The organism is Pseudomonas sp. 300, from assembly GCF_055803035.1.
Genome location: NZ_JAVLRV010000001.1, coordinates 532,520 through 588,587 on the forward strand (window position 1 = coordinate 532,520; position 56,068 = coordinate 588,587).

46 protein-coding genes, 2 tRNA genes, 1 pseudogene and 1 riboswitch are annotated in these 56,068 nt (G+C 60.3%); of the genes and pseudogenes, 36 read left to right on the forward strand and 13 right to left on the reverse strand.

Annotation, left to right across the window (positions count from 1 at the left end; genetic code table 11):
- The coding region (locus tag Q7W83_RS02440; protein WP_473655629.1) for a TolC family outer membrane protein at window positions 1–1,313 on the reverse strand (1,313 nt) is incomplete at its 3' end.
- A gap of 192 nt (window positions 1,314–1,505) precedes the next feature.
- Window positions 1,506–1,611: riboswitch (TPP riboswitch) on the forward strand.
- 163 nt (window positions 1,612–1,774) lie between these two features.
- On the opposite strand from Q7W83_RS02440, the gene thiC reads away from it, so the two are divergent.
- Entirely contained in the window at window positions 1,775–3,664 is a 1,890-nt protein-coding gene (gene thiC / locus Q7W83_RS02445; RefSeq protein WP_150632384.1) for a phosphomethylpyrimidine synthase ThiC, read from the forward strand.
- A 152-nt stretch (window positions 3,665–3,816) separates the two neighbouring features.
- On the forward strand, window positions 3,817–5,109 hold the full coding sequence (gene cytX, locus Q7W83_RS02450) for a putative hydroxymethylpyrimidine transporter CytX (protein WP_150632385.1): 1,293 nt from the start codon (window positions 3,817–3,819) through the stop codon (window positions 5,107–5,109).
- On the opposite strand, the gene Q7W83_RS02455 is transcribed toward cytX, so the two are convergent.
- Complete coding sequence (locus tag Q7W83_RS02455; RefSeq protein WP_150632386.1) at window positions 5,078–5,824, reverse strand: RsiV family protein; 747 nt, start codon at window positions 5,822–5,824, stop codon at window positions 5,078–5,080. The two genes, cytX and Q7W83_RS02455, sit on opposite strands and share 32 nt — an antisense overlap.
- A gap of 206 nt (window positions 5,825–6,030) precedes the next feature.
- Here Q7W83_RS02455 and Q7W83_RS02460 point away from each other — a divergent pair, with 206 nt between their 5' ends.
- The 9 genes from Q7W83_RS02460 (at window position 6,031) to Q7W83_RS02500 (ending at window position 15,430) form a co-directional block, all read left to right on the forward strand.
- Window positions 6,031–6,648, forward strand: a complete 618-nt coding sequence (locus Q7W83_RS02460) for an NUDIX domain-containing protein (protein WP_150632387.1) — start codon at window positions 6,031–6,033, stop codon at window positions 6,646–6,648.
- Window positions 6,639–7,091 carry a DUF1249 domain-containing protein gene (locus tag Q7W83_RS02465; RefSeq protein ID WP_150632388.1) on the forward strand — a complete coding sequence of 151 codons (453 nt, stop codon included), beginning with the start codon at window positions 6,639–6,641 and terminating at the stop codon, window positions 7,089–7,091. Before Q7W83_RS02460 ends, Q7W83_RS02465 begins: the two co-directional genes overlap by 10 nt.
- Before the next feature lie 104 nt (window positions 7,092–7,195).
- A complete protein-coding gene (cpdA, locus tag Q7W83_RS02470; protein ID WP_150632389.1) occupies window positions 7,196–8,011 on the forward strand; it encodes a 3',5'-cyclic-AMP phosphodiesterase in 816 nt (271 codons plus the stop codon).
- Between the two features lie 187 nt (window positions 8,012–8,198).
- Entirely contained in the window at window positions 8,199–8,807 is a 609-nt protein-coding gene (locus Q7W83_RS02475) for a YqiA/YcfP family alpha/beta fold hydrolase (protein WP_150632390.1), read from the forward strand.
- A gap of 42 nt (window positions 8,808–8,849) precedes the next feature.
- Window positions 8,850–10,754, forward strand: coding sequence for a DNA topoisomerase IV subunit B (parE, locus tag Q7W83_RS02480; RefSeq protein WP_150639564.1), 1,905 nt, complete (start codon window positions 8,850–8,852; stop codon window positions 10,752–10,754).
- Entirely contained in the window at window positions 10,754–11,743 is a 990-nt protein-coding gene (locus tag Q7W83_RS02485; RefSeq protein ID WP_150632392.1) for an esterase-like activity of phytase family protein, read from the forward strand. The genes parE and Q7W83_RS02485 overlap by 1 nt, the downstream gene beginning before the upstream one ends.
- Window positions 11,740–12,264, forward strand: a complete 525-nt coding sequence (locus tag Q7W83_RS02490) for a retropepsin-like aspartic protease family protein (protein ID WP_150632393.1) — start codon at window positions 11,740–11,742, stop codon at window positions 12,262–12,264. The genes Q7W83_RS02485 and Q7W83_RS02490 overlap by 4 nt, the downstream gene beginning before the upstream one ends.
- Before the next feature lie 7 nt (window positions 12,265–12,271).
- The gene (gene parC, locus Q7W83_RS02495; protein WP_150632394.1) at window positions 12,272–14,539 is read left to right on the forward strand and encodes a DNA topoisomerase IV subunit A; all 2,268 of its coding nucleotides are present in this window, start codon (window positions 12,272–12,274) and stop codon (window positions 14,537–14,539) included.
- A 177-nt stretch (window positions 14,540–14,716) separates the two neighbouring features.
- On the forward strand, window positions 14,717–15,430 hold the full coding sequence (locus Q7W83_RS02500) for a PqiC family protein (RefSeq protein WP_150632395.1): 714 nt from the start codon (window positions 14,717–14,719) through the stop codon (window positions 15,428–15,430).
- A 232-nt stretch (window positions 15,431–15,662) separates the two neighbouring features.
- Here the strand turns inward: Q7W83_RS02500 and Q7W83_RS02505 are convergent, their stop codons facing one another.
- A complete protein-coding gene (locus Q7W83_RS02505) occupies window positions 15,663–17,174 on the reverse strand; it encodes an AhpA/YtjB family protein (RefSeq protein ID WP_473655630.1) in 1,512 nt (503 codons plus the stop codon).
- Window positions 17,175–17,309: 135 nt separating this feature from the next.
- Here Q7W83_RS02505 and serB point away from each other — a divergent pair, with 135 nt between their 5' ends.
- Window positions 17,310–18,524 (forward strand): phosphoserine phosphatase SerB, encoded by a 1,215-nt coding sequence (gene serB, locus Q7W83_RS02510; RefSeq protein ID WP_150632397.1) that lies wholly within the window; start codon window positions 17,310–17,312, stop codon window positions 18,522–18,524.
- Between the two features lie 144 nt (window positions 18,525–18,668).
- Here the strand turns inward: serB and Q7W83_RS02515 are convergent, their stop codons facing one another.
- A complete protein-coding gene (locus tag Q7W83_RS02515; protein WP_150632398.1) occupies window positions 18,669–20,456 on the reverse strand; it encodes a molecular chaperone in 1,788 nt (595 codons plus the stop codon).
- A gap of 229 nt (window positions 20,457–20,685) precedes the next feature.
- On the opposite strand from Q7W83_RS02515, the gene Q7W83_RS02520 reads away from it, so the two are divergent.
- A complete protein-coding gene (locus tag Q7W83_RS02520; RefSeq protein WP_150632399.1) occupies window positions 20,686–21,087 on the forward strand; it encodes a lectin OAA family protein in 402 nt (133 codons plus the stop codon).
- Between the two features lie 57 nt (window positions 21,088–21,144).
- On the opposite strand, the gene asd is transcribed toward Q7W83_RS02520, so the two are convergent.
- Genes asd through Q7W83_RS02535 form a run of 3 tightly spaced genes read right to left on the reverse strand, consistent with a single transcriptional unit; the run spans window position 21,145 to window position 24,417 of the window.
- Complete coding sequence (gene asd, locus Q7W83_RS02525) at window positions 21,145–22,005, reverse strand: archaetidylserine decarboxylase (RefSeq protein ID WP_008040415.1); 861 nt, start codon at window positions 22,003–22,005, stop codon at window positions 21,145–21,147.
- A gap of 18 nt (window positions 22,006–22,023) precedes the next feature.
- Complete coding sequence (locus Q7W83_RS02530; RefSeq protein ID WP_150632400.1) at window positions 22,024–22,839, reverse strand: rhodanese-like domain-containing protein; 816 nt, start codon at window positions 22,837–22,839, stop codon at window positions 22,024–22,026.
- Between the two features lie 39 nt (window positions 22,840–22,878).
- Window positions 22,879–24,417 carry an HDOD domain-containing protein gene (locus Q7W83_RS02535; RefSeq protein ID WP_473655631.1) on the reverse strand — a complete coding sequence of 513 codons (1,539 nt, stop codon included), beginning with the start codon at window positions 24,415–24,417 and terminating at the stop codon, window positions 22,879–22,881.
- Between the two features lie 166 nt (window positions 24,418–24,583).
- On the opposite strand from Q7W83_RS02535, the gene motA reads away from it, so the two are divergent.
- Window positions 24,584–25,435: a flagellar motor stator protein MotA gene (gene motA / locus Q7W83_RS02540; RefSeq protein ID WP_150639567.1), complete on the forward strand. Its 852-nt coding sequence runs from the start codon at window positions 24,584–24,586 to the stop codon at window positions 25,433–25,435.
- 3 nt (window positions 25,436–25,438) lie between these two features.
- On the forward strand, window positions 25,439–26,458 hold the full coding sequence (gene motB / locus Q7W83_RS02545) for a flagellar motor protein MotB (RefSeq protein ID WP_150632403.1): 1,020 nt from the start codon (window positions 25,439–25,441) through the stop codon (window positions 26,456–26,458).
- Window positions 26,459–26,551: 93 nt separating this feature from the next.
- Here the strand turns inward: motB and rsgA are convergent, their stop codons facing one another.
- On the reverse strand, window positions 26,552–27,583 hold the full coding sequence (gene rsgA, locus Q7W83_RS02550) for a small ribosomal subunit biogenesis GTPase RsgA (protein ID WP_150632404.1): 1,032 nt from the start codon (window positions 27,581–27,583) through the stop codon (window positions 26,552–26,554).
- Window positions 27,584–27,690: 107 nt separating this feature from the next.
- Between rsgA and orn the strand changes: the two genes are divergently transcribed.
- Both orn and Q7W83_RS02560 read left to right on the forward strand, forming a co-directional pair.
- Window positions 27,691–28,233, forward strand: coding sequence for an oligoribonuclease (orn, locus tag Q7W83_RS02555; protein ID WP_150632405.1), 543 nt, complete (start codon window positions 27,691–27,693; stop codon window positions 28,231–28,233).
- A 201-nt stretch (window positions 28,234–28,434) separates the two neighbouring features.
- Window positions 28,435–29,046, forward strand: a complete 612-nt coding sequence (locus Q7W83_RS02560; protein WP_150632406.1) for a trimeric intracellular cation channel family protein — start codon at window positions 28,435–28,437, stop codon at window positions 29,044–29,046.
- Here Q7W83_RS02560 and queG read toward each other — a convergent pair.
- Entirely contained in the window at window positions 29,028–30,107 is a 1,080-nt protein-coding gene (gene queG / locus Q7W83_RS02565) for a tRNA epoxyqueuosine(34) reductase QueG (RefSeq protein WP_473655632.1), read from the reverse strand. The two genes, Q7W83_RS02560 and queG, sit on opposite strands and share 19 nt — an antisense overlap.
- 63 nt (window positions 30,108–30,170) lie before the next feature.
- On the opposite strand from queG, the pseudogene Q7W83_RS02570 reads away from it, so the two are divergent.
- The 12 genes and pseudogenes from Q7W83_RS02570 to Q7W83_RS02625 all read left to right on the forward strand — a co-directional run bounded on the left by Q7W83_RS02570 (window position 30,171) and on the right by Q7W83_RS02625 (window position 45,175).
- Window positions 30,171–31,669, forward strand: a pseudogene (locus Q7W83_RS02570) (NAD(P)H-hydrate dehydratase).
- Window positions 31,657–32,127 (forward strand): tRNA (adenosine(37)-N6)-threonylcarbamoyltransferase complex ATPase subunit type 1 TsaE, encoded by a 471-nt coding sequence (gene tsaE, locus Q7W83_RS02575; RefSeq protein ID WP_150632409.1) that lies wholly within the window; start codon window positions 31,657–31,659, stop codon window positions 32,125–32,127. Before Q7W83_RS02570 ends, tsaE begins: the two are co-directional and overlap by 13 nt.
- A 48-nt stretch (window positions 32,128–32,175) precedes the next feature.
- Complete coding sequence (locus Q7W83_RS02580) at window positions 32,176–33,555, forward strand: N-acetylmuramoyl-L-alanine amidase (protein WP_412071778.1); 1,380 nt, start codon at window positions 32,176–32,178, stop codon at window positions 33,553–33,555.
- Complete coding sequence (gene mutL, locus Q7W83_RS02585) at window positions 33,552–35,459, forward strand: DNA mismatch repair endonuclease MutL (protein WP_473655633.1); 1,908 nt, start codon at window positions 33,552–33,554, stop codon at window positions 35,457–35,459. The genes Q7W83_RS02580 and mutL overlap by 4 nt, the downstream gene beginning before the upstream one ends.
- On the forward strand, window positions 35,459–36,430 hold the full coding sequence (gene miaA, locus Q7W83_RS02590) for a tRNA (adenosine(37)-N6)-dimethylallyltransferase MiaA (protein WP_150654536.1): 972 nt from the start codon (window positions 35,459–35,461) through the stop codon (window positions 36,428–36,430). Before mutL ends, miaA begins: the two co-directional genes overlap by 1 nt.
- A 95-nt stretch (window positions 36,431–36,525) precedes the next feature.
- A complete protein-coding gene (gene hfq / locus Q7W83_RS02595; protein WP_007902656.1) occupies window positions 36,526–36,786 on the forward strand; it encodes an RNA chaperone Hfq in 261 nt (86 codons plus the stop codon).
- A gap of 12 nt (window positions 36,787–36,798) precedes the next feature.
- Window positions 36,799–38,100 (forward strand): ribosome rescue GTPase HflX, encoded by a 1,302-nt coding sequence (gene hflX, locus Q7W83_RS02600; RefSeq protein ID WP_150632413.1) that lies wholly within the window; start codon window positions 36,799–36,801, stop codon window positions 38,098–38,100.
- A gap of 96 nt (window positions 38,101–38,196) precedes the next feature.
- Window positions 38,197–39,369 carry an FtsH protease activity modulator HflK gene (hflK, locus tag Q7W83_RS02605; RefSeq protein WP_150632414.1) on the forward strand — a complete coding sequence of 391 codons (1,173 nt, stop codon included), beginning with the start codon at window positions 38,197–38,199 and terminating at the stop codon, window positions 39,367–39,369.
- A complete protein-coding gene (gene hflC / locus Q7W83_RS02610; RefSeq protein WP_017336255.1) occupies window positions 39,369–40,238 on the forward strand; it encodes a protease modulator HflC in 870 nt (289 codons plus the stop codon). Before hflK ends, hflC begins: the two co-directional genes overlap by 1 nt.
- Window positions 40,239–40,554: 316 nt before the next feature.
- Complete coding sequence (locus Q7W83_RS02615) at window positions 40,555–41,742, forward strand: ATP phosphoribosyltransferase regulatory subunit (RefSeq protein ID WP_473655634.1); 1,188 nt, start codon at window positions 40,555–40,557, stop codon at window positions 41,740–41,742.
- Window positions 41,743–41,797: 55 nt separating this feature from the next.
- Window positions 41,798–43,090 (forward strand): adenylosuccinate synthase, encoded by a 1,293-nt coding sequence (locus Q7W83_RS02620; RefSeq protein ID WP_010464193.1) that lies wholly within the window; start codon window positions 41,798–41,800, stop codon window positions 43,088–43,090.
- Window positions 43,091–43,240: 150 nt separating this feature from the next.
- Window positions 43,241–45,175, forward strand: coding sequence for a methyl-accepting chemotaxis protein (locus tag Q7W83_RS02625; RefSeq protein WP_150632416.1), 1,935 nt, complete (start codon window positions 43,241–43,243; stop codon window positions 45,173–45,175).
- Window positions 45,176–45,299: 124 nt separating this feature from the next.
- Here Q7W83_RS02625 and Q7W83_RS02630 read toward each other — a convergent pair whose 3' ends face one another.
- From Q7W83_RS02630 to Q7W83_RS02645, 4 genes are all read right to left on the reverse strand, one after another.
- Window positions 45,300–46,865 (reverse strand): ABC transporter permease, encoded by a 1,566-nt coding sequence (locus tag Q7W83_RS02630; protein ID WP_473655635.1) that lies wholly within the window; start codon window positions 46,863–46,865, stop codon window positions 45,300–45,302.
- The gene (locus Q7W83_RS02635) at window positions 46,865–47,875 is read right to left on the reverse strand and encodes an extracellular solute-binding protein (RefSeq protein WP_150639572.1); all 1,011 of its coding nucleotides are present in this window, start codon (window positions 47,873–47,875) and stop codon (window positions 46,865–46,867) included. Before Q7W83_RS02635 ends, Q7W83_RS02630 begins: the two co-directional genes overlap by 1 nt.
- 302 nt (window positions 47,876–48,177) lie before the next feature.
- A tRNA-Leu gene (locus Q7W83_RS02640) sits at window positions 48,178–48,264 on the reverse strand.
- 166 nt (window positions 48,265–48,430) lie between these two features.
- A tRNA-Leu gene (locus Q7W83_RS02645) sits at window positions 48,431–48,517 on the reverse strand.
- A 226-nt stretch (window positions 48,518–48,743) separates the two neighbouring features.
- On the opposite strand from Q7W83_RS02645, the gene rnr reads away from it, so the two are divergent.
- The 7 genes from rnr to dnaB all read left to right on the forward strand — a co-directional run bounded on the left by rnr (window position 48,744) and on the right by dnaB (window position 56,046).
- A complete protein-coding gene (gene rnr, locus Q7W83_RS02650) occupies window positions 48,744–51,362 on the forward strand; it encodes a ribonuclease R (RefSeq protein ID WP_473655636.1) in 2,619 nt (872 codons plus the stop codon).
- Entirely contained in the window at window positions 51,359–52,126 is a 768-nt protein-coding gene (gene rlmB / locus Q7W83_RS02655; RefSeq protein WP_150632420.1) for a 23S rRNA (guanosine(2251)-2'-O)-methyltransferase RlmB, read from the forward strand. Before rnr ends, rlmB begins: the two co-directional genes overlap by 4 nt.
- A 314-nt stretch (window positions 52,127–52,440) precedes the next feature.
- Entirely contained in the window at window positions 52,441–52,863 is a 423-nt protein-coding gene (gene rpsF / locus Q7W83_RS02660) for a 30S ribosomal protein S6 (protein WP_003217491.1), read from the forward strand.
- Window positions 52,864–52,891: 28 nt separating this feature from the next.
- Window positions 52,892–53,122, forward strand: a complete 231-nt coding sequence (rpsR, locus tag Q7W83_RS02665) for a 30S ribosomal protein S18 (RefSeq protein WP_002551829.1) — start codon at window positions 52,892–52,894, stop codon at window positions 53,120–53,122.
- A 36-nt stretch (window positions 53,123–53,158) separates the two neighbouring features.
- Window positions 53,159–54,052: a YybS family protein gene (locus Q7W83_RS02670; RefSeq protein ID WP_150632421.1), complete on the forward strand. Its 894-nt coding sequence runs from the start codon at window positions 53,159–53,161 to the stop codon at window positions 54,050–54,052.
- Between the two features lie 19 nt (window positions 54,053–54,071).
- Window positions 54,072–54,518, forward strand: coding sequence for a 50S ribosomal protein L9 (gene rplI / locus Q7W83_RS02675; RefSeq protein ID WP_008035347.1), 447 nt, complete (start codon window positions 54,072–54,074; stop codon window positions 54,516–54,518).
- Window positions 54,519–54,651: 133 nt separating this feature from the next.
- Entirely contained in the window at window positions 54,652–56,046 is a 1,395-nt protein-coding gene (gene dnaB, locus Q7W83_RS02680) for a replicative DNA helicase (protein ID WP_109627711.1), read from the forward strand.
- Window positions 56,047–56,068: the final 22 nt, after the last annotated feature.

Sequence of the window (56,068 nt, forward strand, 5' to 3'; positions counted from 1 at the left end):
AACGTGCCAGCGGCCTGTTTCAGGCGCAGGTTGTCGAGGATGTAGTCGTAGCGGGTGTTGTTGTAATTGCGCACCGAGGTGTACAGCTGACGCTGGGCATCGAGCACATCAACGATGTTGCGTGTGCCCACCTGATACCCGATTTCAGTCGCTTCCACTGCGCTCTGGTTGGAGATGATCGACTGCTTGCGCGCTTGCACCTGTTCCACATCGGTGTTCACCGCGCGGTGCAGGTTGCGGGTGTTTTCCACCACTTGCCGACGCAGGCCTTCACGCTGTTGTTCAGTCTGGTCCAGGCGCGAGTACGACTCGCGAACCTGCGAACTGGTCAGCCCGCCGCTGTAGATCGGGATGTTCAGTTGCAAGGCCAGGGTGCGCTGCTCGACAGGGCCGCCATAAGACTGGCCGAAGGCATTCGGGTTGCTGAAACCAAAGGCGTCGTTGTCGCCTTTCTCATATTTGGCCACCGCATCCACCGTTGGCGCGTGGCCGGCCTTGCGCTGCTTGAGGGTTTCTTCGGCAGCGCTGACCGCGTAGTTGCTGGCCAGCAGGTTCAGGTTCTGTTTGGCGGCGGTGTCGACCCAGGCCTTGGCGTCGTTCGGCGCCGGCGGCAGGATCGGCAAGGTGTGGACGATGCCCTGAATCGAGTTGTACTGACGGTTGGTCAACGTGATCAATGCTTCAAACGCATCATCCACCTGACGCTGGGCAACGATCCGGTTGGCCCGTGCCGTGTCGTAACTGGCTTGCGATTGCAGCACGTCGGTCTTGTCCGACAGACCGACATCAAAGCGCTCGTTGGACTGGTCGAGCTGACGCTTGAACGCCGCTTCTTCAGCCTTGGTCGAGGCCAGGGTGTCCTGGCTGCGCAGCACGTTGAAGTAGTTTTCAGCGGTTTGCAGAATCAGGTTTTGCTCGGTCGCCGAGAGTTGCAGGGCTGCCTGCTCATTGACGTCCTTGGCGGCCTGATACTGGAACCAGCGATCAGCACGAAACAGCGGCTGAGCCAATGTCGCCTGATAGGAGTTGGCGCTGCGGTTGGCGACCGCCGCCGGTTGATCGATATCGGTGCGCACATTGGCCACCTGGGCACCACCGGAGATGTTCGGCAGCAAGCCGGCGCGAGCCTGAGGCACGACTTCTTTCTGAGCGCCGTACTGGGCGCGGGCGGCGGCCAGGTCGGCGTTGTTGTCCACCGCTTCCTGGTAGACGCTGACCAGATCGGTTTTGGTCGATAAGGGCGCTTCTGCTGCCCAGGCCATTCCATTGGAAGCACAAGACACGGCAACGGCCAGTGAGAGTTTGCGCAGCATGAGGCCATCCCTAAAAATTACGCTGATAATTTGAGCGCCAAAGGTACGGCGCAGACCACCCAGCGTCAATGCGCGGCATGGCCGTTGCGAGTGTAGTTGCACGCTCGTTCCGCAACAATCCTGTAATTGCGCCATTCATCATGGTGTTTACCGCGGTGTTGGCGTTCTTTGTCAGTTGTGTCTAGACTGGCCGGGTTCTTGTCGGGGTGCCTTGCTATGAGGCTGAGATCGAATAATTTCGGATCCCGTTGAACCTGATCAGGTTAACGCCTGCGTAGGGAACAAGATTTCTCGTCACCCGGCGAGTCCTCTTGTGCTTCGTCCGGGATGTTGTTCGACAATCGAACACCCCTCGAGCACTGAGCACAGCACGACTGGTATTTCCAGCACCCGTGCGTCCATTCGATTACAGGTTCGCTCCGACAAAAATCCACTGCCTGGATGTGTTCGGAGAGCCCGTGATGACGATAAAACCAAAAAACATAACGAACCTGAGTGACTCGGCCCAAGTCGATCAACAATCGGTTCAGCCGTTTACCCGCTCGCAAAAAATCTATGTTCAGGGCTCTCGCCCGGACATCCTCGTGCCGATGCGCGAAATCAGCCTCGACGTGACCCCGACCGACTTCGGCGGTGAGATCAACGCGCCTGTCGTCGTGTACGACACCTCGGGCCCGTACACCGACCCCAACGTTATCATCGACGTGCGCAAAGGCCTGGCCGACGTGCGTTCGCCGTGGATCGAATCCCGTGGTGACACTGAGCGTCTGCCGGGCCTGAGCTCCAACTTTGGCCAGGAACGCCTCGCCGATGCCGAGCTGACCAAGCTGCGTTTCGCCCACGTGAACAACCCGCGCCGCGCCAAGGCCGGGGCCAACGTCAGTCAGATGCACTACGCCCGCAAAGGCATCATCACCGCCGAGATGGAATACGTCGCCATCCGCGAAAACATGAAGCTCGAAGTGGCCCGCGCCGCCGGGCTGCTGGACCAGCAACACGCCGGTCACAGCTTCGGTGCCAGCGTGCCGAAAATCATCACCCCCGAATTCGTCCGTGACGAGATCGCCCGCGGTCGCGCAATCATCCCGGCCAACATCAACCACACCGAACTGGAACCGATGATCATCGGCCGTAACTTCCTGGTGAAGATCAACGGCAACATCGGCAACAGTGCCTTGGGTTCGTCCATCGAAGAAGAAGTGGCGAAACTGACCTGGGGCATTCGCTGGGGTTCGGACACGGTCATGGACCTGTCCACCGGCAAGCACATTCACGAAACCCGCGAGTGGATCATCCGCAACTCGCCGGTGCCGATCGGTACGGTGCCGATCTACCAGGCGCTGGAAAAAGTCGGCGGCGCTGCCGAAGACCTTACCTGGGAGCTGTTCCGCGACACGCTGATCGAACAGGCCGAGCAGGGCGTCGACTACTTCACCATCCACGCCGGCGTGCTGTTGCGCTACGTGCCGCTGACCGCCAAGCGCGTGACCGGGATCGTGTCCCGTGGCGGTTCGATCATGGCCAAGTGGTGCCTGGCGCACCACAAAGAGAACTTCCTCTACACTCATTTCGAAGACATCTGCGAAATCATGAAGGCCTACGACGTCAGCTTCTCGCTGGGCGACGGCCTGCGTCCGGGGTCGATTGCCGACGCCAACGACGCCGCGCAATTCGGTGAGCTGGAAACCCTCGGTGAGCTGACCAAGATTGCCTGGAAGCACGACGTGCAATGCATGATCGAAGGCCCGGGCCACGTGCCGATGCAGTTGATCAAAGAGAACATGGACAAGCAGCTCGAGTGCTGCGACGAGGCGCCGTTCTACACCCTCGGCCCGCTGACCACCGACATTGCGCCGGGCTACGACCACATCACCTCCGGTATCGGCGCGGCAATGATCGGCTGGTTCGGCTGCGCGATGCTTTGCTACGTGACGCCGAAGGAACACTTGGGCCTGCCGAACAAGGATGACGTGAAGACCGGGATCATCACCTACAAGATCGCCGCGCATGCCGCCGATCTGGCGAAGGGGCATCCGGGCGCGCAGATTCGCGACAATGCCTTGAGCAAGGCGCGCTTCGAATTCCGTTGGGAGGACCAGTTCAACCTGGGCCTTGATCCGGACACCGCCCGTTCGTATCACGATGAAACCCTGCCGAAGGATTCGGCCAAGGTCGCGCATTTCTGTTCGATGTGCGGGCCGAAATTCTGCTCGATGAAAATCACCCAGGAAGTCCGCGAATACGCGGCCAACCAGCGGATCGAAACCGTCGACGCCGAAGTCGCCCAGGGATTGGCTGACCAGGCCGAGCGGTTCAAGCAGGAAGGCAGTCAGCTGTACAAGAAGGTTTGATCTGACCTGAATAAGGTGGGGCCTGCACAGGCCCCATCGCCAGCAGGCTGGCCCCACACTGGATTTGTGCTGTTCACAAGTCCCCTGTGGGAGCCAGCCTGCTGGCGATAGCGATCAAAAAAAACAAAAAATGTCCCTCTGAGATAACACCCTTGAGCATTCAACCCAGCACTTATTCCCCCGACATCGCGGTGCCCGCTGACAAACGTGTGTTCGGTGGCCGCGATCTGTTTTCCCTGTGGTTTTCCCTCGGCATCGGCCTGATGGTTTTGCAGACCGGCGCATTGCTCGCGCCAGGTCTTGGCCTGTCCGGCTCGTTGCTGGCGATCTTCCTCGGCACACTGGTCGGCGTTCTGCTGCTGGCCGCTGTCGGCGTGATCGGCAGCGATACCGGCCTGTCGTCGATGGCCGCGCTCAAACTCAGCCTCGGCAAGCGTGGTGCGAGCCTGCCCGCGGTGCTGAATCTGCTGCAACTGATCGGTTGGGGTTCGTTCGAAATCATCGTCATGCGCGACGCTGCCAGCCTGCTCGGCGCCCGTGCCTTCAGCGAAGGCAGTCTGTTCTCCAGCCCGCTGCTGTGGACATTGTTCTTCGGTGCCTTGGCGACCTTGCTGGCGGTCAGCGGTCCGTTGACCTTCGTACGGCAGATCCTGCGCAAGTGGGGCATCTGGCTGTTGCTGGCCGCGTGCATCTGGCTGACCTGGAACCTCTTCGCCAAAGCAGATCTGGCGGCTTTGTGGGCGCAGGCCGGGGACGGTTCGATGCCGTTCGCCGTGGGCTTCGACATTGCCATCGCGATGCCGCTGTCGTGGTTGCCGCTGATTGCCGACTATTCGCGTTTCGGCAAGCGCGCGAAAAACGTGTTCGGCGGTACGGCGATTGGCTTCTTTATCGGTAACTTCTGGCTGATGAGCCTAGGCGTGGCCTACACCCTGGCGTTCGCGCCGAGCGGTGAAGTGAATGCCTTGCTGTTGGCATTGGCCGGTGCCGGCCTGGGGATTCCGCTGCTGCTGATTCTATTGGATGAATCGGAAAATGCGTTTGCCGACATTCACTCGGCGGCGGTTTCCAGCGGGATTTTGCTGCGTTTGAAAGTCGAACACCTGGCATTGGCCATCGGCGTGGTCTGCACCCTGATCGCCTTGTTGGCGCCATTGGCTCAGTACCAGAACTTCCTGTTGTTGATCGGTTCGGTGTTTGCGCCGCTGTTCGGCGTGGTGCTGGTGGATCACTTCATCTTGCGCAAGCGTTCTGCTCACGTGGCGTCAGCCGCATTGCGCTGGCCGGCGTTGCTCGCCTGGTTGGGCGGGGTGAGCACCTATCACTTGCTGGCCAATCTGTATCCGGACATCGGCGCAACCCTGCCGTCGTTGATTCTGGCAGGGCTGCTGCAGCTGGTGCTGGGCCGGGCCTTCAGTTACGGCCGGGAAACAGCTCGGGCTTGAGAATGCCGTTCAGGCGCGGGTAAGGGATCTTCAGTTCGACGTGGCCCAGCGCGTAAGGCGCGATGGTGCTCACTTCGTACTTGAGGATCACCCCGCCGTAGGTCAGCGCCACGTTCTGGGTTTTCTGGAACGGCCACTGCTTCACGAACTCCGGTTCCTGATCGAGCTTGGTGCTGATCAGCCAGCTGTTGTGCGCCACCTGTGCCGCTTTCCAGAAGGCCTCTTCCTGACCCGGCAGCAACATGTCGGACAGGGTCAGCACTTTATGCTGCTGGCGCGAATAGTTGATAAAGCTGCGGCCCGGCGTGCCATGTGCACCGCCGGTGTCCAGGTAGCTGGAAAATTCGACGATCACCAAGCCGTCATGCTGCTCACGTACCTTGGCTTGCAAGTAACTGCTGTAGCGCGGGCCGGCGGTGCGCAAAAACTCATCGCGATAGGCCGCCAGCGTCGGTGCCGCAGGGGCGTCGGGCGAGGTGCGGGTCATTTGCAGCAGGCGTTTTTCGACGATACCGTCAAGCTGAGGCTCGGCCGGGAAGCGTAGCGTGTCGATGTTTACCAGCGGGCAGTCCGGAGTTGTGCAGCCCGGCTTCAGCGTTTCTGCGGCATCGCGGGTGGTTTCCAGCGGCGCCCGGTAGTTGGGCTGGAACAGGCTTTGGCAAGCGCCCAGGGTCAGGGCGATTGCGGCCACGGAGGCGATTTTAAAAAGCGACATGGGCGTCCTTCATAAAACAGGGAAAGGCGAAAAGTTACCCGCTTCGACTCTCAACGAAGCAGTCAGTTCGCCACTAAGCTAATTAGAGTTGGTTTCGCCCTCACCGTCTATCCCGCTGACGGGAAAGGGGCTGCATCAAACGTCACGGGCGCGTTAGGATGGCGCGAAGTCGAGGCAGGAGCCTCGGAGCAGATACGAGGATTGCCATGACTGATTTTGCCAACGCCATTCCGACCGCCGTTGAGATCGTTCGGCGCGAAAAGTGCTACGAGGGCTTTTACAAGCTCGACCGCGTGCACTTGCGCCACGAATTGTTCGCCGGTGGCATGAGCCGCGAAATCAATCGTGAAGTGTTTGTTCGCCACGATGCCGTCTGCGTGCTGCCTTACGATCCGCAACGCGACGAAGTGGTGCTGATCGAACAGTTTCGCGTGGGCGCCATGGGCAAGACCGACAATCCATGGCTGGTTGAACTGGTCGCTGGTCTGATCGACAAGGATGAACAACCGGAAGAAGTTGCTCACCGCGAAGCGCAGGAGGAAGCTGGGCTTGTATTCGGGGCGCTGTGGCCGATGACCAAGTATTTTCCATCGCCGGGCGGTAGTAATGAATTCGTGCATTTGTACCTGGGGCGTTGCGAGACAACCGGGGTCGGCGGCCTGCATGGGCTGGAGGAAGAAGCAGAAGATATCCGCGTTACGGTCTGGGCGTTCGAAGATGCCTTGCAAGCCGTACGCGACGGACGAATTGCCAACGCGCCCAGCATCATTGCCTTGCAATGGCTGGCATTGAACCGCGTTGAAGTGAGGGGGTTATGGTCGTAAACACGTTGCGCGATCGTTACAGGGTGGACCTCGTGGGGCTGCAAGCCTCTTGCGAGGCCAACTACGCGCGCCTGATGCGACTGTTGCCGGACATGCGCAACGAACCGGCGGCGCGGCGCATTGCCGTGACCCATGGCGAGCAGATGCTCGGCGTGCTGGCGCTGGAAGTGCTGCAGGTCTGTCCGTACACCACCACCCTGCAAGTGCGCCAGGAACATAGCTTGCCGTGGTTGCCGGTGCCGCAACTGGAAGTGCAGGTCTATCACGACGCCTGCATGGCCGAAGTGGTCAGCGCCGAACATGCGCGACGCTTTCGCGGCATCTATCCTTACCCGAACGCCGCGATGCATCAGCCGGACGAAAAGGCCCAGCTGAACATGTTTCTGGGGGAGTGGCTGAGCCATTGCCTGGCGCTGGGGCACGAGTACGAAGTCGTTCGTTGACGTTGTTGTGAACTGCGTCAGGTTCACACATTTCCTCTTTTGAGCGTCCCCCAGCATACTTGCGGCATTCCACACATCCCGTGATTCAGCCTTGGGAGAACGCCTTGCCAAGCGTATCCACATTGACCCCCGCCGATTCGGCGTTGCTGGTGCAACTGTCCGACAGCCATCTGTTTGCCGAAGCGGACGGCACGTTGCTGGGCATGAATACGCGCGACAGCCTGCAACAGGTCATCGAGCTGGTCAGGCAGCAACAGCCGCAGATCGATCTGATCATCGCCAGTGGCGACCTTTCCCAGGACGGGACGCTGGAGTCGTACCGGCAGTTTCGCGACCTGACCCGGCAACTCGATGCGCCAGCGCGCTGGATCCCCGGCAATCACGATGAGCCGCAGATCATGGCCAAAGCCGCGGTGCAGAGCGCGTTGCTGGAGCCGGTGGTGGATATCGGCAATTGGCGCGTCACCTTGCTCGACTCGGCGGTGCCGGGTTCGGTGCCGGGGTATTTGCAGGATGAACAGTTGCAGCTGCTGGCGCGTTCGTTAAGCGAGGCTCCGGAGCGCCATCATCTGGTGTGCTTCCATCATCATCCGGTGTCGATCGGGTGTGCGTGGATGGAACCGATCGGGTTGCGCAATCCAGAAGGGCTGTTTGCCGTGCTGGACCGGTTCCCGCAAGTGCGCGCGGTGCTGTGGGGGCATGTGCATCAGGAAATCGATCAAGTGCGCAACGACGTGCGCCTGATTGCCTCACCATCGACCTGCATTCAGTTCGAACCGGGGAGTGAGGATTTCAAGGTCGGCGAACAGGCGCCGGGGTATCGCTGGTTGCGGCTGTTGCCAAATGGACAGATTGAAACCGGCGTGGAGCGCGTGACCGGCTTCGATTACACGGTCGATTACGGTTCCAGCGGCTACTGAATATCTGTGGTGCTGCCTTCGCCAGCGGGCTGGCTCCCACAATGAATCCGCGTCGTGCACAAATCCCTGTGGGAGCCAGCCTGCTGGCGATGGCGTCCGCTCAGACGACATGAATGTCGCGGATATCCCCGATTCCCCTGGCACCCTGTAAACTCCGCCTTCTTTACCCGACGCACAGGGAGTTCAAATGTCCGGTTCGATCCTCTATATCCACGGTTTCAACAGCGCGCCTTCGTCAAAAAAGGCCACTCAGTTGATCGAAGTGATGGAGCGTCTGGGCTTGAGCGATCAGCTGCGCGTTCCGGCCCTGCATCACCATCCGCGCGAGGCCATCGGTCAGCTCGAGCAAGCGATTTTGGAGCTTGGGCGGCCACTGCTGGTCGGCAGCTCACTCGGCGGCTACTATGCGACTCACTTGGCCGAGCGCCATGGCTTGAAAGCTCTGTTGATCAACCCCGCCGTCAGCCCGCACCGGATGTTCGACGGGTATCTGGGGACACAGAAAAACCTGTATACCGATGAAGCCTGGGAATTGACCCACGACCACGTGACGGCCCTGGCCGAGCTGGAAGTGCCAGCGCCCCGGGACCCGCAGCGGTATCAGGTGTGGTTGCAGACCGGCGACGAAACGCTGGATTATCGCCACGCCCAACAGTATTACCGGGCCTGTGCCTTGCGCATTCAGGCCGGCGGCGACCATAGTTTTCAGGGTTTTGCCGGACAATTGCCGGCAATGCTGAGTTTCGCCGGCATCGGCGCAGATTTGTATCAGGCGATTGATTTCACAGCACTGTGAACCTTCGCCTCTATTTCATAGAACATTTGACGACGAGACCCCATGGCCACTCCCAGCGCTAGCTCTTATAACGCAGACGCCATCGAAGTCCTCTCGGGCCTCGACCCGGTGCGCAAACGCCCCGGCATGTACACCGACACCAGTCGGCCAAACCACCTCGCCCAGGAAGTCATCGACAACAGCGTCGACGAAGCCTTGGCCGGGCATGCGACCTCGGTGCAGGTCATCCTGCACGCCGACCACTCCCTGGAAGTCAGCGATGACGGGCGTGGCATGCCGGTGGACATTCACCCGGAAGAGGGTGTGTCGGGCGTCGAGCTGATCCTCACCAAACTCCACGCGGGCGGCAAGTTTTCCAACAAGAACTACCAGTTCTCCGGCGGTCTGCACGGGGTGGGTATTTCCGTGGTCAACGCCTTGTCGACCGAAGTCCGGGTGCGCGTAAAACGTGACGGCAACGAATACCAGATGACTTTCGCTGACGGTTACAAGAAAACCGATCTGGAAGTGATCGGCACCGTCGGCAAGCGCAACACCGGCACCAGCGTGTTCTTCGCGCCGGACCCGAAATACTTCGACTCACCGAAATTCTCCATCAGCCGCCTCAAGCACGTGCTCAAGGCCAAGGCCGTTCTGTGCCCGGGGCTGCTGGTCAGTTTTGAAGACAAGGCCACCGGCGAGAAAGTCGAATGGCATTACGAAGATGGCCTGCGCTCCTACCTGGTGGACGCGGTCAGCGAATTCGAACGCCTGCCGGACGAACCGTTTTGCGGCAGCCTGGCCGGTAATAAAGAAGCGGTCGACTGGGCGCTGCTGTGGTTGCCCGAAGGTGGCGACAGCGTGCAGGAAAGCTACGTCAACCTGATCCCGACGGCCCAGGGCGGTACCCACGTCAATGGTCTGCGTCAGGGCTTGCTCGATGCGATGCGCGAGTTCTGCGAATTTCGCAGCCTGCTGCCGCGCGGCGTTAAGCTGGCGCCGGAAGACGTCTGGGAACGCATCGCCTTCGTGCTCTCGATGAAAATGCAGGAGCCGCAATTCTCCGGCCAGACCAAAGAACGTCTGTCGTCCCGTGAAGCGGCGGCGTTTGTTTCCGGTGTGGTCAAGGACGCGTTCAGCCTGTGGCTCAATGCGAACCCGGAAACCGGCATGCTCCTGGCGGAACTGGCGATCAACAACGCCGGCCGTCGTCTGAAGGCCAGCAAGAAGGTCGAGCGCAAGCGCATCACCGCGGGGCCGGCACTGCCGGGCAAGCTCGCCGATTGCGCCGGGCAGGACCCGATGCGTTCCGAACTGTTCCTGGTGGAAGGTGATTCCGCCGGTGGTTCCGCCAAACAAGCGCGGGACAAAGAGTTTCAAGCGATCCTGCCGTTGCGCGGCAAGATCCTCAACACCTGGGAAGTCGACGGCAGCGAAGTGCTGGCCAGCCAGGAAGTGCACAACATCGCCGTGGCCATCGGTGTCGATCCGGGCTCGGCGGACATCGCCCAGCTGCGTTACGGCAAAATCTGCATCCTCGCCGACGCCGACTCCGACGGTCTGCACATTGCCACGCTGCTTTGCGCGTTGTTCGTCCAGCATTTCCGTCCGCTGGTGGACGCCGGTCACGTCTACGTCGCGATGCCGCCGCTGTACCGTATCGACCTTGGCAAAGAGATTTACTACGCCCTCGACGAAGCCGAGCGCGATGGCATTCTCGACCGTTTGGTGGCCGAGAAGAAACGCGGCAAGCCGCAGGTCACCCGATTCAAAGGCCTGGGTGAAATGAACCCGCCGCAACTGCGTGAAACCACCATGGACCCGAACACCCGGCGTCTGGTGCAGTTGACGCTGGAAGATTACGAAGCGACTTCGGAAATGATGGACATGTTGCTGGCGAAGAAGCGCGCTGGTGATCGTAAATCCTGGCTGGAATCCAAAGGCAACCTGGCCGAGGTTCTTGGCTGATGCGGGTTGGCTTTGCCCTGGCGTGTGCGTTACTCCTGACCTCCATTTCGGCGTTTGCCGAGCCGGCTCCGGAGTTGCGCCTGTTGTCCGAGCATCCCGTCGAGGGCATGCGCGGCGGCAACCTGTCGGGGCTGGCGCAGTGTGGCAAGGATTTGTGGACGATTTCCGATCGCGATGACGATCAGATCTACCGCCTCGAAACCGGCGATACAGTCTGGCAGACGGAAACCGTGCGCATCGGTGTGCCGCCAGTGCCGGACAGCGGTTTGCCCTGGGGCCTGCGTTCGCGGACCTGGGCGGCGTCTTTCGTGCGCGGCGGGGACCTGGATTTCGAAGGCATCACCTGCGACAGCGCGGGCAATCGCTACATCGTCAGCGAGTCCCATGCCGCGGTGCTGCAAGTGCCGCCCGTTGGGCCGACGTCCTGGCTGAAGATCTCGCCGATGCTGGTTCGCGAAGCCCGGGCCAGTGGCATGTTGTTGCACTTCAACGCATTGTTCGAAGGCCTGGCGATCAATCCGGCCGGTGATCAGTTGTGGTTGGCCGCCGAGCGCGAGCGCCGTGGCCTGCTGTTGATCAAGCGCCAGCAAACGGTCTGGGATTGCGACGGCGGCTGTGTGCTGCTGAGCGAAGCCGGGATGGAAATGCAGCCGGCGAAATTTCCCAAGGCCAGGGCAGTGTCACGGGATTTTGCCGACCTGTCGTTGTTCAACGGCAAGCTGTTTACCCTTGAGCGCAATGCGTTCGAAATTTGCCGCCGTGACGCGGTGACGGCCAAGGTCGAGCGTTGCTGGTCGTTTGCCGACGAAGCGTTGCAGGAGAACCGTCGTTATCCACAGGGCTATGGCCTGGCGGAAGCGCTGATCATCGACGCCAGCGGTGCCTGGGTCGGCATTGATAATAATGACGGCGCCCGTGCGGATGGCGAGTATCGCCCGATCGTCTGGCGCTTTGCCGCACCTGAAGGTGGCTGGAGTGCCAAGCCGTGACGCCGCAAACGCCCGGGAAACGCGCCGGTAGGGTGTTCATGGTGCTGGCCTGGTGCGCAGCGCTGTTTCTGGCGACGCGGTTTTTCGGCCAATGGGAGGAGCGACAGCAGAATCCCAACGTCGTCGTCAGCTCGGAGCAGGGCGAAGGTTTTATCGAAGTGAAACTGGCCAGCAATACCCAGGGGCACTTTGTCGCCAGCGGCCAGATCAACGGTCAGCCGGTGGATTTCATGCTGGATACCGGGGCAACCGATGTGGCGATCCCGGCGGAAATGGCCAAACGGCTGAAACTTGAAGAGGGCTTCGGGGTGACCCTGAGCACCGCCAACGGTCGCACCGAAGGGTATCGAACCCGTGTCGACCGCCTGCAAGTGGGCGACATTGTGCTGCGTGATGTGCGCGCCATCGTCGTGCCAGGCCTGGATGGCAAGCAAGTGCTGCTCGGTATGAGCGCGCTGAACAAACTTGAATTTACCCAGCGCGGTGGCACCATGCTGCTGCGCCAGACAACGAACCGATGAGGCCCGCATGAGCGACTCCCTTGATCTCAGCCTGGACGGTGTAGAACGCCGGTCACTGGCTGACTTCACCGAAAATGCCTACCTCAACTACTCCATGTACGTGATCATGGACCGTGCTTTGCCGCATATCGGCGACGGCCTGAAACCGGTACAGCGGCGCATCATCTACGCGATGAGCGAGTTGGGGCTGGACGCCGATTCCAAGCACAAGAAGTCGGCGCGAACCGTCGGTGACGTGCTCGGTAAATTCCACCCGCACGGCGACTCGGCTTGCTACGAAGCCATGGTCCTGATGGCCCAGCCGTTCAGCTATCGCTACACGCTGGTCGACGGCCAGGGTAACTGGGGTGCGCCGGATGATCCCAAGTCCTTCGCCGCCATGCGTTACACCGAAGCGCGGCTGTCGCGTTATTCCGAAGTGCTGCTCAGCGAACTGGGCCAGGGCACCGCGGACTGGGGCCCGAACTTCGACGGCACCCTCGACGAGCCGCTGGTGTTGCCGGCACGTTTGCCGAACATCCTGCTCAACGGCACTACCGGTATCGCCGTAGGCATGGCCACCGACGTACCGCCGCACAACCTTCGCGAAGTGGCGACGGCGTGCGTGCGTTTGCTCGATGAACCGAAAGCCACCGTCGAACAGCTCTGCGAACACATTCAGGGCCCGGATTACCCGACCGAAGCGGAAATCATCACCCCGCGTGCCGACCTGCTGAAAATGTACGAAACCGGCAAGGGCTCGGTGCGTATGCGCGCCGTGTATCACATCGAAGACGGCGACATCATCGTCACCGCGCTGCCGCATCAGGTCTCGGGCGCCAAGGTGCTGGAACAGATCGCGGCGATGATGCAGGCCAAACCGTCCAAGGCCCCACAGATCGCTGACCTGCGCGACGAATCCGACCACGAAAACCCGTGCCGGATCGTGATCATTCCGGGCGCACGGAAAAACTTTGACCACGATGCATTGATGACACACCTGTTCGCCAGCACCGAGCTGGAGTCGAGCTACCGAGTCAACATCAACATCATCGGTCTGGACGGCAAGCCACAGCTGAAAAACCTGCGGGCGTTGCTGGTCGAGTGGCTGGAATTCCGCGTTCAAACCGTGCGTCGTCGTCTGCAGTTCCGCCTCGACAAGGTTGAGCGCCGTCTGCACCTGTTGGACGGTTTGCTGATTGCCTACCTCAACCTCGATGAAGTGATCCACATCATCCGCACCGAGGAACATCCGAAAGCCGCCCTGATCGCGCGTTTCGCCCTCAGCGAAATCCAGGCCGATTACATTCTCGACACCCGTTTGCGTCAGTTGGCGCGACTGGAAGAAATGAAGCTGCGCGCCGAGCAGGATGAACTGCTCAAGGAACAAGCCAAGCTGCAAGCCCTGCTGGGCAGCGAAGCCAAGCTGAAGAAACTGGTGCGCACCGAGCTGATCAAGGACGCCGAAACCTACGGCGACGACCGTCGTTCGCCAATCGTCGAGCGCGCCGAGGCCAAGGCCTTGACCGAGCACGACCTGCTGCCAAATGAGAAAGTGACTGTCGTGCTGTCGGAAAAAGGCTGGGTTCGCTCCGCCAAAGGCCACGAAATCGACGCCACCGGCCTGTCCTACAAGGCTGGGGACGGATTCAAGGCCTTGGCGCCCGGTCGCTCCAACCAGTTTGCGGTGTTTATCGACTCCACCGGTCGCAGCTATTCGGTGGCCTCGCACACATTACCTTCGGCCCGTGGTCAGGGTGAACCGTTGACCGGTCGTCTGACACCGCCGCCAGGTGCCACGTTTGAATGCGTGCTGATGCCGGAAGACGATTCGCTGTACGTCATTGCCTCCGATGCCGGTTACGGATTCGTCGTCAAGGGAGAGGACTTCCAGGCCAAGAACAAGGCCGGTAAAGCGCTGCTGAGCTTGCCGAACAACTCGAAGGTCATTCTGCCGCGCCCGGTGGCGGATCGTGAGAACAACTGGCTGGCTTCGGTGACCACCGAAGGTCGCCTGCTGATCTTCAAAATCAGCGATCTGCCACAATTAGGTAAGGGCAAAGGCAATAAGATCATCGGGATTTCCGGTGAGCGTGTGGCCAGCCGCGAAGAATATGTCACGGACATCGCTGTGCTGCCGGATGGTGCCACTTTGGTGCTGCAGGCCGGAAAACGTACCTTGTCACTGAAAGCGGACGACCTCGAACACTACAAAGGTGAGCGTGGACGTCGGGGTAACAAACTTCCTCGAGGCTTCCAGAGGGTAGATGCGCTGCTCGTCGAAAACCTCAATTAAGCGTCCTAGAGCGCTCGATCTACGATTTAACGCGTAGATCGACGCTTTGCCGCTGGAGTCGGAACGCATATTCACGGATGATATGGCCTTTCCAAGCGCCGGCGTGGCCGAGCGTTCTTCATATTTATTGAGTATTTTCACTGTGGTGAGCCTTGTGGCAACCACCTGGATGGGACGATGACTGCTCTGCGCCTTCCTTTTATTTTGATGCTCGCCGGCGTTCTTGGCCTGGCGGGATGCAGCACTCACCAACCGGTGTCGCTGTATCAGCTGGACAGCGGAAGTCCGGCTCAACCTGCGCAAAGCGCGGGCATGGCGGTTTTACTTGGCCCGGTAACGGTTGCCGACTACCTGCAACGTGAAACGCTGTTGCAGCGACAGCCTGACGGGAGCCTTCAGGCTTCAACCGATGGTCGCTGGGCTGGCAGCCTTTCTTCCGACATCGATCAGTTGTTGCTGCGTCAGGTGGCGGGTCATCTGGACAGCCAGCGTGTGGTGCTGGCGCCGGCAACCGTGGGCTTCACGCCGGATGTTCAGGTTCTGCTGACCATCACACGGCTGGACTCGGGTGAATCGCAGCCAGCGATCCTTGATGCACAATGGCGTTTGATCGACCGCCGCGGCCAGGTTCGCGACAACCGCATCATTCATCTGCAGGAACAACACGCTGGCGGTACGGCGGCGCAAGTTCAGGCACAGGGTGTGTTGTTGCAGAAACTCGCCGAGCAATTGTCGGTGGCGCTCAAGCCGCTGGCTAACCAGCCACCGATTGCGGAAGCGCCAAAAAAGCCGGCGTCCAAGCCCGCGGCACCGGCGGCGGAACAGGAAAAGCAGCCAAAGATCCCGATGGCTTCGCCGATCCGTACCGATATGGAAGTGTTCAGGTTCTAAGCCTGGATTGATCCCCAGCAAAGCCCGCCATGTGCGGGCTTTGCTGTTTCTGCGGGTTGGATCTTCATTGGCTGTCCCGGCCCCATCGCCAGCAGGCTGGCTCCCACATTGGATCTGTGGCGTACACATGTCCCCTGTGGGAGCCAGCCTGCTGGCGATGGGGCCAGAACAGGCAACAAAAAACCCGCAGACAATCTCTTGTCTGCGGGTTTTTTTACAGCAGGGCTAAAACTTACGCCCGACGTTCATGCATCCGCGCCAGTTGCCGCTCCAGCATCGATGGATAAGGCTCCATCAACCGCTCCACGCAACAAGCGCCCTCAGGACTGGCAATCGGACGGATCCGCGCGCGCTGGCGAATCAGCGCGTCGTCACCGATCTTGCGCTCCACCAGCAGCAGATTGCGGCTGTGTTGCGACAGGGCCAGGGCGTCCTGGGCGGTTTCGGTGAGCAAGAGATCGATTTGGCTCAGACCGAACAGCTCATCGCCCAACGTCAGGCCCAGCTGCAATTGCAGGGTGATGCCACTGTCCGCGACTTCGATCTGCAACTGATGGCCCAGTGCCCGCAACAGCTCGCCACAGCAAATGGCGTTGGTCAGGTAGTCGTCGCCGCTGTCCTCGGTGTGAAACACCATCAGCGTGCTGCCATCGTTCAGGCTATGCAGTTCGCCCTCATAGAGCGAAGCGGCCTGGTCGAGGCAATCGCGATAGCGTTTGAGCAGTTCTTCCAGGCGCGCCCGGGGCAGGCGGCGCAGTTGATCCTGAGCGCCGAGCTGCACAGCCAGCACCGCGCTGTGTTGCGGCACGTTCGATACGGGCGCTCTGACGACTGCTTTCGCGGGTGTCGATTCGTCGCGCAAATCGGCAAATGCATCGTCATCCTCGTCTTCGACGGTGCTGACGATGTGCCGTGGCGCAGGTTTCAGACTGGCGACGGGCTTGGTCTCATCGAAACTCGGGTCGCGCAGGTTGCGCACTTCGAAGGCCGGATCGGATTCTTCGTCGTAATCAACGTCGTCGAGCTCGGGTTCTGGCTCAGGCTCGGCCGGTTCCGGCGCGAAGTTGGCGTGCAGCTGGCGGGCCAGGTCGCCGATTTCATCCTGGCGGTCGGTGGCCGGGGTGTATTCATCGATATTGCGCAGCCACACGCGCAACTGCAGCAGCGGCGTGGAAATGTGTCGGCCCAGGCGCAGGCTCAGGGCCAGCGACAGCGCCAACAGAATCGCACTCAAGATGCCCATGCTTTGCAGGCTGATGGTCATCGGTTGCTGGAATTGATCCATGTCCAGGCTGATGCGCAATTGCCCGGCGGTCACGTCCTGGAAGGTGATCTTGCTCTGGTACATGCCCTCGGCTTCGCCCAGCAGGCTGTGCTTGGGACGCTGACCGGCTTCGGCGAGGATGCGGTTATCCACGCTGTAGATGGCGGCGTGGGCCACCAGCTTGTTCTTGGTCAGGTTGTTGAGCAGCACGTTGAGACTGAGGATGTCATTGGACACCAACAGCTCCGTGGCGGACGTGGCGGTCTGCGTGGTCAGGCTTTCGCCTAGGGCATCCGCCTGCTCGTGCATGGCCTGCTTGAACTGCAAACCCATCACGCAGGCGTAGATCACCAGGGCCAGAGCGACCAGGATCACGTTATGGCTGGCGATGCGCAATGCAATCGGTACACGGCGGTGGCGCAGTGCACGGAAGATCAGCAGAAAGAAGTTATCGGTTTTTACTGGCGTGGGCCGGTTCACTTGAGCTCGGCTCTTTTGTCCGTGAAGTTGACGCGCAGTATAGCGACAGGCCCTAGACCGGCAAAGCGCTCACGGTGCCCGATGGTCACTGAAAGTGGGTAGAATGCGGTTTTTTTCCACTTGCGGGGGTGCGCCTTGCGCGAAATCGTCCTGATAAACATCACGGGAGTCGACCGTCCGGGTCTGACTGCGGCCATTACCGGTGTTCTGGCCCAGGGTGGTGTGAACATTCTCGACATCGGTCAGGCGGTGATCCACGACACCCTGTCGTTCGGCATCCTGGTTGAAATTCCTGGCACCGAGCAAGGCCAGTCGGTGCTCAAGGACATTCTGTTCAAGGGCTATGAACTTGATCAGCAGGTGCGTTTCACGCCGGTGTCCGAAGAAGATTACCAGCAGTGGGTCGGCAATCAGGGCAAGAAGCGCCACATCGTGACGCTATTGACCCGCAAAGTGACTGCCGGGCAATTGCAGGCTGTGAGCTCGATCACCGCCAAATATGGCCTGAACATCGACCACATCGATCGTTTGTCCGGGCGCATGCCGCTGGACACCCCGGCTGACAAGGGCAAGGGCTGCATCGAGTTTTCCGTGCGTGGCGAAGCGGCTGATCCGCAAGCGCTGCGGGCGGAATTCCTCAGCGTCGCCCAGGAATTGAACGTCGACATCGCCTTCCAGGAAGACTCGCTGTTCCGCCGTAATCGCCGCCTGGCGGTGTTTGACATGGACTCGACGCTGATCGAAGCCGAGGTGATCGACGAGCTGGCCAAGGCGGCGGGCGTGGGCGATCAGGTGTCTGAAATCACCGAGCGGGCAATGGCCGGCGAACTGGATTTCCGCGCCAGCTTCAAGGAACGCCTGGCCTTGCTCAAAGGGCTGGACGTCAGCGTACTGGATTCGATCGGTGCTTCGCTGCGCCTGACCGAAGGCGCCGAAACCCTGTTCGCCGAGCTCAAGCGTCTGGGCTACAAGACCGCGATTCTGTCGGGCGGTTTCACCTACTTCGCCAAGCAATTGCAGGCCAAGTTGGGCATCGACTACGTGTTCGCCAATGAACTGGAAGTGGTCGATGGCAAGGTTACCGGCGTGGCGGTCGAACCGATCGTCGATGCCCAGCGCAAGGCGGACCTGCTGAAGGAGCTGGCGCACAAGGAAGGTTTGCGTCTGGAACAGACCATTGCGGTCGGAGACGGCGCCAATGATTTGCCGATGCTGGCGATTGCCGGGTTGGGCGTGGCGTTCCGCGCCAAGCCGCTGGTCAAGCAGTCGGCGAAGCAGGCGATTTCCACGCTGGGGCTGGATGGCGTGCTGTACCTGCTGGGCTTTCGGGATCGTGACGGGCAGCTCTGAAATCTCGGCTGCCTGATCGGGCCCTGTCGCGGGCAAGCCCGCTCCCAGAGTGACGCCTGCGAGTACAAAATTTGTACACGATGGAGATCCCTGTGGGAGCGGGCAAGCCCGCGATGGCGGCACCGCGGTCTTAAGGTTTCACCCTCAAAGCGTCTTCCACAACGAATCAAATTCCTCCTCAATACCCACCACGCCGCTCCCCGCGGCGTTGTCGTTTCTGGCCACCTCCAGCGAACGATAGGCGAACTGATTGAAGCTGTTGGTGCTCGCCACCCGCCGATCCAGGCCGGCCCGGCGCTCGTCACCGTTGGTGTTGATCAACACCTTGTGGCCTTCCTGGAACGGCAGTCGCGGGGCGAGCAGGGTGGCCGGCAAATCTATCGCGCTGATGGCCGGCAACAACAGGCCGCGCAGGTAGTGACTGTGATCGTCACGGGTGCGCACCAGTTGCAGGCCGCAAGGTTCGGCGTAAGGCGCGACTTGTTCGAGGCCCATTTGCGTTCCGCCACCGCGAACCTGACGAATCCAGCGCACCACGGCAATGCTCCAGCCTGCCCCCGCCGTGTCCTCGATGCCGACCATCTCGCCAGCCTGTAACTCGGCCGGCACTGCGCCGGGCCAGGCCAGGCAATACCCGCCCGGGCTGTGATTGATCACGGACAGGGTGTAGGTCGGAAAGTGGCGGTTACGGTCGGAGGCTTCGTGACTGTCGTCATTCTGCATTTGCGGGTATTCGATTTCTTCGTAGGGCAGCAGCGCATCGGCAGTGCCGTGGGGCGCCGCGTCGAAGGCATGGCTCCATTGGTCTTTTTCCCGGTGCGCGGGCGACGTCGCCGTGAACTGCGCACGACGGACGCCGGGATTTTTCAGGATTTCGCTGAACGGGCGTTGCCCGCCCAGATAGAAGTGCAGCGCGCTCATGCCCACGCACAAGGTCAAGCTGCCCTGACTGGCGGTGCGCTGGAAGCTGCGTTCGACCGCCTGGCCCCACGCGGCACTCAAGTGTTGCAGCGTATCCAGGCTCAGACCCGCCGGCACCGGGAGTGGCGACGTGCTGTCGGTTTTTTGCAAATGGGCCTCGATGGCCGCGACCAGCTGCTGCGGATCGAGTCCCAGCAAGCTCTCCTGTTGTTCGGGACGGAATTTCGAGCGATAACGCGGTCCGATATCGAGCTCCGGGGCGACGGCGAATAATCCATCGGCCGGCCTTTGCGGTTGCAGCTTGACCCATTTGCTCCACGGCTCCAGCACTTCGGCGAGCCGCGCGATCTGGTTCTGGCGCAGTTGATTGCAACGTGCGGCGCCCAGTAGCAGGGCGACTACGTAAGTCTGTTCGATGCTCAGGTTTTGCGTCTGGCTCGCCAAATCATCGCGCAGGTTCAGATGCTGCAGCCGATGGGCACAGGCGATTCGGTACAGCTGATGCAACTCCAGCCACACACCTTCCGGTACCGGGCAATAGAGTTGGGTGGCGCGGGTCAGCGGCCCGTTAAGGCAATGCATCGCACGTTGCAGCGCCTGGGCCAGCAGCGGCGCGCGGTCCTTGCTGAAGCGTGGCGTGATACGTACGACGATTTGTTTGTAGCCGATCGCCAAATGGCTTTGCAGCGCCTGGCAGAGGTTGGCGATCTTGCGTGAACGCTCGTCGAGGACAATCGACTGATGAAGGAAATGCCGCTCCAGGTGTTTGCAGACGTAATACACCTCGGGCCTTAACAGTTCGAGCATTTGCAGGCGATTGTCGCTGGGTGTCAGCAACTGGTTCAGTTCGCTCAAGCCTTGATAGAGCTGGCGAGCAGTTTCGCCGATGTTGGCTTTGGGCAGGTTGGCAATCCAGCGCTTGAGGTCGCGCGGGGTGGCTTCACAGAACGACAGACGCAGCTGTGCGGGGACAGGGGCGCGGAGCAGGAGGTGAGGACTGGTCTCATTCATGCCGTGGACAAACTCCAGCCGGGAAATGGGCCGTCAATGACCTGACTGTAGCAGCAATAACCTGTGGACGTGCGCGCTTACCCAGGTAGGCGCGGCGACCGTTTGTCTGTCAGCCGAGTGAGGTTCGGGTGTGCTACTAATCTGACAGACGTGCGACTGGATACGCACGGTCGTACGGCCTGCTGCCTGTGCCGGGCAGGTCTCTCGTAACTTCAAGGAGATGAAGTTTATGTCTAGATACGTAGTGGCAAATCAATGGGGCGGTAGTTCTGCACCCTGGCATCCGGGCGGAGACTGGACGTTAGGCGCGCGGGACAACCAGAAGGTTGTCGCCATCGACATCAGGTCGAGCGATGGCGGCAAGAGCTTCACCGGTACCATGACGTACTCGGGTGAAGGTCCCATTGGCTTCAAGGCTCAACGCACGGGCCAGAACCAGTACAACGTTGAAAATCAGTGGGGCGGCAACGACGCTCCATGGCATCCGGGTGGCAAGTGGGTCATCGGAGGCCGGGACAATCAGAACGTTGTCGCGTTGAGCGTGACCTCCAGTGATGGAGGGAAAAACCTCAGTGGCACCAATACCTACGCCAACGAAGGACCGATCGGCTTTCGCGGGCAGATAGAGTAACGGCACCATCGAAATGTCCGACCCCACGAAGACGTTCGTGGGGTTCGGATCAGGAGATCAGGCTTTTGGCAGGCCCATGCCCTGGCCCATCTGCACCGGCGAACCGGCCGCCAGCTCTTCAGCCCACTGCACTTGATCAGGCCCGAACAGCACAACAGCCGTCGAACCCAGCTTGAAACGACCCAGTTCCGCACCTTTTTCCAGGTGGATCGGCGCACGAGCCGCTTCGTCGTAGCGGAAGGTTTTCAGCTCGCGCTTCGGTGGCGTCACCAAACCCGCCCACACGGTTTCGATCGACGCCACAATCATCGCGCCCACCAGCACCACGGCCATCGGCCCGCGCTCGGTGTCGAAAATGCACGCCACACGTTCGTTGCGGGCAAACAATTCCGGAACGTTTTCAGCGGTGGTCTGGTTGACCGAGAAGATCCGGCCCGGAATGTAGACCATCTCGCGCAAGGTGCCGGCCAGCGGCATGTGCACGCGGTGGTAGTCCTTCGGCGACAGGTAAATGGTCGCGAAATCCCCGCCCATGAACGGCGCTGCGTTGGCCGCGTCACCGCCCAGCAATTCCAGAACGCTGAAACTGTGGCCCTTGGCCTGGAACACGCGACCGTGTTCGATCGGCCCGAGCTGGCTGACCGCGCCGTCGGCCGGGCTGAGGATCGCGCCCGGGGTTTCGTCCAGCGGACGAGCGCCGTCTTTCAGCGCGCGGGTGAAGAACGCGTTGAAGTGCTCGTAAGCCGTCAGGTCTTCGACCAGTGCCTGGGACATGTCCACCTGATAACGCTTGGCGAACCACGCGGTGAACGCATTCTTGAACCAGCGTACGCGGCATTCGGCGATGCAGCCGGCCAGTCGCGAGAGCAAGTGGTGGGGCAGCAGGTATTGGCTGAGGATAAACAAACGCTTATTCATTAACTGTCCTTAAAAACCTTAAATCTCTACAGGCGTATCGGGATGGTTACCCCATTCGCCCCAGGAGCCGGCGTAGCCTTTGACCCGCGGATAACCGAGGGACTTGGCCACCAGATAGGTGAAGCCAGAACGGTGGTGAGTCTGGCAGTGGGTAATCACTTCTTTGTCTTTGCTGATCCCGAGTTGTTCGAGGATCTGTGGCATGTCGGTGCGGATGCGCAGGTTGCGCGCCCGGTCCATGCCCGCGGTCCACTCGAAATTGACCGCGCCGGGGATGTGTCCGCCCTTGGCCGCCAGGACTTTCTCGCCGGAGTACTCCAGCGGCCCGCGCGCGTCCCAGATCGCCAGGTCGGCGGCGCCGAGACGGCTTTGCAAGTATTCGCGGGTGGCGGTGGGTTCGTCGTGCAGGGTCAACGCAACCGGGCCGCCGACCGCGGGAGGGATCTGGATCGACATGGGCGAGCCTTCTGCCAGCCACGCCGTCAGACCGCCGTCGACATAGTGATACTTGCTGTGGCCGATGACGTCCAGCAGCCAGATAAAACGCCCGGCCCAACCGCCGCCTTCGTCGTCATACACGACGTAGACCGCGTCGGGGTTGTGGCCCAACTCACCGAACAGCGCCTCAAGAGCCGCTTGCGGCGGCATCAGGCCCGGCGCAGGTGGCTGGCCGAGTTGCGTGCGTTTCGGATCGACAAAGCGCGCACCGGGAATATGCCCTTCGGCGTAGCGGGCGCTGCTGGTCAGGTCCACCAGAATCAGATCGCGGGCGTCGAGGCGAGGGAGCAAGTCGCTCGGTTCGATCACCAGCGGCAAGCCAGAGAAGTCAGACATGTGAGGTCTCCAGAGCACAAAGGGGGGGATTGTAGCGGGTCATTGGCCGCGATGGCTAAAGCTGTGCAGGGCTTTCTCGATGCACTGCGCGGTTTTGCCGAAGGCTTGCACGGTGATTTCCGAAAACGGCCCGCCGCCCTGGTCCGCCACCACGATCATGATTACGCGGCCGTTGTTGATCAGCGAGCGTAACAGCAAGTGCTCACCACCGAACTGCGAACGCAGGCTGGCCGGCAACAGCGCCGAAAATTGCGCGTTGTTGGCCGGTGTCAGGCGTACCTGGGCTTGTTGCGAAAGCAGACGTTGCAGCACGGTGCTTTGGCTGACCACGAAATTCTGGCCAGCGGTTTCTTTCGGCAGCCCGGCAATCTGGTGCACGCGCAGATTGGCATGCGTGCGGTCGGCCATCAGGATCATTACCCGTCGCATGCCGCACGCGACCAGTGCATCACGGGCCGAGTTGGTCAAATGCATGGCATTGGTGAAGCGACTCGGTTCCACCAGCAGTTCGGCGCATTGTTTGCGCCACTGGGCCAGGTCCTCGGCAGTCGGCGCCGGGGCGGGCAGCAGGCCGGCGTGAACATGGTGCATGCCCCACGGCCAGAGCAGCGCAACAGCCGGGTGCCAGAGGTCGGGCATGGCGTGCTGGCGTGCACTGTTGGCGGCTTGCTGGTGCAATTGCTGCTGCACCTCGTCCATTGGGATTTGCAGGTAAAGGCTGGTCAGGTACTGCCAGCGTTCACTGTGCGGACAGTCCCAGGCCTGCTGTGCCGACAGCGCCAGACCGTTGGCCAGCAACACCGTGTTGGCCGGCTGATTGAGCCAGCGACGCAACGTCGGATCGTCATCGAGACGGTTCTGCTGACGCAATGGGTGATCGCTGTCGCGCGCGATACGCAGGACTTTCACCAGTTCCCGTTGCTCATTGAGCAACAGCTTGTAGCCCTGCTGCACCCAGATCGGCAGGTGCCAGATACTCACCAATGCCTGAGCGATTTCCAGCAGGCGTACGCCGAATAATTGTTTCTCGACTTTTCGTGCGGACTCGCCTTTATGGATGACCCGCAGCTCCCATTCTTCAAGCAGATGCGGATGGGTCAACGCCAATGGCCAGAACGGCGATAAAAACAGCAGGCTGCCCCAGTGAATGTCCTGCCACAGCCGCGCCAGGCGAGCGGCGAAAAAGCCGTTGGCCTGTTGCGTCGCGTGCTGGCTGATCATCTGCAACTGACGCAGGGCTGCGGGAATTTCCGATTCCGGTGTCGCGGGCAGCCGGGCGAGCAGTTCTTCGGTGCGCTTCAAACCGAGGCGATTGATCGCCACCTCAAGGTTTTCCGCAGGCTCGGTCATGCTGCCGTGGGTGTGCCGGTTGGCTTCGCGAATCACGCTCAAGGCCAAGGCGGGGCTGCCCTGCATCAGCTCGGCGATATCGCGTAATGAGCTTCGGTTGTCGCCGATGGCCTTGCAGACTCGGTCATGACTGGCTTGCGGAACGGGCAGGTGCACACCATCCAGAAGCTTTACCCAGCCTTGGATAGTGTTCGGTTTTGGAATGGGTACGTTCGTTTCGTTAGCCATGGTTGGACGCGATCATCGTCTGCATTACCTATGCCCGAAGTGGGCCAAATTGGCTTTTCGCCTGAACTGGCTATAGTCTGGCGCAGTTTTGCCGATAAGTAGAAGAAGAGATTTTTTAACTTCCGAATATGACCTTGAACCCGACTCAGTAAGTGCTCTCCTACCTATGGCTAAAATAATCGGCATCATCGTCGTATTCGCGAGCGTGCTCGGCGGATACGTGCTCTCCCACGGCAAGATTGCCGCTCTGGTTCAACCCTTCGAGGTGTTGATCATCGGTGGCGCGGCCCTTGGCGCATTCCTCCAGGCCAACCCCGGCTACATGACCCTGCACGTGCTCAAGAAGTCCTTGAGCATGTTCAGTTCGCGGTTCAATCACGGCTACTATCTTGAAGTGTTGGGGCTGATCTACGAGATCCTCAACAAGAGTCGCCGCGAAGGCATGATGGCCATCGAAGGCGACATCGAAGATGCCGCCGCGAGCCCCATCTTCGCCAAGTACCCGTCGGTGCTCAAGGACGAGCGCATGACCGCGTTCATCTGCGATTACCTGCGCATCATGTCCTCCGGCAACATGGCTCCCCATGAGCTGGAAGGCCTGTTCGACATGGAACTCTACAATCTCAAGGAAGACCTGGAGCACCCATCCCATGCGGTGAACGGCATCGCCGACGCCATGCCCGGTTTCGGTATCGTCGCGGCGGTATTGGGTATTGTGGTGACCATGGCGTCCCTGGGCGAAGGCGATCAGAAATCCATCGGTCTGCACGTCGGTGCGGCACTGGTCGGTACCTTCTTCGGTATTCTCGCCGCGTACGGTTTCTTCGGTCCGCTGGCCCACTCCCTGGCCCACGATGCCAAGGAAGAACTGAACGTCTACGAAGCCATCAAGGCCTCGCTGGTGGCTTCGGCTTCCGGCATGCCGCCATCGCTGGCGGTGGAGTTCGGGCGCAAGGTTCTGTACCCGGCGCACCGTCCTAGCTTCGCTGAGCTGGAACAAGCGGTTCGCGGTCGTTAAGCCATGGAAAACAATCAGCCGATAATCATCAAGCGCGTCAAGCGCATCGCCGGCGGGCATCACGGGGGCGCCTGGAAAATCGCCTTCGCCGACTTCGCAACGGCGATGATGGCGTTCTTCCTGGTGCTGTGGCTGCTGTCCACCGCGACACCGGAACAGAAGATCGCCATCGCCGGTTACTTCAAGGACCCGGTCGGCTTTTCCGAAAGCGGCACGCCGTACATCATCGACCTGGGCGGTACGCCGACCCTGGCGCCGGAAAACACTCTCAACCCCGAAGTGAAATCCCAGCCGCAGCCGGACAAGGTGACGGTCGACGCCGAACAGGTCGAAGGCATGGCCGAGATGGTGGAGAAGGAACGCCTCGAACTGTTGCTGCAAGAATTGCAGAACAAGGTCGAAGAGAACCCGCAGCTGAAGAAATTCAAGGACCAGATTCTGTTCGAGATCACGCCGGATGGTTTGCGCATCCAGATCGTGGACGCCGAAAACCGGCCGATGTTCGACTCGGGCTCGGCACGTCTGAAACCGTATTTCGAAGACATCCTGCTGGCCATGGCCGACACCATCAAAGCGGTGCCGAACAAGATCAGCATCAGTGGCCACACCGATGCCAAGCCTTACTCGGGCAGCGGGGACTTCGGTAACTGGGAGCTTTCAGCCAACCGGGCCAACGCTGCACGTCGTGCATTGGTGGCGGGCAGTTATCCGGAGCAACAGATCGCACGAGTGGTCGGTTATGCCTCGTCGGCTTTGTTCGATCGCGAGAACCCGCTCAACCCGGTCAACCGTCGTATCGACATTGTCGTGCTGACCAAGAAAGCCCAGCGTGCCATCGAAGGTTCGCAAGGCGCGGAACCAACACCAGAGCCGACCCAGGGGCAGGGTGGCCCGGGTGAAGTGCCGGCCGACCCGAACGCGTTGCCGGCGGATAAAGAGCCGCTGCCGGCGCATGAGCTTCGTGAGCGTTTGAATCTGTTTGATGACCCGGCGCCGAAACCGGGTGAGCCGCCGAAGCAGTGACGCACAAAAAAGCCGCGAGATGATCGCGGCTTTTTTATTTCTGCGGGAAGCTGCTGATCATTTTCGTAGCGTCACGAAAATGATCAGGACTACTTAATAGCTGCTCTCCGGCAAACTCGCGATGATCGAGCGATAGCTGTTCATCCGTTGCTGCTGCACTCGGCCTTCTTCCAGCGCCTTGAGCAGGGCGCAACCCGGTTCGCGGTCGTGCTTGCAGTCGCGGAAGCGGCAGGTGCCGATCAGGTCGTTGAACTCGATGAAGCCGGCTTCGACATCGGCGCGGCTGACGTGGCCCAGGCCGAATTCGCGTATACCCGGGGAGTCGATCAACTCACCGCCACCGGGGAAGTGGAACAGGCGCGCAGTCGTCGTGGTGTGAGTGCCCTGGCCGGACAGCTCGGACAACGGGCCGACGCGAGTTTCGACCTCAGGCAGCAGGCTGTTGACCAGCGACGACTTGCCGACGCCGGACTGGCCGACGAACACGCTGATGCGCCCGTCCAGCTGTTCCTGAAGTTGCTCCATGCCATTGCCGTGGTGCGCCGACACTTCCAGTACCGGATAACCCAGCGTGCGGTAAACCGCGAGCAGGGCGTTCAGCGCCGGGGCGTTCTGCTCGTCGATCAAGTCGAATTTGTTGAGCAGCAGCAACGGCCGGATCCCGGCGTGCTCCGCCGCGACCAGGTAGCGGTCGATCAGATTTGCATGGGGCTCGGGCAACGGCGCGAAGACAATGACGATCATGTCGACGTTGGCGGCTACAGGCTTGAGCTGGCCACGGCTGTCCGGGCGGCAGAGTTCGGTCTTGCGCGGCAGTTGCGCCACGATCACCCCGATGCCCTGGTTGCCGGCACGCCAGACAACCTGATCGCCGGTCACCAGCGCTGGCAAGTTAGCGCGCAAGTGGCAGCGGAACACCTGGCCGGCCAAATCGCCATCGAGGGCTTCGACTTCGACCTGCACACCGAAGTGCGCGATCACCAGGCCGGTCTGTTCCGGGCCCAGGTCGCCACCCTCAAGTGCCTCGACAGCCGAGGACTCGCGTTTGGCGGCGCGGGCAGCGCGTTCGCCCTGAATCTTTTCGATGCGCCAGTTTTGACGACGATTGAGTTGGCGTTTGGCCATGGGTGTTCCGTATCAAGAATGCAGCGATTAGGTAAAACGGCCGCGAGTTTAGCACGCCCGGGCGCCGCCCTAGGCTAAACTGCGCAGCATTGCCTAGGAGCCGACACATGCTAAACCCGCAGAATCTGATCTGGATCGACCTGGAAATGACCGGTCTGAACCCTGATACCGACGTCATCATCGAGATGGCCACCATCGTCACCGACAGTGATCTGAACACCTTGGCTGAAGGGCCGGTGATCGCGATCCACCACAGCGATGAAATCCTCGCCGGCATGGACGAGTGGAACACCCGTCAACACGGCGGCTCGGGCCTGACCCAGCGTGTGCGCGACAGCCGCATCAGCATGGCCGAAGCGGAAGCCGAGACCATTGCCTTCCTGGAAAAATGGGTGCCGAAGGGCAAGTCGCCGATCTGTGGCAACAGCATCTGTCAGGATCGTCGCTTCCTTTATACCCACATGAAATCCCTGGAAAGCTATTTCCACTACCGCAACCTCGACGTCTCGACCCTGAAAGAACTCGCTGCACGCTGGGCGCCGGACGTGCGCGACAGCTTCAAAAAGGGCAGCACCCACCTGGCGCTGGACGACATCCGCGAATCCATCGCCGAGTTGCAGCACTACCGCAAGCATTTCATCAAGTTCTGATTCGAAGGTGCCTGGTCCGGCCCCATCGCGAGCAGGCTCGCTCCCACAATGGGCCTGTGTTTACCGGCCAATGTGGAAGCGAGCCTGCTCGCGATGGCGTCCGCACAGTCAATCTTGATGGTCGGGTTGATTCTCCAATGCCCTCTTTTGGTGCCGGGACTAAATGGCTAGACTGCGCGCCTTCCCGCAAGGACTGCCACCATGTTGCTGATGCTTTACCTGATCGCCATCACCGCCGAAGCCATGACTGGCGCACTGTCTGCCGGCCGTCGCGGCATGGACTGGTTTGGCGTGGTGCTGATCGCCTGCATCACGGCGTTGGGCGGCGGTTCGGTGCGCGACGTGCTGCTCGGTCACTACCCGCTGACTTGGGTCAAACACCCGGAATACCTGGTGCTGACCTCGATCGCGGCGATGGTCACTGTCTTCACGGCACGCTGGATGCGTCACCTGCGCTCGCTATTTCTGGTGCTCGACGCCGTGGGTCTGGTGGCGTTCACGCTCATCGGCTGCATGACCGCGCTGGAAATGGGCCACGGCATGCTGGTGGCCTCGGTCAGCGGCGTGATCACTGGAGTGTTTGGCGGCATCCTGCGCGACATCTTCTGCAACGACATCCCGCTGATTTTCCGTCGCGAGCTCTACGCCAGCGTGTCGTTCGCGGCGGCGTGGTGCTACATGTTGTGCCTATACCTGAACGTGCCGGGCGAGCAGGCGATTCTGATCACCTTGTTCGGCGGCTTCCTGCTGCGCTTGCTGGCGATCCGCTTCCACTGGGAAATGCCCAAGTTCGTTTATAACGACGAAGCCTGACGTTCGGCGTGTTGCTTCAACGCCCATTCGACGTGCTCGCGAACCAGTTCCGACGGGTATTCCCGTCGTGCCTTCAACGCCTCAAGCACCGGAATGCTTGACGGCGCATTCCCCAGCCCCACCGCCAGATTACGTAACCAGCGCTCATAACCGGCTCGACGCAATGGCGAGCCTTCGGTGCTGCTCAGAAACCGATCCTCATCCCACATGAACAACTCAGCCAGTTCGGCGTTGTCCAGGTTGTGCCGTGGCTTGAAGTCGCTTTCGCCGGACGGGCGAGCGAAGCGGTTCCACGGGCAGACGATCTGGCAGTCGTCGCAGCCGAAGACCCGATTGCCGATCAATGGCCGCAAGTCTTCGGGGATCGCGCTTTTCAGTTCGATCGTCAGGTAGGAAATGCAGCGTCGGGCATCCAGCACATAAGGGCCGACAAAGGCGTTGGTCGGGCAGATGTCGAGGCACGCAGTGCAGCGGCCGCAATGTTCGGTGCTGTGGGGCGGGTCGACGGGCAGCGGCAAGTCGACAAACAGCTCACTGAGGAAGAAATAACTGCCGGCCTTACGATTCAAGACCAGGGTATTTTTGCCGATCCATCCAAGGCCCGCCTGTTCCGCAATGGCTTTTTCCAGCACCGGCGCACTGTCGACATACGCGCGGTAGCCGAACGGGCCGATGACCGCCTGAATCTTTTCTGCCAGTTGTTGCACACGTTTACGGATCAATTTGTGGTAATCGCGGCCCAAGGCATAACGCGACACGTAGGCTTTTTCCGGTTGGGCGAGGCGTTTGGCCATTTCGGTATCACCCGGCAGGTAATCCATGCGCAGGGACACCACCCGAAGCGTGCCGGGCACCAGCTCCTCCGGATGTGAGCGTTTAGTGCCGTGGGCACCCATGTAGTCCATTTCGCCGTGGTAACCGGCTTCGAGCCAGCGTTCCAGGTGCTGCTCATGCTCGGCGAGATCCAGGCCGCTGATGCCGACTTGCTGAAAGCCGAGCTCGCGGCCCCAGTCCTTGATGGATTGGGCGAGGGCGGGCAGGTCTGTGGTAATAGCGGGCATGAGGCGAGAGAAACCGGAGCTGAGGTGCGTATAATTCTGCCAGACATCGGAGCCCGAAGACGCATGCCGCACACTAAAGATGATTTACCCGACGCGCTGTACAGCGCCGCGCAAGTGCGGGCCCTCGATGCGAGCCTGATCGCGGCCGGTACGCCGGGCTTCGAATTGATGCATCGTGCGGCGCGGGCGACCTGGCGTGCGTTGGTCCGGCAGTGGCCGACGGCCAACGAACTGACGGTGGTCGCCGGCCACGGCAATAACGCCGGTGACGGCTATCTGGTCGCGGTGTTGGCCAAGCGTGCTGGCTGGCACGTGCGCGTGTTGCGGTCGGTGAGCCTCAGCGTTTGCAGGGCGATGCCGGGTTGGCCTGTGCCGAGGCCCGTTCCGAAGGCTTAGCCATCCAGGCCTGGAGCGCGCAATCGGATTTGCGCGGCGTCGTGCTGGACGCCTTGCTCGGCACCGGTCTGACGGGCGAGGTGCGAGAGCCCTGCGCCAGCGTCATCGGGGCGATCAATGCCAGCGGCCGGCCGGTGGCTGCGGTAGATATTCCTTCGGGACTGTGTGCCGATACGGGGCGTGTGCTCGGCGTGGCCGTTCGGGCGGATCTGACCGTGACCTTCATTGGTCTGAAACTCGGTCTGTTCACGGGGGATGCGGCGGATGTGGTGGGCGAATTGGTTTTCAATGATCTGCAAGCGCTGCCTGAGGCGTTCACCGGGGTCGCCATCAGTGCCCGACGCCTGGCGGCTGGCAATTTGCCGCGTCTGGCGGGACGAACGCCGACGGCCCATAAAGGCAAATTCGGCCACGTATTGCTGATCGGCGGTGATCGAGGCTTCGGCGGGGCGATTCTGTTGAGTGCGCAAAGTGCGCTGGGCAGCGGCGCTGGCATGGTGTCGGTGGCCACTCGCAGCGAGCATGTGCCGGCCGCACTGGCGAGAATTCCCGAAGCGATGGTGCTGGGCACTTCGTCGGCGAATCAGCTGATGGGATTGCTGCAAAAGGTTTCCGTGCTGGTGGTCGGTCCGGGCTTGGGGCAGGCTTCATGGGGGCGAAGCCTATTGTCGGCGGCGGCCAATGCGCCGCTTGCACAAGTCTGGGACGCCGATGCGTTGAATATGCTGGCGGGCGAACTCGTCACCTTGCCCAAGGGCTGCGTGATCACGCCGCATCCGGGTGAAGCGGCGCGGTTGCTGGGAATGTCCACGGCCCAAGTGCAGGCGGATCGACCGGCTGCAGTCCACGCATTGAGCAAAAAATACACAGCTGTAGTGATTTTGAAAGGAGCCGGCAGCCTGATCGCCAGCCCCGATGGGCGCATGTCGGTGTGCCATCAGGGCCATCCGGCCATGGCCACCGCCGGTCTGGGCGATGTGTTGGCCGGTCTGGTCGGTGCGTTGCTGGCCCAGGGCATGGACGCGTTCGATGCGGCCTGCCTGGGAGTTTGGCTGCATGCCAATGCCGGCGCGCAACAAGGTAAATCGGGCCGTGGGCTGGCGGCCAGTGATCTGATACCAGCCATTCGTCAGTTGTTGGAGGAGCAAGCACCGTGTCTGAAGTAACCCTGTACCTGGCTGATGAAGAGGCGATGACCGCGTTTGGCGCCCGCATCGCGAAAACCACCGAAGGGCACGGTCTGATTTTTCTGGAAGGGGATCTGGGGGCGGGGAAAACCACGTTGTCCCGGGGCATCATCCGAGGCCTGGGGCATGTGGGCGCGGTAAAAAGTCCGACGTTCACCCTGGTAGAACCCTACGAGATCGGTGAGGTCCGCGCCTTCCATTTTGATCTCTATCGTTTGGTCGACCCTGAAGAACTGGAGTACCTCGGCATCCGCGATTACTTCGAAGACGATGCCTTGTGCCTGATCGAGTGGCCCGATAAAGGTGCAGGCTTTTTGCCAAAGCCTGACCTGACCATTACCATTAGCCCGCAAGACAGCGGGCGTTCGCTGAAAATTTTGTCCCAGGGCTCGCGTGGCGAGTCGTGGTGTGCCGCTTTGGCATTGGAAACCAATTAAATGATGGGGTCTGGTATGCGCTTTCGCGCGATGGTAGCTGCCGTAGGGATGTTGTTTTTGGCGGTGACCGTCAATGCTGTGGCCGAATCGAAGGTCAACAGCGTTCGTCTGTGGCGGGCGCCGGACAACACACGGTTGGTGTTCGACCTGACCGGGCCGGTGCAACACAGCGTTTTCACCCTGACAGCCCCGGACCGACTGGTGATCGACATCAACGGCGCGACCCTCGGTGCGCCGTTGAACGTCTCCACCGCCAACACCCCGATCACCGCCATGCGCTCGGCCCAACGCACGCCGACTGACCTGCGGGTGGTCATCGACCTGAAAAAAGCCGTTACGCCGAAAAGCTTCACCCTGGCGCCGAATGCCCAGTACGGCAACCGTCTGGTGGTCGATCTGTTCGATAACGCCGCCGACGCCGCGCCAATCCCCGCGCCGACCAACGTTGCCACCGTCGCCCCGGTGCCGGTCACCCCGGTCGACCCTCCGGTCAAGCTGCCGCCCGCACCGGCCGGCAAGCGCGACATCATTGTCGTGATCGACGCTGGCCACGGCGGCGAAGACCCGGGCGCCTCGGGCTCTCGCGGTCAGCGTGAAAAAGACGTGGTGCTGGCCATCGCTCGTGAATTGCAGCGTCAGGTCAACGGCATGAAAGGCTTCCGCGCCGAGCTGACCCGCACCGGCGACTACTTCATTCCGTTGCGTGGTCGTACCGAGATCGCCCGCAAAAAAGGCGCCGACCTCTTCGTTTCGATCCACGCCGATGCCGCGCCTTCGGCCGCTGCGTTCGGTGCATCGGTGTTTGCCCTGTCTGATCGCGGCGCCACGTCGGAAACTGCCCGTTGGCTGGCCGACAGTGAAAACCGCTCCGACTTGATTGGTGGCGCCGGCAACGTCAGCCTCGACGACAAGGACCGCATGCTCGCGGGCGTGCTGCTCGACTTGTCGATGACCGCTTCCCTGACCTCCAGCCTGAACGTCGGCCAGAAAGTTTTAAGCAACATCGGCCGCGTCACGCCGCTACACAAGCAGCGTGTGGAACAAGCCGGGTTCATGGTGTTGAAGTCGCCGGATATCCCGTCGATCCTGGTGGAAACCGGGTTCATCTCCAACGCCAACGAAGCCTCGAAACTCGCGGCGGCCAACCACCAGCAAGCGCTGGCTCGTTCGATCAGCAGCGGCGTGCGCCAGTTCTTCCAGCAGAATCCACCACCGGGCACTTACATCGCCTGGCTGCGCGATTCCGGCAAAATCGCCCAAGGGCCGCGTGATCACCGGGTAAACCCGGGGGAAACCCTGGCGATGATCGCCGTGCGTTATCAAGTGTCCCCGGCCACCTTGCGCAGCGCCAACAACCTGAAAAGTGACGAGTTGAAAGTCGGTCAGACCCTGACCATTCCCGGCACCGAACTGGCGTCCAAAGAATGAATCAGGCCGTGACCAACAGCGCTCGCATCGAGCTGCTCAGCCCGCGACTGGCGAACCAGATTGCCGCCGGCGAGGTGGTAGAGCGCCCGGCATCGGTGATCAAGGAGTTGCTGGAAAACAGCCTCGACTCCGGCGCCAAACGCATCGATGTCGATGTCGAGCAGGGCGGCGTCAAGCTGCTGCGGGTTCGCGACGATGGCAGCGGCATTTCTGCCGACGACCTGCCGCTGGCCCTGGCCCGTCACGCCACCAGCAAGATCCGCAACCTGGAAGATCTCGAACAGGTCATGAGCCTCGGGTTTCGCGGTGAGGCACTGGCCTCGATCAGTTCCGTGGCGCGCCTGACCCTGACGTCCCGAACCCGCGATGCCGATCAGGCCTGGCAGGTTGAGACCGAAGGCCGGGACATGGCGCCCCGCGTGCAACCGGCGGCTCATCCGGTGGGCACCTCGGTGGAAGTGCGCGACCTGTTTTTCAACACCCCGGCGCGGCGCAAGTTTCTCAAAACCGAAAAAACCGAATTCGATCACCTGCAGGAAGTGATCAAGCGCCTGGCGTTGGCGCGTTTTGATGTGGCGTTTCACCTGCGTCATAACGGCAAGACCATCCTCAGCCTGCATGAAGCCCATGATGACGCGGCCCGCGCCCGGCGTGTGGCGGCCATCTGCGGTTCAGGTTTCCTCGAGCAGGCGTTGCCGATCGAAATCGAGCGCAATGGCCTGCATTTGTGGGGTTGGGTTGGCTTGCCAACGTTCAACCGCAGCCAGGCGGACTTGCAGTATTTCTTTGTGAATGGCCGTGCCGTGCGCGACAAACTGGTGGCCCACGCGGTGCGCCAGGCCTATCGCGACGTGTTGTTCAATGGTCGGCATCCGACCTTCGTGCTGTTTTTCGAAGTCGATCCGGCCGGTGTCGATGTCAACGTGCACCCGACCAAACACGAAGTGCGCTTCCGTGACGGGCGCATGGTCCACGATTTCCTCTATGGCACCTTGCACCGCGCCTTGGGCGACGTGCGGCCGGATGACCATTTGGCAGCGCCAGTGGCGACAGCCATTGTTCGGCCGAGCGGCATCGAGGCTGGCGAGTTCGGTCCGCAGGGCGAAATGCGTCTGGCGGCCAATGCGTTGCTGGAACAGCCTCAGGCACAACCCTCGCTCAACACGGCTGGCTCGGGCGCGGGCGCCGGTTTTCAGTACCAATACACGCCGCGTCCGCAGTCCGGTGTGCCTGCGGCTGAAGCCCAGGCTGCCTACCGTAAGTTTTTTGCGCCGTTGCCAGAAGCCAACGCGGTCCCGCTTCCGGCCGGTCAGGACGATATTCCCCCGCTGGGTTATGCGCTGGCGCAGCTCAAAGGCATCTACATTCTTTCAGAAAACGCTCAAGGCTTGGTTTTGGTGGACATGCACGCCGCCCACGAGCGGATCATGTACGAACGCCTGAAAGTCGCCATGGCCAGCGAAGGCCTGAGCGGTCAGCCGCTGTTGGTTCCGGAATCCTTGGCCGTGAGCGAGCGCGAAGGCGATTGCGCCGAAGAAAACGTCGCGTGGTTCCAGCGTCTGGGCTTTGAACTTCAGCGTCTCGGTCCGGAAACACTGGCCATTCGGCAGATCCCTGCCTTGCTCAAGCAAGCGGAAGCCAATCGGTTGGTCAGCGACGTCCTGGCCGATCTGATGGAATACGGCACCAGCGACCGGATTCAGGCACACCTGAACGAATTGCTCGGCACCATGGCCTGCCACGGCGCAATTCGGGCCAATCGACGTCTGGCCCTGCCGGAAATGAACGGTCTGCTGCGTGATATGGAGAACACCGAGCGCAGCGGTCAATGCAACCATGGCCGACCGACCTGGACCCAATTGGGCCTGGACGATCTGGACAAACTGTTCCTGCGCGGTCGTTGATGAGCCAGCTCCCTCCTGCGATTTTCCTGATGGGCCCGACCGCAGCGGGCAAGACCGACCTGGCCATCGAACTGACCAAAGTCCTGCCTTGCGAGCTGATCAGCGTCGATTCGGCGTTGGTCTATCGCGGTATGGACATCGGCACCGCCAAGCCGTCAAAAGAGATTCTGGCCGAATTCCCCCACCGTCTGATCGATATTCTCGACCCGGCGGAGAGCTATTCGGCTGCGGACTTCCGTCGTGACGCCCTTGAAGCCATGGCCGACATCACCGCACGGGGCAAAATTCCGCTGCTGGTGGGCGGCACAATGCTCTATTACAAGGCTTTGGTCGAAGGTCTGGCGGACATGCCGGCGGCCGATCAGGACGTCCGTGCGCAGATCGAAGAAGAAGCTGCACGCCTTGGCTGGCAAGCCCTGCACGACCAATTGGCAGTCATCGACCCGGAATCGGCGGCGCGTATTCACCCGAACGATCCGCAGCGACTCAGTCGAGCGTTGGAAGTTTATCGTGTCAGCGGTCAGAGCATGACCGCTCTCAGGCTGAGACAATCTGCGCAAAGTACTGAAGCAGCCGCTTCGGGACTGCAACAATTGCCCTATACTGTCGCGAACTTGGCCATTGCTCCGGCAAATCGTCAGGTACTGCACGAGCGAATTAAACAAAGATTCACTTTAATGTTGGAACAGGGATTCATCGACGAGGTCGTAGCCCTGCGTATGCGAAGTGACCTGCATTCCGGGTTGCCGTCTATACGCGCAGTAGGCTACCGACAAGTCTGGGACTACCTGGATGGCAAGCTGACGCAAGCCGAGATGCAGGAGCGTGGAATCATTGCCACGCGCCAATTGGCGAAGCGTCAGTTCACCTGGCTGCGCAGCTGGGCTGATTTACACTGGTTGGACAGCCTGGATTGCGACAATCTGCCGCGCGCCTTGAAATACCTGGGGACCATCTCCATATTGAGCTGAGTCCTTGCAATTGCCGTCTATCCTTGGGGGTGTGACGGCCACAAGCCATCTGTTTACCTATTTTTTTATATTGAATCCTTAAAGGAGTGCGGCACATGTCAAAAGGGCATTCGCTACAAGACCCTTACTTGAATACTTTACGTAAAGAGAAAGTTGGGGTGTCCATCTACCTGGTCAACGGGATCAAACTGCAAGGCACGATCGAGTCTTTCGACCAGTTCGTTATCCTGCTGAAAAACACCGTCAGCCAGATGGTTTACAAACACGCTATCTCTACAGTGGTGCCGGTTCGTCCAATTCGTCTGCCTAGCGCAACCGAATCCGAAGCAGGTGACGCTGAGCCAGGTAACGCCTGATAGGAGTCTCCTTTGTTCTTTGAGCGCCACGGTGGTGGTGAGCGAGTGATCCTCGTTCACTTGGATGGACAGGACCCTGAGGCGCGCGAAGATCCGCAGGAGTTTCAGGAGTTGGCTAATTCGGCCGGCGCCGAGACCGTTGCGTTTTTTAACGTGCCGCGTCATCGGCCAACCGCAAAATTCCTGATCGGTAGCGGCAAGGTCGAGGAACTACGCGACCTGGTTCATGCCGAAAAGGCAGATCTGGTGATCTTCAATCACATCCTCACACCCAGTCAGGAACGTAACCTCGAACGAGTTTTCGAGTGTCGCGTGATTGATCGCACCGGTCTGATTCTCGATATTTTCGCCCAGCGCGCCCGTACCCATGAAGGCAAGCTCCAGGTAGAACTGGCTCAGCTTGACCACATGAGCACGCGGCTGGTTCGTGGCTGGACTCACCTTGAGCGTCAAGGTGGCGGTATCGGCATGCGTGGCCCGGGTGAAACGCAACTGGAAACAGACCGCCGCTTGCTGCGGGTTCGCCTGCGACAGATCAAGGGCCGGCTGGAAAAAGTGCGCAGCCAGCGTGAACAGTCGCGACGTGGTCGTACGCGTGCGGATATCCCTACCGTGTCTTTGGTGGGGTATACCAACGCCGGTAAATCCACGCTCTTCAATAACTTGACGAAATCCGACGTGTACGCGGCTGACCAGTTGTTTGCCACGCTGGACCCGACCTTGCGCCGTCTGGAACTGGACGACCTGGGGCCGATTGTCCTGGCTGATACTGTGGGTTTCATTCGCCACTTGCCCCACAAGCTGGTCGAGGCATTTCGGTCTACCCTCGAAGAGTCGAGCAACTCCGACCTGCTGTTGCACGTGATCGATGCGGCCGAACCGGATCGCATGTTGCAGATCGAGCAGGTGATGGTGGTGCTGGGCGAGATTGGTGCCCAGGACTTGCCGATCCTCGAGGTCTATAACAAACTCGATTTGCTTGAAGGCGTTGAGCCGCAAATCCAGCGTGACGAAAACGGCAAGCCTCAACGGGTCTGGCTTTCGGCGCGTGATGGCAGTGGTCTGGAATTGCTTGAGCAAGCTATTGCCGAGTTGCTGGGCAGTGAGTTGTTTATCGGTACCTTGCGCTTGCCGCAACGATTCGCTCGACTGCGTGCGCAGTTCTTCGAACTCGGAGCGGTGCAGAAAGAAGAACACGACGAAGAAGGTGTCAGCTTGCTGGCCGTTCGATTACCCCGTTCGGAGCTCAATCGGCTGGTCAGCCGTGAAGGCGTTGTGCCGACAGAGTTCATCGAGCAACACACTTTGCAATAAAAGCCTGAGAAAGCGGTTGTGCCGTGGTGACAGGCATTCTGTAGCATTGGTCGGCGCGCCGTGGGTGCGTCTTTGCTTTATCAGATGGAGAGCGCTATGGCTTGGAATGAGCCGGGTGGCAACTCGAATAATCAGGATCCTTGGGGTGGCAAACGCCGCAATAACGGCGACCGCAAGGGGCCACCGGATCTCGACGAGGCCTTCCGAAAGCTGCAGGAAAGCCTGAACGGGTTGTTCGGTGGTGGTAAGAAACGCGGTGATGACGGCGGTGGTTCGGGCAAGAGTGGCGGCTTCGGCGGTCTGCTCGGCATCGGCCTGGTCGTGTTGGCGGCCGTGTGGCTGTACAGCGCGGTCTACGTGGTCGACGAGCAGGAGCAAGCCGTGGTGCTGCGCTTCGGCAAGTACTACGAAACCGTCGGCCCGGGTCTGAACATCTATTTCCCGCCGATCGATCGCAAGTACCTGGAAAACGTCACGCGTGAGCGTGCGTACACCAAGCAGGGTCAAATGCTGACTGAAGACGAAAACATCGTCGAAGTGCCGCTGACCGTGCAGTACAAGATCAGCAACCTGCAGGACTTCGTGCTGAGCGTAGACCAGCCGGAAATCAGCCTTCAGCACGCGACCGAAAGTGCCTTGCGCCATGTGGTGGGGTCCACCGCGATGGACCAGGTACTGACCGAAGGTCGTGAGTTGATGGCCAGCGAGATCAAGGAGCGTCTGCAACGCTTCATGGATACCTATCGCACCGGTATCACCGTCACTCAGGTCAACGTACAGAACGCAGCGGCGCCGCGTGAAGTGCAGGAAGCTTTCGATGACGTGATTCGCGCTCGGGAAGACGAGCAGCGTTCGCGCAACCAGGCTGAAACCTACGCTAACGGCGTCGTGCCGGAAGCCCGTGGCCAGGCCCAGCGCATCCTTGAAGATGCAAATGGTTACCGCGATGAAACCGTCTCGCGCGCCAAGGGTGAGGCCGATCGCTTCACCAAACTGGTCAGCGAGTATCGCAAGGCCCCTGAAGTGACCCGTGAGCGTCTGTATCTGGACACCATGCAGGAAGTCTTCAGCAATACCAGCAAGGTTCTCGTGACCGGCAACAAGAATGGCCAGAGCAATCTGCTGTACTTGCCGCTGGACAAGATGGTCGAAAGTGGTCGCAACACCAGCACTCCGGTGACTGGCGCGGCAGCCACGAGCAATGAAGCGAATGCACGTGCGGCAGCTGATCTGCAGCAACAGCCAGCACGTACCAGGGAGAGTCGCTGATGAGCAATAAATCGCTGATCACCCTTATTGTCGTCGTCGTTGTAGCGATCGCAGCCTGGAACTGCTTCTACATCGTGGCTCAGACCGAGCGTGCGGTGTTGCTGCAATTTGGTCGTGTGGTTCAGGCCGATGTTCAGCCGGGCCTGCATGTGAAAGTGCCTTACGTTAACCAGGTGCGTAAATTCGACGCGCGTCTGATGACGTTGGATGCACCGACACAACGCTTCCTGACGCTGGAAAAGAAAGCGGTCATGGTCGATGCCTACGCCAAGTGGCGGGTGAAGGACGCGGAGCGCTTCTACACCGCAACTTCCGGTCTCAAGCAGATCGCTGACGAGCGTCTTTCCCGTCGTCTGGAGTCGGGCCTGCGTGACCAGTTTGGTAAACGCACGCTTCATGAAGTGGTTTCTGGTGAGCGTGACGCGTTGATGTCCGATATCACTGCTTCGTTGAACACGATGGCGGAAAAAGAGCTGGGCATCGAAGTGGTCGATGTTCGGGTCAAGGCCATCGACTTGCCGAAAGAAGTGAACCGCAGTGTGTTCGAACGCATGAGTTCCGAGCGTGAGCGTGAAGCTCGCGAGCACCGCGCCAAGGGTAACGAGTTGGCAGAAGGCATTCGTGCCGACGCCGATCGTCAACGCCGCGTGCTGCTGGCTGAAGCTTATCGTGAATCCGAAGAGGTTCGCGGTGATGGTGATGCCCAGGCCGCTGCGATCTACTCCAAGGCCTACGGCCAGGATCAGGAGTTCTACGGTTTCTACCGTAGCCTGCGCGCCTACCGTGAAAGCTTCGCGAACAAATCCGACGTCATGGTCCTGGACCCAAGCAGTGACTTCTTCCGTTACCTGGAAAAAGCCAAGCCTTGATACGACGTTAACCTGAATCATCCCCCGCCTGGCGGCTAAAGCCTCGGGCGGGGTGATCCTTTGGGAAAACGTGTGTATGATGCGGCAGCCGGGAAATTCCCGGCTTTTTTGCGTCTGCACGTTTGATTGCTGTTGTTTAGGCAGGCGCCCGAGTTGAATGACTCGACAGGTTTTTCGAGGAAAGTGATTGGCGAAGCTTATTTTCAGGCTTTTCGCCGCGTTGTTTATGCGTGGCTTGTCAACAAAGCCGATCATTTTCTGCTTCACTCAAGGCTCGCCCAAAGGCTGGCCGCCCGGACCATAGGGGAATGGCGTAATGGCAACGGTAGACCGCTGGCTGCTGCCAGATGGCATCGAAGAAGTACTGCCACCGGAAGCGGCGCGCATTGAAGTTGCGCGTCGTCAGGTGTTGGATCTGTTCCAGAGCTGGGGTTACGAGTTTGTCGTGACTCCCCATATCGAGTACCTGGAATCCCTGCTGACCGGCGCCGGCCAGGACCTCGATCTGCGTACCTTCAAGGTCATCGACCCGCAATCGGGCCGGCAGATGGGTTTCCGTGCCGACATCACGCCGCAAGTGGCGCGTATCGATGCGCACACCCTGCGTCGCGAAGGTCCGAGCCGTCTGTGCTATGCCGGCAGCGTGCTGCATGCAAAGCCGCGTGCCTTGTCGTCCTCGCGCAGCCCGATTCAACTGGGCGCCGAGTTGTACGGCGATGCCAGCCCGAGCAGCGACGTGGAAGTGATCAGTCTGATGCTGGCCATGCTGCAACTGGCCGATGTGCCGGATGTGCACATGGACCTCGGTCATGTCGGCATCTACCGTGGGCTGGCCCGCGCGGCCGGTTTGTCCGGTGAAGTTGAACAACAGTTGTTCGATGCGTTGCAACGCAAAGCCATCGATGAGGTCATTACCTTGACCGAAGGCTTGCCTGCCGAGCTGTCGGGCATGCTGCGGGCGTTGGTTGACCTGTGTGGCGGCCGTGAAGTCCTGGAGGCTGCGCGCGTACGCCTGGCAAATGCGCCGGCGCCAGTTCTGGCAGCGTTGGACGATTTGCTGGCGATTGCCGAGCGTCTGTCCGCACGCTTCCCTGAGTTGCCGCTTTACTTCGACCTGGGCGAGTTGCGCGGCTACCACTACCACACCGGTGTGGTATTCGCGGTGTTCGTGCCGGGCGTTGGTCAGTCCATCGCTCAGGGCGGTCGTTACGACGACATCGGCGCCGACTTCGGTCGCGCCCGTCCGGCAACCGGCTTCTCTACCGATTTGAAAACCCTGGTGACCCTGGGGCGTGCTGAAATCGAGCTACCGTCTGGCGGTATCTGGATGCCTGACAGTACGAATGCGGCACTCTGGCAGCAGGTTTGCCAGTTGCGCAGTGAGGGTCAGCGTGTCGTTCAGGCCTTGCCTGGACAACCTTTGGCCGCCGCCCGTGAAGCGGACTGCGACCGGCAATTGATTCAGCAGAACGGGCTTTGGCAAGTATCGCCACTGGCTTCTTGAGTTTTCCTGTCGGCCCGTGGCCGGCACCAAGTTTGCGCGAATGAGGACAAGTGTTATGGGTAAGAATGTCGTAGTCCTGGGCACCCAATGGGGTGATGAGGGCAAAGGCAAGATCGTTGATCTGCTGACCGAACATGCTGCCGCCGTAGTGCGCTACCAGGGTGGCCACAACGCGGGTCACACCCTGGTGATCGATGGCGAAAAAACCGTCTTGCACCTGATCCCGTCGGGCGTGCTGCGCGAAGGCGTGCAGTGCCTGATCGGCAACGGCGTGGTGGTTGCACCCGACGCTCTGCTGCGGGAAATCATCAAGCTGGAAGAGAAAGGCGTACCGGTGCGTGAGCGCCTGCGTATCAGCCCGTCCTGCCCACTGATCCTGTCCTACCACGTAGCGCTGGACCAGGCCCGTGAAAAGGCTCGTGGCGAGCTGAAGATCGGCACCACCGGTCGCGGCATCGGCCCGGCTTATGAAGACAAGGTTGCACGTCGCGGTCTGCGTATCGGTGACCTGTTCCACCGTGAGCGTTTCGCCGCCAAGCTGGGCGAGTTGCTGGATTACCACAACTTTGTCCTGGTCAATTACTACAAAGAACCAGCGATCGACTTCCAGAAAACTCTGGACGAGTGCATGGAATACGCCGAGCTGCTGAAGCCGATGATGCTCGACGTCACCGCCGAGCTGCACGAGCTGCGTCGCGCTGGCAAAGACATCATGTTCGAAGGCGCCCAAGGCTCCCTGCTGGACATCGACCACGGTACTTACCCGTACGTCACCAGTTCCAACACCACCGCGGGCGGCATCGCCACCGGTTCGGGTTTCGGTCCGATGTACCTGGATTACATCCTCGGCATCACCAAGGCCTACACCACTCGCGTCGGTTCGGGCCCGTTCCCGACTGAGCTGTTCGACGACGTTGGCGCGTTCCTCGCCAAACGTGGCCACGAGTTTGGTGCAACCACCGGTCGTGCACGTCGCTGCGGCTGGTTCGACGCTGTCATCCTGCGTCGCGCTATCGACGTCAACAGTATTTCGGGCCTGTGCCTGACCAAGCTGGACGTGCTGGACGGTCTGGAAACCATCAACATCTGTGTTGGCTACAAGAACCAGGATGGTGCAGTGATCGACGCACCGACTGATGCCGACAGCTACATCGGCCTTGAGCCGGTGTACGAAGAGATGCCAGGCTGGACCGAATCGACCGTCGGTGCCAAGACCCTGGAAGAGCTGCCGCAAGCCGCTCGCAACTACATCAAACGCGTCGAAGAGTTGGTCGGCGCGCCGATCGACATTATTTCGACGGGCCCGGACCGCAACGAAACCATCGTTCTGCGTCACCCGTTCGCTTAATAAGTCGTTGATGTAAAACACAAAGGCCCCTTAATCGGGGCCTTTGTCGTTTATGCCTGTTGGACGGCATGACCTTTGCTGTGATCTTCATTAAGAGCATGTCTTCTGGCGTGCCATCAATTTAATGGCGTTAAAGCAGAGGGATATCAAGTGTCGGCGGTTCTCTCATTGTTACAAAGCCGTCTATTGCGGCCCGTGTTCGTTACCCTTGGTATCGCCCTTTTGGTGCAGGTGCTGGTGGCTGTCGCCCTGACTCGGAGCACAGTGACTGCACTGGAAGCCGATCTGGGTGTGCGCCTGGGGGCGGACAGTCAAAAACTCTCTGGTGAGCTTGAGCAGGCGGGGCGTGAAGTCACGTCGAGTCTCGATAACCTCTCCACCAGCACTCGTCAGCGCCTCACGGCCGGTTTGTCCTCGCGACTGGAGGAAGAACAGGCTCAGCTGCGTGCCACGCTGGAAAAGGACCTGAAGGACTCCGCCAATGATATGGCGCAGCTCTTGGCTTCCGTCGCGCCCCGCGCCATGTGGGACAGCGATGTGCCAACCCTGTCCGAATTCGCCCGCCGGGCCCAGCGCAATCCCAACGTGCTGTTCGTGGTCTATGACGACGCAACGGGTCAGCACCTGACGCGCTATCTCAATCGCGAAAACCCGATCAACAAGGCGCTTCTGGAAAAAGGCCAGGGCGAGCGCGCGCTGGACAAAGTGCTGGATGCGGCGAAGAACGACCCGTCGGTCTACTACCTGGAGGCCTCGATCAACCCTAATGGCGTGGAAATCGGCAAGGTTTTGATGGGCGTTTCCACTGCCTCGGTGGAAACCGATCTGGCAGCGCTGGACAAGCGCTTCTCGGCGCTGATCGCCAGCAGTGATCAACTGGTCGGCGACAGCCTCAAAGGTGCGGCAGCTGACAGCGCCACCGCGATGCGGGCGCGTCTGGCCTCCGCTCAGTCCACCGCCTCGGAAATGAAAGCCAACACCACCAGTACCGTGCAGGAAGCCGCGGCGACCTTGCGCTGGCGTATCGGCATGGGCCTGGCGCTGGTGGGTTGCGGCGTATTGCTGTTGCTGGCTGTGGTCTTGGGTCGTCGTGTGGTCAACCGCTTGAGGATGCTGATTACCGCGATGGACGACCTGGCGGCAGGCGAGGGTGACCTGACCAAACGCGTGCAGATCAACAGCAAGGACGAAATCGGCGACATGGCTTCGGCGGTCAATCGCTTTGTGGATAAGTTGCAGCCCATCGTGCGTGAAGCGGGCGATGTGGCTCAGCGCACGGGCGTCGAAATCGGCGCCATGACCCTGCGTAACGCCGGTGCCGACGCGGCCGCGGGTATGCAGCGTGACGAGGTTGCCGAGAGCTTGCGCGCGTTGTCGCAGATGGCTGATGAAGCTCAGTCTGAAAGTCATGCGATGCAGGCGGCCTTGCAGCAGGTAGTGGACATCCGTTCGGCGACCGATGAAAACACCCGGACCTCGGCGAAAGTCGGCAGCTTGATCGAAGCGTTGGCCGGACAGGTCGATACCGGCGCGAAAGTCATCGAGCGACTGGCGCAGCAGAGTGAACAGATTGAAGTGGTGCTGACCGTGATTCACGGGATCGCCGAGCAGACCAACCTGCTGGCGCTGAACGCTGCCATCGAGGCGGCACGTGCCGGCGAGACCGGTCGCGGTTTTGCCGTAGTGGCGGACGAAGTGCGGGCGTTGGCGAGCAAGACCCAGAGTTCCACCGGCGACATTCAGGCGCACATCGTGGCGTTGCAGCAAGGTGCGCGTGAGGCGGTTGCCGCGATTGGCCAGGCGGGGCGTCAGGCCAGCGAAGGTTTGCTGGTGTTGCGCGACAGTGCGCGGTTGCAGCAGTCGGTGCAGGCGTCGGTCGAGCAGGTGCATGCGGCGATTGGTCTGGCGACGCAGGCTGCGGCGCATCAGGCCCAAGGCGCGCAGGCAGTGCGGGGTCGGGTTGAAACCATTCATGCACAGGCTGAGAAAGCGGCTCAGGCGGTGGTGGAAACCACGGCCAGCGGCAAGGTGCTGGATGGCTTGGCGGCGCAGTTGAAGGCGAGCCTGGGGCAGTTCAGGGCTTAAAATTCATATTGGCTGGTCTGACGCTATCGCGAGCAGGCTCGCTCCCACAGTGATTGTTGGTGGACACAAAATTTGTGGGCGCCTCAGATCAAATGTGGGAGCGAGCCTGCTCGCGATGACGGTCTCAGCGGCTCAGATACATCCGAGTTGTCAGTAGGTAAACAGGCAACCCCGACACCAAAATCAACAACGCCGCATAAGGCGCCGCCGCTGCAAATTCCACGTTCGCGGTATGCGCCCAAACCTCCGTCGCCAGTGTATTGAGCCCGGTCGGACTCAGCAGCAACGTCGCCGTCAGCTCCTTCATCGCGTCCAGAAACACCAGCGCAAACGCCGCGCCCAGCGCCGGGAAAATGATCGGCAGCGTTACCCGGCAAAATGCACTGAAGGACGACGCCCCCAGCGTGCGAGCCGCCTCTTCCAGCTGCGGCGCAGCCTTGTTCAATGCCGTACGAATCGGCGCCTGAGCCAGCGGCAGAAACAGCAGCGCATAAGCGATCAGCAGCAATGCCGACGTCTGGTACAGCACCGGCACGTAGTGCAGCGCGAAATACACCAACGTCAGCGCAATCACCAGTCCTGGCAGCGCATGCAGCAGGTACGGCAGGCGCTCGGCCCAGATCGCCAATTGGCCTTTGTAGCGCACCACCAACAAGCCCACTGGCACCGCCAACACCAGGCACAACGCTGCGCCACCCAGCGACAGCACCAGGGACGACAGCAGCGCCTCGCTGATCGCCGCCACCGGAAACGCCGCAGACGAACCGACTGCCAGCCAATACGCCAGCATCCCCAAGGGAATCCCGCTGCCGATGATCGCCAGTGCCAGGCAATACATTTGTCCGGCGACAGCCCAAGGCCCTAATCGAACCTGTTCCGCTTGTCGCGCGGCGCCCTGGCCGGTGCGCACGTGCCGACCTTTACCGCGGACTCGCAGTTCAAGCCACAGCAGTATCAGACACAGCGCGAGCAAAACAGCGGAAAGCATCGCCGCGTTGGCGTTGCTGAATTCCAGTTCGAACTGCTGATAGATCGCCGTGGTGAATGTCTGCAAGCCGATGATCGACAGCGCACCGAATTCCACGAGCATGTGCAGGGCAATCAGTAATGAGCCGGCGAGCAGCGACGGCCAGAGCAGTGGCAGGGTGATTTTGAAGAACACGCCCCAGCGATTCTGTCCAAGCGTCCGTGCGGACTCCTCGAGAGAGGGGTCAAGATTGCGCAGGGTCGCCGCAACCGGCAGAAAAATCAGCGGATACTTGGACAGGGTCATCACCAGGATCGCCCCGCCCAAACCTTCGAAGTGGGCGCTCAACGAAACCCAGGTGAAGCTGCTGACAAAAGCCGGCACCGCGAACGGCAAGCACAGAATCACGCCCCACAAACGCCGTCCGGGCAAGTCGCTGCGCTCAAGCAGCCAAGCCAGCGAGAGGCCGATCACGCCACAGGCAACCGTCACGCCCACCATCAATGCCAAGGTATTGCGCAGCAGGCCGAACACATAAGGTCGCCACAACAGATGCAACGCTTCGGCCCAGCCGGCCTGCCAGGTCTTGAGACCGACGTATGCCAGCGGCAAAAGACTGAGCACCACCAGCAGCAAAACCGGCAACAACAACCAAATCGAAGGCCGTTTGCGCCGTGGCACGTAGACCCCGCGAGAAGCAGGGGCTGATAACGATGCGCTCATCAGTTCAAGCCAACGTCACGTTCCAGGTCTAGGGCTTCTTCGGCGTTGCCGAGGTCGGCTGGCGTGACTTTCGGCGCCTCAAGCTCGCTGAATGGCTTGAGGCCGCGATCCGATTCCATGCCTTTGTGCAGCGGGTATTCGGCGGTGGTCTGGGTGATTACGCGCTGACCTTCTTCGCTGGCCATGTAGGCGAGGAATTGCTGGGCTTCTTTTGGATGTTTGCTGGATTTCAGTACCGCTGCGCTGGAAACGGTGATCAGTCCGCCGACATCGCCGCCAGTGAAGTAATGCAATTTCGAATCGAGCTGGCCTTTTTCGCGTTGCAAGGCGAACCAGTAGTAGTTGTTCACCAGCACGGTCGCGACTTCGCCGTTTTCCACGGCTTTGAGTGCGACCATGTTGTTGCTGTAGGTCTTGCCGAATGCGCGCAAACCGGTCAGCCATTCTTCGGCTGCGTCCATGCCGTGCACTTTGATGATTGCCACGGCTTGTTCCTGGAACGCGCCGCTGGTGGGCACGAAGCCAACCTTGCCTTGCCATTTCGGGTCGGAGAATTCCATCACCGATTTTGGCAGGTCTTTTTCATCGATCAGTTTTGGATTGAACGCAACCACGCGGACTCGCGCGGTGATGCCGATCCAGGTGCCATTGCCGGCGACGTAGTCTTTGGGCAGGACGGCAAGGGTGGCGGCATCGGTTTGTGCCAGCAGGCCCTGTTCGCCAAGTTTGTTCAGCGGCGGGGATTCTTCGGTGTAGATCACGTCGGCCGGAGAGCGATCACCTTCCTCGACGACCTGGCTGGCGAGCTGGTTGCTGCTGCCTTTGCGCACGTTGACGTGGATGCCGGTCTTGTCCTCGAAAGCCTTGGCGACGGCGTCGCCGACTTCCTTGTGTTGGCCGTTGTAGAGTGTCAGGGAAACTGGATCAGCAGCCTGGGTGAGGGGAGTGGCGAGTGCCAGGCCGAGTAGGGTGAAGGTCAGGCCGCGGCGCAGGGTATTTCGAAACATCATTCGCAGGGTTCCTCACTGTCGCATTGCAAAAACTTGTAACAATGATAAACGATATTGTTTCTCAAGTGCGCCTTGCGGGGAGCGGCACGCGTTCGTATCTCCCTTGCAGGAGCGAGCTTGCTCGCGATGGGCGTGAACGGTGACGCGTGATGATTGGAGAAATGTGTTGCCTGGGCTCATCGTCGGAACGCCGCCCGGAGCAAGCTCGCTCCAGGGTTTGTGTAGTTTTTCAGATGCCAGAAACGCAAAAACCCGCTTTCGCGGGTTTTTGTGAATTCCAGAGCGAACTCTGAAATTTGAATTGGTGCCCAGAAGAAGACTCGAACTTCCACGACCTTGCGGTCACCAGCACCTGAAGCTGGCGTGTCTACCAATTTCACCATCTGGGCATAATCTTCAGCGTTGCCGCTGTTGATGTGGCGCACTATACGGAGAGCGTTTTGATCTGTAAACCCCTGATTTGGTTTTAATAAATCAGAACCTTAGAATGCAAAAAACCCGCTTTCGCGGGTTTTTGTGCGAGCCTTGAAATTGATCTAATCTCAAGCTCGAAATTGGTGCCCAGAAGAAGACTCGAACTTCCACGACCTTGCGGTCACCAGCACCTGAAGCTGGCGTGTCTACCAATTTCACCATCTGGGCAGTATCGGCAGCGCTAGTGCGTCGTCGATGGCGCGCACTATACGGAGCGTCTTTTTAACTGTAAACCCCCAGCATCAAAAAAACCTGAAAAATATTACCAGTGGCATTCAAGTAAGCTTTTCGGTGTCGATAAAGGGCTTTAGGTGGGCTCTCATAGCCTGAAATTTCCCGTTTCATTACGCCTATGCCAAACTAACCCGCATATAGACAAGGTGAAAACTCTCTAATGGCCGATTGGCAGTCCCTCGATCCCGAGGCCGCTCGTGAAGCGGAAAAATATGAAAACCCTATTCCTAGCCGCGAACTGATCCTTCAGCACCTTGCTGATCGGGGTTCGCCTGCTAACCGCGAGCAACTGGTCGAAGAGTTTGGTCTGACCACAGAAGACCAGATCGAAGCCCTGCGTCGCCGTCTGCGCGCCATGGAGCGCGATGCTCAGCTCATCTATACCCGTCGCGGCACGTATGCGCCGGTGGACAAGCTCGACCTGATCCTGGGCCGCATCAGCGGTCACCGTGACGGCTTCGGCTTCCTGGTTCCGGACGACGGCAGTGACGACTTGTTCATGAGCCCGGCGCAAATGCGTCTGGTGTTCGATGGTGACCGTGCGCTGGCGCGTGTTTCCGGCCTGGACCGTCGTGGTCGCCGCGAAGGCATGATCGTCGAAGTGGTGTCCCGCGCTCACGAAACCATCGTCGGCCGTTACTTCGAAGAGGGCGGTATCGGTTTTGTCGTTGCAGACAATCCGAAGATCCAGCAGGAAGTGCTGGTCACGCCGGGCCGCAATGCCAACGCGAAAATCGGTCAGTTCGTTGAGGTGAAGATCACTCACTGGCCGACCCCGCGCTTCCAGCCGCAAGGCGACGTGGTCGAGGTCGTGGGCAACTACATGGCGCCGGGCATGGAAATCGACGTCGCCCTGCGCGCGTACGATATCCCGCACGTCTGGCCTGAAGCGGTGTTGAAAGAAGCCGCCAAGCTCAAGCCTGAAGTCGAAGAGAAAGACAAAGAGAAGCGCATCGATCTGCGCCATCTGCCGTTCGTCACCATTGACGGTGAAGACGCGCGCGACTTCGATGATGCCGTTTACTGTGAAGCGAAGCCGGGCAAGCTGCGCCTGTTCTCCGGCGGCTGGAAGTTGTACGTGGCGATTGCCGACGTTTCCAGCTACGTGAAGATCGGTTCGGCGCTGGACAACGAATCCCAGGTTCGCGGCAACTCCGTTTACTTCCCGGAGCGCGTAGTGCCGATGCTGCCCGAGCAGCTGTCCAACGGCCTGTGCTCGCTGAACCCGCACGTCGATCGCCTGGCGATGGTCTGCGAAATGACCATCTCCAAATCCGGCGAGATGACCGATTACTGCTTCTACGAAGCGGTGATTCACTCCCACGCCCGCCTGACCTACAACAAGGTCAGCGCGATGCTGGAAACGCCGAAGCTCACCGAAGCGCGTCAGCTTCGTGGCGAGTACAACGATGTCTTGCCTCACCTCAAGCAGCTTTACGCGCTGTACAAAGTGCTGCTGGGCGCGCGTCACGTGCGTGGTGCGATCGATTTCGAAACCCAGGAAACCCGGATCATCTTCGGCACCGAGCGCAAGATTGCCGAAATTCGTCCGACCGTTCGTAACGATGCGCACAAGCTGATCGAGGAATGCATGCTGGCGGCCAACGTGGCCACCGCGGAATTCCTGAAGAAGCACGAAATTCCTGCTCTGTATCGCGTTCACAACGGTCCGCCACCGGAGCGTCTGGAAAAACTGCGCGCGTTCCTGGGTGAGCTCGGCCTGTCCCTGCACAAAGGCAAGGACGGCCCGTCGCCGAAGGATTACCAGGCGTTGCTGGCGAGCATCAAGGACCGTCCGGATTTCCACCTGATCCAGACCGTCATGCTGCGTTCCCTGAGCCAAGCGGTGTATAGCGCCGATAACCAGGGCCACTTCGGCCTGAATTACGAAGCCTATACCCACTTCACTTCGCCGATCCGCCGCTACCCGGACCTGCTCACGCACCGGGCGATCCGCAGCGTCATCCATTCCAAGCAGGACACCCCGCACGTTCGCCGTGCCGGCGCGATGACCATTCCGAAAGCACGCATCTATCCGTACGACGAGGCTGCGCTGGAGCAGCTCGGCGAGCAGTGCTCGATGAGCGAGCGCCGCGCCGACGAAGCGACTCGCGACGTGGTGAACTGGCTCAAGTGCGAGTTCATGAAAGATCGCGTAGGCGAGTCGTTCCCGGGTGTGATCACCGCCGTGACGGGTTTTGGCCTGTTCGTCGAGCTGACCGATATCTACGTCGAAGGCCTGGTGCACGTCACCGCGCTGCCGGGCGATTACTACCACTTCGACCCTGTGCATCACCGCCTCGCGGGTGAGCGCACCGGTCGCAGCTTCCGTCTTGGCGACACCGTTGAAGTGCGTGTAATGCGCGTCGACCTCGACGAACGCAAGATCGACTTCGAGATGGCTGAAAAAACCATCAGCGCGCCGATCGGCCGCAAGAAGCGTGGGGCTGAAACCACTGCTCCTGCTGGCAAGACCGCAGCAGAGCCGGCGCCGGCGAAAACCGGTCGTCGTCCGGCCAAGGAAAAAGCGCCCGAAGCCTATCGCCCAAGCGATGCGGCGGCAAAAAACGCCGAACTGCGCAAAAGCCGTGAACTGAAGCAGGCGTTGCTGTCTGAAGCGAAAAGCGGTGGTAAAGCGGCGTCTGGGGGAAAGACCGGACGGTCGGCGCCGGACAAGGCTCCCGGCAGCAAACCGAGCAAACACCGTAAAGGCCCGCCGAAAGCGGGCTCGGCCCCAGCCAAAAGCGGCGGGGCGCGTAAACCTAAGGCCAAGTCATGAGTCAGTTGGAAAAAATCTACGGCGTGCATGCGGTAGAAGCATTGCTGCGTCACCACCCGAAACGCGTCAAGCAGATCTGGCTGGCTGAAGGCCGCAGTGATCCGCGGGTTCAGACGCTGATCGAGCTCGCTGCGGAAAATCGCATAGCCGTCGGCAACGCCGAGCGTCGTGAACTGGATGCCTGGGTTGAAGGCGTGCACCAGGGCGTGGTGGCGGATGTGAGTCCGAGCCAGGTTTGGGGCGAGGCCATGCTCGACGAGCTGCTCGATCGTACCGACGGCGCACCGCTGCTGCTGGTGCTCGACGGCGTGACCGATCCGCACAACCTTGGCGCTTGCCTGCGCTCGGCCGATGCTGCCGGCGCGCTGGCGGTGATTGTTCCGAAAGACAAGTCAGCCACGCTGACCCCGACGGTACGAAAAGTCGCCTGTGGCGCGGCGGAAGTGATTCCACTGGTCGCGGTGACCAATCTGGCGCGCACCCTGGAAAAACTCAAGCAACGTGGCTTGTGGGTCGTCGGTACGGCGGGCGAGGCTGAACAGAGCCTGTATCAGCATGACATGACCGGCCCGACCATCCTGATCATGGGCGCAGAAGGCAGTGGCATGCGTCGTCTGACTCGTGATCTGTGCGACTACCTGGTGCACCTGCCGATGGCCGGCAGCGTCAGCAGCCTCAACGTTTCCGTGGCGACTGGCGTGTGCCTGTTCGAAGCGCAGCGCCAGCGCAGCGTCAAGGCTGCCGGAACCGCTAAAAAGCCATAAGTCGGTTGTAATCCCTGTGGGAGCGAGCTTGCTCGCGGTAGCGGAGTAACATTCAGCATTAATGTTGAATGTTGCGTCCTCATCGCGAGCAAGCTCGCTCCCACAGTGGTTTGTGATGTGGCGAAATTGGGTGAGTGAGCAAACTGTTCAAATAATCACCAATTGCCTTGCACCTCTTCTGTCCCTTCTCTACAATTGCGCCCCTTGCTGTGACGGCAGGCACGCATGTGTCTATCGCAAGCAAGTCCATAAGTGTCATTCACTCCTTGTCTGACCGCTTTTGAGCGGCAGGCTACAACCCGTAAGGAGCATTCATGCGTCATTACGAAATCATCTTTTTGGTCCACCCGGATCAAAGCGAGCAAGTCGGCGGCATGGTTGAGCGTTACACCAAGCTGATCGAAGAAGACGGCGGCAAAATCCACCGTCTGGAAGATTGGGGCCGTCGTCAACTGGCCTACGCAATCAACAATGTTCACAAGGCTCACTACGTGATGCTGAACGTTGAGTGCACTGGCAAGGCCCTGGCCGAGCTGGAAGACAACTTCCGCTACAACGATGCAGTGATCCGTAACCTGGTCATCCGTCGCGAAGAAGCCGTCACCGGCCAATCCGAGATGCTCAAGGCTGAAGAAAACCGCAGTGAGCGCCGTGAGCGTCGCGACCGTCCTGAGCACGAAGGCGCCGAAAGCGCTGATAGTGATGACAGCGACAACAGCGATAACGCTGACGAGTAATCCACGGACCTTTTGAGGAGCCTATTACATGGCACGTTTCTTCCGTCGTCGTAAATTCTGCCGCTTCACCGCTGAAGACGTGAAAGAGATCGATTACAAAGATCTCAACACTCTGAAAGCTTATGTATCCGAGACCGGCAAAATCGTTCCAAGCCGCATCACCGGTACCAAAGCACGTTATCAGCGTCAGCTGGCCACCGCTATCAAGCGCGCCCGCTTCCTGGCCCTGCTGGCCTACACCGACAGCCACGGCCGCTGAGACCGGGCAGTCGACACGTAGCAAAGGATTGAATGTATGCGTGCCATAGCTGAGTTCATCATGCGCGGCCGTATGCAGGCCACTCTTGTAGTGGCCGGATGCGCAACATTGCCGTTGTTGTATTGGTTGGGTGCTGCCGCCGGATGCCTTGTGCTCCTGCGGCGCGGATTGAAGGACGCCCTTGGCGTACTTGCTCTGGGACTGCTGCCAGCGTTGATCTGGTGGCTTTACTCCGATGACCCACGGGCACTTCTGGTGCTGCTGGGGTCTTCGAGCCTTGCGTTGGTTTTGCGCGCAAGCGAGTCCTGGAACCGCGTGCTGCTGGTCAGCATAGCGATGGGAGTGGTGTTTGCAGTGGTGCTGGGGACAGTTTTTGCTCCCCAAATCGAGATGCTGGCGCAGGCTTTGATAAAAGTCATGCCGTCGCTACTCGGTGATGTCTACCAGAAGTTGTCGGTAGACGAGCAAGCGCATTTTGCGTCCCTGATTGCACCGGTCCTGACCGGCCTGATTGCGGCCTTGTTGCAAATCGTCAGCGTGCTGAGCCTGATTGTCGGGCGCTACTGGCAGGCGTTGTTGTACAACCCGGGTGGTTTTGGTCGCGAGTTTCGCGCCATCCGATTCCCGCTGGGGCTGGCGATGTTACTGCTGGCGTTCATGCTTCTGGGGCCGAACATCGGTCCGCAGATGGCCATGTTGACGCCGTTGTGCAGTGTACCGCTGGTATTCGCCGGGCTGGCCCTGATTCATGGGCTGGTGGCGCAAAAGCGACTGGCCAGGTTCTGGTTGGTGGGGTTGTACGTCACGCTGTTGCTGTTCATGCAGCTGATCTATCCGTTGCTGGTGGTCCTGGCCATCGTCGACAGCCTGATTGATTTTCGCGGTCGTTCGGCGCCGAAAGACGTCGATAGCGCGAACGGTGAAGGTTAAAAGTTAAGAGGATTTTCACATGCAACTGATCCTTCTGGAAAAAGTCACCAACCTGGGCAACCTGGGTGACAAAGTAAACGTTAAGGCTGGTTACGGTCGTAACTACCTGCTGCCTTACGGCAAAGCTACCGCCGCGACCCCAGCCAACCTGGCTGCGTTCGAAGAGCGTCGTGCTGAGCTGGAAAAAGCCGCAGCTGACCGTAAAACTTCGGCTGAAAGCCGTGCCGCCCAACTGGCTGAGCTGGAAGTGACTATCACTGCCACCGCTGGTGACGAAGGCAAGCTGTTCGGTTCGATCGGTACTCACGACATCGCTGATGCACTGACCGCCTCTGGCGTTGAAGTTGCAAAAAGCGAAGTTCGTCTGCCGAACGGCACCATCCGCAACGTAGGCGAATTCGACGTAGCCGTGCACCTGCACGCCGAAGTTGAAGCCACCGTACGCGTTGTCGTGGTAGCAGCTTAAGCAGCACTTGTCGGCTGGCACCCTCGGGTGCTTGTCGGTAACATCGGGCACGATCCTGTTTACAGGTCGTGCCCTTTGTCTTTCTGCAGTTCCTGTTTTTCACACCCTGCTTTTCTAATATAACCAAGTGGCCATGAACGATATCTCCGCTCCCGAGCAATACGATCTGCAAACAGCTGCCCTGAAGGTGCCGCCGCATTCCATCGAGGCCGAACAGGCCGTGCTCGGTGGTCTGATGCTGGACAACAACGCCTGGGAACGCGTGCTCGATCAAGTCTCCGACGGCGATTTCTATCGGCATGACCACCGCCTGATCTTCCGCGCGATCGCCAAGCTCGCCGACCAGAACTCCCCGATCGACGTCGTGACCCTTGCCGAGCAATTGGACAAGGAAGGTCAGACCTCGCAGGTCGGTGGCCTCGGTTACCTCGGTGAACTGGCAAAAAACACGCCGTCCGTCGCCAACATCAAGGCTTATGCGCAGATCGTCCGGGCGCGGGCGACATTGCGGCAGTTGATCGGCATCGCCACCGAGATTGCCGACAGTGCCTTCAACCCGGAAGGCCGTACCGCGGAAGAGATTCTCGACGAGGCCGAGCGGCAGATCTTCCAGATCGCCGAGGCGCGGCCTAAAACGGGCGGCCCGGTGAGCGTGAATGACCTGCTGACCAAGGCCATCGACCGCATCGACACCTTGTTCAACACCGATAACGCCATCACGGGCCTGTCCACCGGTTACACCGACCTCGACGAGAAGACCAGCGGCCTGCAGCCGTCCGACCTGATCATCGTCGCCGGCCGTCCATCCATGGGTAAAACCACCTTTGCGATGAACCTGGTGGAAAACGCCGTGTTGCGCAGCGACAAGTGTGTATTGGTTTACTCGCTGGAGATGCCAGGCGAATCGCTGATCATGCGTATGCTCTCGTCTCTCGGCCGCATCGACCAAACCAAGGTCCGTGCCGGTCGACTGGACGACGACGATTGGCCGCGCCTGACCTCGGCGGTCAACCTGCTCAACGACCGCAAGCTGTTCATCGACGATACGGCGGGTATCAGCCCTTCGGAAATGCGTGCGCGGACCCGGCGTCTGGTGCGTGAGCACGGCGATGTCGCGCTGATCATGATCGACTACCTGCAGCTGATGCAGATCCCGGGTTCCGGCGGCGACAACCGGACCAACGAGATTTCCGAGATCTCCCGTTCCTTGAAAGCCTTGGCCAAGGAGTTCAACTGCCCGGTGGTGGCGTTGTCCCAGCTCAACCGCTCTCTGGAGCAACGTCCGAACAAACGCCCGATCAACTCCGACCTCCGGGAATCCGGAGCGATCGAGCAGGATGCTGACGTGATCATGTTCGTTTACCGGGATGAGGTTTATCACCCGGAAACCGAGCACAAAGGCATCGCCGAAATCATCATCGGCAAGCAGCGGAACGGCCCGATCGGCACGTCGCGACTGGCGTTCATCGGTAAGTACACCCGCTTCGAAAACCTGGCGCCGGGTAGCTACAACTTCGACGACGAATAAAAACCTGTGGGAGCGAGCCTGC

What these genes read in the sequence shown, in the direction of transcription:
- dnaB (WP_109627711.1), top strand. Translation starts at nt 54,652, where the DNA reads ATGAACGATATCTCCGCTCCCGAGCAATACGATCTGCAAACAGCTGCC.
- hfq (WP_007902656.1), top strand. Translation starts at nt 36,526, where the DNA reads ATGTCAAAAGGGCATTCGCTACAAGACCCTTACTTGAATACTTTACGT.
- Q7W83_RS02485 (WP_150632392.1), top strand. Translation starts at nt 10,754, where the DNA reads ATGCGGGTTGGCTTTGCCCTGGCGTGTGCGTTACTCCTGACCTCCATT.
- Q7W83_RS02465 (WP_150632388.1), top strand. Translation starts at nt 6,639, where the DNA reads ATGGTCGTAAACACGTTGCGCGATCGTTACAGGGTGGACCTCGTGGGG.
- queG (WP_473655632.1), bottom strand. Translation starts at nt 30,107, where the DNA reads ATGCCCGCTATTACCACAGACCTGCCCGCCCTCGCCCAATCCATCAAG.
- Q7W83_RS02530 (WP_150632400.1), bottom strand. Translation starts at nt 22,839, where the DNA reads ATGTCTGACTTCTCTGGCTTGCCGCTGGTGATCGAACCGAGCGACTTG.
- rsgA (WP_150632404.1), bottom strand. Translation starts at nt 27,583, where the DNA reads ATGGCCAAACGCCAACTCAATCGTCGTCAAAACTGGCGCATCGAAAAG.
- asd (WP_008040415.1), bottom strand. Translation starts at nt 22,005, where the DNA reads ATGAATAAGCGTTTGTTTATCCTCAGCCAATACCTGCTGCCCCACCAC.
- Q7W83_RS02500 (WP_150632395.1), top strand. Translation starts at nt 14,717, where the DNA reads ATGACTGCTCTGCGCCTTCCTTTTATTTTGATGCTCGCCGGCGTTCTT.
- motB (WP_150632403.1), top strand. Translation starts at nt 25,439, where the DNA reads ATGGAAAACAATCAGCCGATAATCATCAAGCGCGTCAAGCGCATCGCC.
- Q7W83_RS02515 (WP_150632398.1), bottom strand. Translation starts at nt 20,456, where the DNA reads ATGAATGAGACCAGTCCTCACCTCCTGCTCCGCGCCCCTGTCCCCGCA.
- Q7W83_RS02455 (WP_150632386.1), bottom strand. Translation starts at nt 5,824, where the DNA reads ATGTCGCTTTTTAAAATCGCCTCCGTGGCCGCAATCGCCCTGACCCTG.
- parE (WP_150639564.1), top strand. Translation starts at nt 8,850, where the DNA reads ATGGCCACTCCCAGCGCTAGCTCTTATAACGCAGACGCCATCGAAGTC.
- thiC (WP_150632384.1), top strand. Translation starts at nt 1,775, where the DNA reads ATGACGATAAAACCAAAAAACATAACGAACCTGAGTGACTCGGCCCAA.
- Q7W83_RS02580 (WP_412071778.1), top strand. Translation starts at nt 32,176, where the DNA reads ATGTTGTTTTTGGCGGTGACCGTCAATGCTGTGGCCGAATCGAAGGTC.
- Q7W83_RS02560 (WP_150632406.1), top strand. Translation starts at nt 28,435, where the DNA reads ATGTTGCTGATGCTTTACCTGATCGCCATCACCGCCGAAGCCATGACT.
- miaA (WP_150654536.1), top strand. Translation starts at nt 35,459, where the DNA reads ATGAGCCAGCTCCCTCCTGCGATTTTCCTGATGGGCCCGACCGCAGCG.
- hflC (WP_017336255.1), top strand. Translation starts at nt 39,369, where the DNA reads ATGAGCAATAAATCGCTGATCACCCTTATTGTCGTCGTCGTTGTAGCG.
- rpsR (WP_002551829.1), top strand. Translation starts at nt 52,892, where the DNA reads ATGGCACGTTTCTTCCGTCGTCGTAAATTCTGCCGCTTCACCGCTGAA.
- Q7W83_RS02475 (WP_150632390.1), top strand. Translation starts at nt 8,199, where the DNA reads ATGTCCGGTTCGATCCTCTATATCCACGGTTTCAACAGCGCGCCTTCG.
- motA (WP_150639567.1), top strand. Translation starts at nt 24,584, where the DNA reads ATGGCTAAAATAATCGGCATCATCGTCGTATTCGCGAGCGTGCTCGGC.
- Q7W83_RS02620 (WP_010464193.1), top strand. Translation starts at nt 41,798, where the DNA reads ATGGGTAAGAATGTCGTAGTCCTGGGCACCCAATGGGGTGATGAGGGC.
- Q7W83_RS02535 (WP_473655631.1), bottom strand. Translation starts at nt 24,417, where the DNA reads ATGGCTAACGAAACGAACGTACCCATTCCAAAACCGAACACTATCCAA.
- Q7W83_RS02635 (WP_150639572.1), bottom strand. Translation starts at nt 47,875, where the DNA reads ATGATGTTTCGAAATACCCTGCGCCGCGGCCTGACCTTCACCCTACTC.
- mutL (WP_473655633.1), top strand. Translation starts at nt 33,552, where the DNA reads ATGAATCAGGCCGTGACCAACAGCGCTCGCATCGAGCTGCTCAGCCCG.
- Q7W83_RS02460 (WP_150632387.1), top strand. Translation starts at nt 6,031, where the DNA reads ATGACTGATTTTGCCAACGCCATTCCGACCGCCGTTGAGATCGTTCGG.
- rpsF (WP_003217491.1), top strand. Translation starts at nt 52,441, where the DNA reads ATGCGTCATTACGAAATCATCTTTTTGGTCCACCCGGATCAAAGCGAG.
- orn (WP_150632405.1), top strand. Translation starts at nt 27,691, where the DNA reads ATGCTAAACCCGCAGAATCTGATCTGGATCGACCTGGAAATGACCGGT.
- rnr (WP_473655636.1), top strand. Translation starts at nt 48,744, where the DNA reads ATGGCCGATTGGCAGTCCCTCGATCCCGAGGCCGCTCGTGAAGCGGAA.
- rlmB (WP_150632420.1), top strand. Translation starts at nt 51,359, where the DNA reads ATGAGTCAGTTGGAAAAAATCTACGGCGTGCATGCGGTAGAAGCATTG.
- Q7W83_RS02670 (WP_150632421.1), top strand. Translation starts at nt 53,159, where the DNA reads ATGCGTGCCATAGCTGAGTTCATCATGCGCGGCCGTATGCAGGCCACT.
- Q7W83_RS02630 (WP_473655635.1), bottom strand. Translation starts at nt 46,865, where the DNA reads ATGAGCGCATCGTTATCAGCCCCTGCTTCTCGCGGGGTCTACGTGCCA.
- rplI (WP_008035347.1), top strand. Translation starts at nt 54,072, where the DNA reads ATGCAACTGATCCTTCTGGAAAAAGTCACCAACCTGGGCAACCTGGGT.
- Q7W83_RS02520 (WP_150632399.1), top strand. Translation starts at nt 20,686, where the DNA reads ATGTCTAGATACGTAGTGGCAAATCAATGGGGCGGTAGTTCTGCACCC.
- Q7W83_RS02615 (WP_473655634.1), top strand. Translation starts at nt 40,555, where the DNA reads ATGGCAACGGTAGACCGCTGGCTGCTGCCAGATGGCATCGAAGAAGTA.
- parC (WP_150632394.1), top strand. Translation starts at nt 12,272, where the DNA reads ATGAGCGACTCCCTTGATCTCAGCCTGGACGGTGTAGAACGCCGGTCA.
- hflK (WP_150632414.1), top strand. Translation starts at nt 38,197, where the DNA reads ATGGCTTGGAATGAGCCGGGTGGCAACTCGAATAATCAGGATCCTTGG.